Source organism: Streptomyces sp. NPDC055025 (assembly GCF_053608565.1).
In genome coordinates, this window is sequence record NZ_JBSGVS010000037.1 from 1 (window position 1) to 57543 (window position 57543).

Sequence of the window (57543 nt, forward strand, 5' to 3'; positions counted from 1 at the left end):
CGTAGGGAAGGCCGGGGGGAATCTCGCCCCCGGCCTTCCCTACGTTCCGCTTTCCGACTTCACCACCGAGTCACTGGAAGAACTTCGTCGTGGCGTGGAGTTGCTGGTCGAGGACGTCGTAGCCACTGTCCACCCGGATTATCTGGCCGACCGCCGCGCCGAAGCTTTCGTCGGCGACGGCTGCCACCGTCCTGGCCGCGTCGTTGGCGTCCAACACCCTGCCGAGGACCGAGCGCTCCTCCGTGTACTTGCGGAGTTCGTCGTTGAGCACACCGGCCGTCGCGTCTGTTCGTACCGTCGCGAAAGCGACCGTGTTGACCGTGATCCCGTGCTGCGCGGCCGTCGCGGCGACGTGGCGGCTGAACGTGTTCAGCGCCGCCTTCGCGGTCGAGTGCGCCGCGACGCTGCCGACCCAATCCGCGGCGGTGCTGGAGATATAGACGATCCGCCCCGCACCTCGCTTCTGCATCGCGGGCACCACGTTCTGGGTGAGGAAGAAGGCGCCCGCCAGCTCCCCGCTGACCTTCCCGATGAACGCGTCCCACGACAAGGAGAGCAGCGGCTCGAACGGCGGGTTCACCGTGTTGGCGTTGCAGATCAGCACATCGATCCGGTCGTGGGCGGCATACACGTGCCGAACCAGATCCCTGACCTGCTCACCGTCACAGACGTCGGCCTGCCGCGCCTCCGCGGAGCCGCCGGCCTCCTCGATGTCGCTGACCACACCCTGCGCGGCGACCGAGTTCTCGCGATAGTTCACCACCACGTGGTATCCGCGTCGCCCCAGTTCCCGGGCGGTCGCCGCGCCGATGCCCCGGCCCGCCCCGCTGATCAACGCTACCCGCCGTGGCTCACTCATGTGTCCTCCAGTTCACGTGCGTCGTAGAGAAACCCTGTCCTCAAGCTAAAGCCGGCAGGCGGTCGCCGCCCCTGTGGCTGTCCCACAGGATTCACCGGCGGATCACCACGCGACGGGAAGGCTCTTGACCCCGAACACCAGTGATTCGCTGCGGTACGTGATGTCCTCGAACGGCACCGTGAGCCGAAGGTCCGGAAAGCGGCGGAACAGCGCGGGCAGCGCGAGGCGAAGTTCGAGGCGGGCGAGTTGCTGGCCGACGCACTGATGCCGGCCGTAGCCGAAGGCCAGATGCGGCACGGGTTTGCGGCGCAGGTCGAGCGCGTCGGCGGGGGACGACAGGACGGCGCCGTGGTTGGCCATGAGCGTGGAGACGACGACATGCTCCCCGGCGCGGATCTCCTGGTCGTTGACCGAAAGGTCCGTGTTCGCCTGCCTCACCAGTGGGGGCGCCACCGCCAGCAGTCGCAACAACTCCTCGACGGCGCCGCCGGACAGCGAATCGTCGTCACGCAGGATCGCGAGCTGCTCCGGGTGCGACAACAACGCCAGCACGCTGAGCCCGATCATGCCGGAGAGGGTGCCGTGTCCGGCCACGAGGACGTCGAGCCCCATGCCGACCAGCTCGTCGTCGCTCAACTCCGCGCCGTGCTTGCGAACCAGGTCCCCGAGGATGTTGTCACCCGGCTCCCGCCGATGCGCCGCGACCAGTTCGGCCATGTAATCGGTCATCGCCGCGAAGTTGTCCTGCTGGACCTCCAGCGTGGTGTCGACGCTGCTCGCGATCGAACTGCGCTCCAGGATGCCGCTTCGGTCCTTGAGTGGCGCCCCCAGTAACTCGCAGATCACGATCAGGGGCAGCGGTTCGGCGAACGTCTTGATCAGGTCGACGCCCGGACCGGCTTTCTCCACGGCATCCAGATGCTCTTCGACGATCTGCCCGATCACGCCGCTGAGCGCCCGGATCCTCTTCATCGTGAAGGCTCCGGACTGCATCCGGCGATACCGGGTGTGCTCGTCCCCGTCGTAGTTGAGCAGCACGCCCGGCTGGTTCATCACCGAGCGCGGGCCGGTCCAGTTCGGATCGAAGGCGAACCCGACCTCGTAGCGAGCGTCGGACAACACCGCGCGGGCATCGTCCTCGCGGGTGATGAGGACGGCCCCGACCTCGCCGAGCTGGGAGTTCGGCACCGGAACCCGGTGCAGCGACGGGTCGCGGTGCAGCTCGACGAGATCGGGGCCGGGGCGGAACGGGCACTCCCCCTGGCGGTGGTTGTGGGGCATCGACACCGGTTCGGTCATGGCGTTCGCTACCTTCCTGACGACACGAGGGTCATTCAGCGGGAATGCGCGTGCAGTCGAGCGCCGGCTCACCGAAGACGGCAGACCGATCGGGCCGGCGCGATGTCTCCTGAGGGCTGTCCCGTAGGGACCGTTCGCTATGAGGCGCTGAGCTTGTTGTGCAACAGCTCCCGCGTGATGCTCTCCAGCCGTGCCGCGGCGTCCTTGTCGAAAGCCGGGCGGAGGAGACTGAGCGGCGTGCCCTCCACAACGGCGCTCAGCGGTTCCCGGGGCGGAGCGTCGATGATCTCGACGATCGGGGGGATGGCGAACTCGACCGGCTGCGCGGCGTTCTTCATCCGGTCGACGTAGGCCGCGGTGGCAGGGTCGAAGTCGCCCGCGAAACCGGTGCGTGTCCCACCGGGGAACAGCAGTACGTACCGGGCGCGATGCCCCTTGCTCTCCTCGGCGAACGAGACGCCGAGGAGGTCGTTCAGCCGTCCACCCTGGAACATGGCCGACCAGCCGTCGTAGCCGTGCTTCAGCCCGAGGTCGTTCCACTGGATGCCCGCGGTTCCCGCACCCGGGCCGGCGATGTTCATGATGATCGGACGGTCGGCCTTGTCCATCTGGTCGGCCAAGCCGTATCCGAGCAGGTACCGACTGAGGTAGTACAACGCGAAATTGTGCTCGAATCCTTCCGGAGTCACCGTTCGATAGGTACGGAAATACCGCGCACATAACACGAGGACGTCCACCGCCGTGAACCTCGTCTTGATGTCCCCGATGACGCGCTGGTTCTCGCTGACGAGGCTGAGATCGGCCTCGATGAAGAAGGCCCGGTCGGCCGCGCCCGTCTTTTCCGCCCTGTCGAGGAACTTCTTCCCCTTCGCCGGATCCGGGCCGAGGATGACGACCTGATCACCCCGGTCGAGATAGGTGTGCGCGAGCGCCTGCCCGATCCCTGAGGTGCCCCCTGTTACGACAATGGTCTTCATCGTGATCCTCCTCGGAGCACTGAGTGGAAAATTGTGTGCTGCAGAAAATCTCCCGCCCCAGGGCAGACTCCACCACCGGGCGAGCAATGGAAAAAGAATCAGACGGCCGCGGCGGCGATTTCTGCCTGAACCACGTCCCGGGCGAGTCCGACGGCCGTTGCCGCGGCACCGGTGGGACCCAAGGTCGACCCGCTGACGTAGAGACCGTCGATGATCAGCATGATCCGGTCGCCGAGCTTGTCCGGGTCCGCGGCCGGAGTCCGGCGTGCGAGTTCACGCAATTGCTCGCGCACGTCCTGGAAATGCTTCAGGGAAACCTGATGTGCCGGGTGATCGGGATCGGGAAATTCCGCGTGCGTGTTGCGGAGTGGGCAGCCCCTCGTGTTCGGCGCCATGCCCTGGACCGTTCGGACCAGTTCGACCAACTGGTCCTCCGGTTTGTCCACCGCGGCACACACGGCGACCACGGTCTGTTCCCAGGCTCGGGCGGACCGCTCGAGATAGGCCACCACCAACTGGTCCTTACTGGAGAACTCCCGGTAGAGCAATTGCTTGCCGCACCCGAGTTCGTCGATGATCTGTTGCATTCCGACCGCGTGCACGCCCCGCCGGTCGAAGAGATCGGCAGCGGCGTCCAGAATGCGCTCGCGGGTATCGGGAGCAGGTTTCCGGGGCATGTTCCGACTGTAGCAGACCAATCGGTCCCGTACGGGTGAATGCCGATCGCCGGTCGGGTCCTCCATCCTCCGAGGAGGTCGGCGTATTCGGTTCAGTCCTTGATTTCGCAGACGGTGGCGCCGGCGGTGAGGGAGGCGCCGACCGCGGCGGCGAGGCCCTTGATCGTGCCCGTGCGGTGGGCGTTGAGGGGCTGTTCCATCTTCATCGCCTCCAGTACGACCACCAGGTCGCCCTCCTTGACCTCCTGGCCCTCCTCCACGGCGACCTTCACGATCGTGCCCTGCATCGGGGAGACCAGGGTGGTGCCCGAGGCGGCCGAGGCGGATTTCTTGGCGGCGCGGCGCTTGGGCTTGGCGCCGGCGGCGAGGCCGGTGCGTGCCAGGGTCATGCCGAGCCTGGTGGGGAGGGAGACTTCGAGGCGTCTTCCGCCGACTTCGACGACGACGGTCTCGCGGCCGGGTTCCTCGTCGGTGTCGGGGCCGGTGCCGGCGGGAGAGGTGAAGGCCGGGATGTCGTTGGCGAACTCGGTTTCCATCCAGCGGGTGTGGACGCTGAACGGGTCGGCCGTGAAGGCGGGGTCGGTGACGACCTTGCGGTGGAAGGGCAGCGCGGTGGCCATGCCCTCGACCGTGAACTCGTCGAGCGCGCGCGACGCGCGCTGAAGGGCCTGTTCGCGGGTGGCGCCGGTGATGATCAGTTTGGCGAGCAGGGAGTCCCAGGCCGGGCCGATGACCGAGCCGGACTCGACGCCCGCGTCCAGCCGGACGCCGGGGCCGGTGGGCGGGGTGAAGGTGGTTACCGTGCCGGGGGCGGGGAGGAAGCCGCGGCCGGGGTCCTCGCCGTTGATCCGGAACTCGAAGGAGTGTCCGCGCACGGCCGGGTCGTCGTAGCCGAGCGGTTCGCCGTCGGCGATCCGGAACATCTCGCGGACCAGGTCGATGCCGGTGACCTCCTCGGTGACCGGGTGCTCCACCTGGAGGCGGGTGTTGACCTCCAGGAAGCTGATGGTGCCGTCGGTGCCGACGAGGAACTCGACGGTGCCCGCGCCGACGTACCCCGCTTCCTTGAGGATCGCCTTGGACGCCGTGTACAGCTCGGCGTTCTGCGCGTCGGTCAGGAAGGGGGCGGGGGCCTCCTCGACGAGTTTCTGGTGACGGCGCTGGAGGGAGCAGTCGCGGGTGGAGACGACCACGACATGGCCGTGCGTGTCGGCCAGGCACTGGGTCTCGACATGGCGGGGCTTGTCGAGATAGCGCTCGACGAAGCACTCGCCGCGGCCGAAGGCGGCGACCGCCTCGCGGACGGCCGAGTCGTAGAGTTCGGGGATTTCTTCGAGGGTACGGGCGACTTTGAGGCCGCGTCCGCCGCCGCCGAAGGCCGCCTTGATGGCGATCGGCAGACCGTGCTCCTCGGCGAACGTCACGACCTCGTCCGGGCCGGTGACCGGGTCGGGGGTGCCGGCCACCAGGGGGGCGCCGGCGCGCTGTGCGATATGGCGGGCGGCGACCTTGTCACCGAGGTCGCGGATGGCCTGCGGCGGCGGGCCGATCCAGGTCAGCCCGGCGTCCAGGACCGCCTGGGCGAATTCCGCGTTCTCGGACAGGAATCCATAGCCCGGGTGGATCGCGTCCGCGCCCGAATCCTTCGCGGCCTGGAGCACCTTGGCCATGTCCAGGTAGCTGGCTGCCGGGGTGTCACCGCCCAGGGCGAACGCCTCGTCGGCCGCGCGGACGTGCAGGGCGTCCCGGTCCGGGTCGGCGTAGACGGCTACGCTCAGGATCCCGGCATCCCGGCAGGCACGGGCGACGCGGACAGCGATCTCGCCTCGGTTGGCGATGAGCACCTTGCGCACGATGAGGCCTTTCGTGTCGGTCCCCTGGTTTCGAGGAGGCACTCCTGGAGGTCTTCCGCGGCCGGGAACCTCAAGACGGCCAGGGCCACCGATCCGCCTGGGGTGGCACTCCGGCGTGACGATATGTGCGTCGCCGGTACGACGGCCCGTCAGCTTGGCGCCGGGCTCGCTGACGCCCTGGAAGCAGAATCAGCGGCGAGGCGGTTTCACTCATTCCATTCTCTTTCGCGTTCCCCGCCGAGCAGCGACATCATCTCGATATCGGAAATCTTCCGGAAACCTGATGTCGCGGACAGGCGGGCAGGCTGTTTCGCAAGGCGTTTACTTCGCGGAAACTTTCGAGTACATCGGCCTTTTCCTGTTCGCATCGTCGTGGAAACATTGAGTACGCGATCGAATGCGAAGCCCTGGGGGGACGATCTGCTTATTTGCCGGCAGCACGATGCTGACATGCCTGTTTGCATGCGACAAGAGTTGATCGCAGAACCTACGGGGGATCCGTAAGAACGCCCGAGGTATGGCTGAGAAGGCTCGTGGTGCGGCATGGACCAGGATTTCTCGGCCGGGACACCGCCGTTGAGTTGCCACCGGCGAACTGCCCAGTCGCCGCACGCAAGACCAGAACCGGCACTGTGCGGGGGAGAAGGTGCCGCAGGTAGACCAATGAGACCGGCGGGCGGACGCCGAGAGCCGTTCATGAATACGCGCATTTGTCGGGACTGAGCTGGCAGGACAGGGCCGGTGTCAGTTTTCGCGGTACGGACGAGGACGGGATGGAATCGGCCACTCTGGCGCTTGCCGCCGGGTGGGGCTTGGTATATGCCATGCCCTGATTTACAGTCGAACGACAACTTTGCAGTTCCGCGTTCTTCGTAGAGGTGGTTCACGGACCCGAGGATCGGCAACGCAAGGCTCCCGCGCACGGGTGGTGCCGTCCCGCATCACTCCGTCCGGACGACCCTCACGAAGGAATTCCCCCCGGCTGCACCGGACAGTGCTGTCCGTTCGTAGTCGAACGCAATGACGCCCCTCGGTCATCACCGACAGGTGACACGGGCGGCGCGCCCTGCGATATGCCCGACCGGCCCCGACTGCCGGACCGATGTCGTCCACGTCTTTCCCGCCCGGCCCCCTCCCAGCCTCCCAGTCCGTCCGCGACGATGCGCGTCGGGCAGTCGGCGCTCCGGTTCTACGGACGCGCGACAGAGAGACGCTTCTGCCATCCCTCCACAGCCGACGACAGTGGCCGATTGCGCCGGTGTTGAGCGATTCACCACGTCAAGGAGAGTTCCTTGCTTCCGCCCGATGAGAGATCTTTTGTGGCACTGTGCCGCGCGGAGCCGACCTCAGGCCGTGAAGCCGCGGAGGCGCGTGCCACCAAGGCCCCTCGGGGTCGCCAGACGGTCCGGCACCCGGAAAACCACAGGTCACTCCAGGAAGGGCGCGTCATCAGCGAAGATCCGAAGCTGCTCTTTGAACGGGCGGCCCCTGTGGGATCGCGCCCCCGAGGCACCGCGGGCCGCGATGCGAAGAGCGGGAGGGGCTGCGCACCCCCGGGGCCGGTCTCCCACCAAGGGCACACCACCACCTATATACCGGCGGCTTCCATCCTGGACCACGATGAGCGATTACCGTCCAACGGGCAGCGTCTGGTCCTGCGCAACATCGAACTGGCCAACCTCGGGGCGAACCGTGCGATGGTCGCCACGGAGACGGACTGGGTCCTCGGCACGGACGCGCTGCGTAGCGAGCCGTATTCCATGTGGCTGGCGATCCTGACGCTGCTCTACACCGGCGACCTCGCGTCCGCGGACGCGCAGTGCGAACGGCTGGCCAGTGACCCCGTCTGGGTCGCTTCGGCCTGTCACCAGGATCTGCTCACGCTGCTGCGCGCGCGCAGTCTCCTGCTGTCGGGGGACGCGCGTCAGGCGTCGGGCATGCTCGGTGCGTTGCTCACCCGCGGAACGTCGAGGTCGCTGACCTGTCTCGCGGTCGCCTGGCTGGTCGAGGCGTTCGTGCAGATCGGCGAACTCGACAGCGCCCACAAGGTACTGCTCGACCACGGACTGGCCGATCGTCTCGACGCGTGTCTGCCGGACCGGATCCACATCCTGGCCGCGCGTGGCGCTCTTCACGCGGCGATGGGCCAGTTCCAGCAGGCAGTCGACGCGTACATGGACTGCGGCCGGATTCTGAACGCCCTCAATGTCGCCAACCCCGCGGTCATTCCCTGGCGTTCGAAGGCCACGTTCGCCGCGCTGGCGGCCCGCAGATACGATCTGGCGCTCGCGCTGTCCGAGGACGAGCTCATCGCGGCGAGGAAGTGGGGCTCGCCGCGCGGTATCGGAACGGCACTGCACGCCGTGGCGGTGTCGCGCCGGGACGAGACCTCGGTGCCCCTGCTCGACGAGGCCGTCAAACTGCTGGAAGTGGGCCGTGCCCGCACCGAGTTGATCCAGGCCCTCTACGACCTGGGCATGCTGCTTCTCCGGCAGAACGATGTGCCGGGGGGACGGGGCCGGCTGGAGGCCGCCGACGCGGTGGCGCGCGAGTGCCGCAATGTCTTCTGGTCGGAGCGCGTCCGGGGCGCACTGGGACTCCAGAGTGGCTCCGACACCGCCCGTCTGCTCACCCGGCAACAGGACAAGATCGCCCAACTCGCCCGTGCCGGATACAGCAATCGGCAGATCGCGAAGACGCTCTTTCTGACGGTTCGTACGGTCGAGTTCCATCTCTCCAGCGTCTACCGGAAACTCGGTATCTCCGGCCGGCGGCAACTCGTCACGGCGATGGACACTGTTTCATAGGGGGCCCGGAAGCCGCTCGGAGCGCCGCTCATCTTCACCGAGGTGAGCGGCGCTTTCCGTTGTCGCGGACGGAACTGACGGAGGTACGGAATACGAGGAGGACCGACCGGTCCACCTCGTCATGAAACCTGCGTTCCACCGTAGACTCTCAAACCCTGCGGTTCCACCGTAGATTGTCAGGTCTCCCCTTGTAGCCCACTGACCGAAGATGCCAGAGTAAGGCTGTCAGGTGATCGACTGTGAACCCCCGGCGATCGCGAACTCATCAGCTCGATTCGAGATTCTCCACGCCGTATCGATAACTCCTTGGAGCGGGTCGGGGATCTGATCGGCAGGGCCGCGCCTCGGTTCGACGGCAGGAATGCCTTGGTCGCGGGTGATCGTCCGCAGGTCCGTATGCGCAACTCGCCGTACCGGGGAGGTAATTTCCATGCTCCAGCAGAACACCACGAAGCGTATCGGTTACTGGCTTCTGTATCTGCATCAATTGTTCGACGAATCGACCGCCCGCGCGCTGTCCGGCGAGAATCTGAATCGGCGGCAGTGGCAGGTGCTGCACGCGATCAGTATCAAGGTGGACACCGTCGCCGGTATCGACAACGCGTTCGCTCCCTTCCTGGCCGTCGACGGGGCCGATTCGTACCGGCCGGTCGTCGACGGGTTCGAGGGCCGCGGCTGGGTCGCGGAGAAGGACGGCTCCCTCACGCTCACCGAATCCGGCGCGGCGGCGCACGAGCGGGCCGAATCGCTGGTCAATGCCCACGCGGCCGAATCGCTCGCCGGTATCTCCGAGGCCGAGTTCCTCGCTGCCAACGATGTTCTGGCGCGGATCGCTTCCAATGTCGAGAAGCAATAAGGGATCACCGTGATGAGCGGCTTCTTCCTGAACACCGGGAAGCCGCCGAGTCATTTCCGGAGCCGGACCACTGCTTGAGACTGCTGGTTCCGCCGAAGCCGACGCCGTCACTCGTGGAGAATCATATGGACGCTTCAGTCATTGTCGTCGGTGCTGGGCCCGCCGGGCTCATGCTGGCCGGAGAACTGCGCCTGGCAGGCGTCGATGTCATCGTGCTGGACCGGCTGCCCGCACGTACCGGGGAGTCACGCGGTATCGGGTTCACCATCCGCACCATGGAGGTATTCGACCAGCGGGGTCTGCTGCCCCGCTTCGGCGAGATCCAGACCAGCGAGGCGGGGCACTTCGGTGGCCTGCCGCTCGATCTGGGCGTGCTGGGTGCCGCCCATGGATCCGCGCAGGCCGTGCCGCAGTCGACGACCGAGGCCGTGCTCGAAAGCTGGGCCCGGGATCTGGGCGCCGACATCCGGCGCGGGCAGGAGTTCACCGGGCTCACGGAGGACGCCGACGGAGTGAGCGTCACCGTGCGGGGCGGCGACCGGGCGCTGCGGGCCCGGTATCTGGTCGGCTGCGACGGCGGGCGCAGCACCGTCCGCAAGGCCGCGGGCTTCGACTTTCCCGGCACCCCCGCCACCACGGAACTCTTCCTCGCCGATGTCCGGGGAGTCGAGCTGGAACCCCGTATGGCCGGTCAGCAGACCGCCGGCGGCATGGTGATGGTGGCGCGGCTGCCCGGTGGGATCCACCGGATCATCGTCGGGGAACGCGGGACGCCACCGCGGAGGCGGACCGGAGCGCCCGACTTCACCGAGGTCTCCGATGTCTGGAAGCGCCTCACCGGCACCGACATCTCCATGGCGGAGCCGGTATGGGTCAGCGCGTTCAGTGACGCCGCCCGTCAGGTCACCGAGTACCGGCGCGGCCGGGTGCTGCTGGCCGGTGACGCCGCGCACGTCCATCTCCCCGCCGGCGGACAGGGGATGAACACCAGCATCCAGGACTCGGTGAACCTGGGCTGGAAACTCGCCGCCGTGGTACGGGGAACACACTCCGAGGCACTGCTCGACAGCTACCACGGCGAGCGGTACGAGGTCGGCCGCAGGCTGCTGCTGAACACCCGGGCGCAGAGCACGCTCATCCTCGGCGGTGACGAGGCAGGTCCGCTCCGTGAGGTCCTCGGCGAGCTGCTGGAGCGGTCCGAGGCCGAGCGCCATCTGGCCGCCAAGGTCAGCGGCCTGGACATCGAGTACGACGTCGGCGGCGGCGGGAACCCGCTGCTCGGAGCACGGATGCCGCAGCTCGAACTGGTCCGCGGGAACAAGCACACGACCACCTGGGAACTTCTGCGGCCGGCCCGCGGAGTGCTCCTCGATCTGGACGACAACGCCGCTCTGCGACGGCGCGCGCAGAGGTGGACCGACCGGGTCGACATCGTGACGGCGACGGTCCGCGACACCCCGTCCGACGGACCGCCGACGGGGATCTCGGCGGCGTTGCTGCGCCCCGACGGACATGTCGCCTGGACCGCTCCCGGCAGCCACGCCGACCTACCGATGGCCCTGGACCGCTGGTTCGGGCCGCGACGATGACGAGGAGAGGGAAAGCATGCACAGCACATTGATCGTGGCCAGGATGGCCCTCGGGTCAGCCGGGGACGTTGCGGAGATCTTCGGCGCCTTCGACGGGACCGAGATGCCGGCGCGGATGGGAACCCGGCGCCGCCAGCTCTTCGAGTACCAGGGCCTCTACTTCCATTTGCAGGACTTCGGCGAGGACAACGGCGCCGGTCGTATCGAGGAAGCGAAGACCGATCCCCGGTTCATCCGGATCAGCGAGGACCTCAAGCCCCACATCGACGCCTACGACCCCACGACCTGGCGCTCGCCCGCGGACGCCATGGCCCGTCGCTTCTACAGCTGGACGGCGTCATGAGCGGCGCGCGGGGCCGTCGGGTGGTGATCACCGGTGTCGGGGTGACCGCGCCGGGCGGCTCGGGCGTCAAGGGCTTCTGGCAGTTGCTCACCGACGGACGGACCGCCACCCGCCGTATCTCCCTCTTCGACCCGTCGCCGTTCCGTTCACAGGTCGCCGCGGAGGTCGACTTCGACACCGAACTGTCCGGGCTGACCCCGCAGGAGATCCGGCGGATGGACCGGGCCGCGCAGTTCGCCGTGGTCACCGCCCGCGAGGCGGTTTCCGACAGCGGGCTGGACTTCGACGCGCTGACCCCCCACCGTACCGGGGTCACGATCGGCAGCGCGGTGGGGGCGACCACCGGCCTGGATCAGGAGTACCGCGTCGTCAGCGACGGCGGCCGGCTGGAACTGGTCGACCACGACTACGCCGTACCGCATCTCTACAACTATCTGGTGCCCAGCTCGTTCGCGACCGAGGTCGCGTGGGCCGTAGGCGCCGAGGGGCCGAGCACCGTGATCTCGACCGGCTGCACATCCGGTCTGGACGCGATCGGCTACGCGGCGGACGTGATCAGGGAAGGCTCGGCCGATGTGATGATCGCGGGCGCGGCCGACGCGCCCATCTCCCCGATCACCGTGGCGTGCTTCGACGCGATCAAGGCCACAACTCCCCGCAACGACGATCCCGAGCACGCCTCGCGGCCGTTCGACGCGAGTCGCAACGGGTTCGTCCTGGGCGAGGGCGCGGCCGTGTTCGTACTGGAGGAGCTGGAGAGCGCCCGCGCCCGCGGTGCCAGGATCTACGCCGAGGTGGCCGGCTTCGCGACCCGTTCGAACGCGTTCCACATGACGGGTCTGCGTCCCGACGGCAAGGAGATGGCCGAGGCCATCCGGGTGGCGCTCGACGAGGCCAGGCTCAACCCGGAGGACATCGACTACATCAACGCGCACGGCTCAGGCACCAAGCAGAACGACCGGCACGAGACCGCCGCGTTCAAACGCAGCCTCGGCGAGCACGCCTACCGGACGCCGGTCAGCTCCATCAAGTCGATGGTCGGGCACTCCCTCGGTGCCATCGGATCGATCGAGATCGCCGCCTCGGTGCTGTCCATGACGAACGACGTGGTGCCCCCGACGGCGAATCTGCACCAGCCGGATCCCGAGTGCGATCTGGACTACGTACCGCTGACCGCCCGCGTCTGGAAGACCGATGCGGTGCTGTCGGTGGGCAGCGGATTCGGCGGATTCCAGAGCGCGGTCGTGCTGGCGAACCCCGAGCGGAGCACACGATGACCACGAAGACCTGGGTCACCGGACTGGGGGTGGCCGCGCCGACGGGGCTGGGTCTGGAGGAGTACTGGTCGGCGACGCTGGCCGGCCGCAACGCCATCGGCCGCGTGACCCGGTTCGATCCCTCGTCCTACCCGGCGCGACTGGCGGGTGAGATCACCGGGTTCGCCGCCGAGGACCACCTGCCCGGCCGGCTGCTTCCGCAGACCGACCGGATGACGAGGATCGCCCTGGTCAGCGCCGACTGGGCGTTCTCGGACGCGGGCGTCGTCCCGGAGGAACTGCCCGACTACGACGTCGGGGTTATCACGGCCAGCCACTCCGGTGGCTTCGAGTTCGGCCAGAACGAGCTCAGGGCGCTGTGGAGCAAGGGCGGCCGGTATGTCAGCGCGTACCAGTCCTTCGCCTGGTTCTACGCCGTCAACAGCGGTCAGATCTCCATCCGCAGCGGATTGCGCGGACCGAGCAGTGTTGTGGTCAGCGACCAGGCGGGCGGACTCGACGCGGTCGCGCAGGCCCGCAGACAGATCCGCAAGGGCACCGCCATGGTGATCTCCGGCGCGGTCGACGCGTCGATCTGCCCATGGGGGTGGGTCGCCCAGCTCACCAGCGGCCGGCTGAGTGTCAGCGAGGATCCGGAGCGGGCGTATCTGCCCTTCGACGACCGGGCCGGTGGCCATGTCCCCGGCGAGGGCGGGGCGTTGCTGGTGCTGGAGAGCGCCGAACACGCCCTGGAGCGCGACGCTCCGCACATCTACGGTGAAATCGCGGGCCACGCGTCCACGGTGGATCCCCGGCCCGGCAGTGACCGGACGCCGACGCTGCAGCACGCGATCGAACTCGCCCTGGAGGACGCGGGTCTGGCCCCCGGCGACATCGGAGTGGTGTTCGCGGACGCCGCCGCGATCCCGGAGCTCGACCGGGTCGAGGCGGAGGCGATCACCAAGGTCTTCGGACCCCACGGGGTGCCGGTGACCGCGCCGAAGACGACGACCGGCCGGCTCTACTCCGGCGCCTCGCCGCTCGACCTCGCCGCCGCGTTCCTGTCGATGCGTGACGGAATCATCCCGCCGACGGTGGGCTCCACGCTGTCGAGCAGGTACGAGATCGACCTGGTGACCGGTACGCCGCGTCCGGCGGCACCGCGCACCGCCCTTGTACTGGCGCGCGGCCAGGGCGGATTCAACTCCGCCATGGTCCTGCGGGCCGTGGACCGCTCTCAACTCTGACGAAGGACCGGACATGTCCGACACGGAATTCACCCTCGACAAGCTGGTGCCCATCCTCCTGGAGGGCGCGGGCGCGGACGAGCACGTCGACCTCGGCGGAGACATCGCCGACACCTCGTTCACCGATCTCGGTTACGAGTCGCTCGCGATGCTGGAGACCGCCGGCCGGATCGAGCGGGAGTACGGCATCAGCCTGGACGAGGCGGCGCTGGCGGAGGCGGTCACCCCGCGCGCGCTGATCGATCTCGTCAACGCCCATCTGCCCGCCGCGCGGGCCGTCTGACCGGAGGACGCCATCATGACTGACAACGCGCCCAGGACCGCCCTGATCACTGGTGCGACCAGTGGGATCGGTCTCGCCACCGCCCGTCTTCTCGCCGAGCAGGGACACCGGGTGTTCCTCTGCGCCCGTGACGAGAAGGCCGTCGCTGACACGGTCAAGAGCCTGCAGGGCGAGGGGCTGGAGGTGGACGGCACCACCGCCGACGTACGCTCCAAGGAGGATGTCGCGGAGTTGGTGCAGGCCGCGGTCGCCCGGTACGGGACGATCGACGTGCTGGTCAACAACGCGGGCCGCAGCGGGGGCGGGGTGACCGCCGACCTCGCCGACGAGCTGTGGTCGGACGTCATCGCGACCAATCTCACCAGTGTGTTCGTGGTGACCCGCGAGGTGCTCAACGCCGGCGGCATGCGGGCGAAGGACCGCGGCCGGATCATCAACATCGCCTCCACGGCGGGCAAGCAGGGCGTGGTGCTGGGCGCGCCGTACTCCGCGTCCAAACACGGCGTCGTCGGCTTCACCAAGGCACTCGGCAACGAGCTCGCTCCGACCGGTGTCACGGTCAACGCCGTGTGCCCCGGCTATGTGGAGACGCCGATGGCCCAGCGGGTCCGGCAGGGCTACGCGGCGGCGTACGACACCACCGAGGACGCGATCCTGCAGAAGTTCCAGGCCAAGATTCCCCTCGGCCGGTACTCGACGCCCGAGGAGGTCGCCGGCCTGGTCGGCTATCTGGCCTCCGATCTCGCCGGCTCGATCACCGCGCAGGCGCTGAACGTCTGCGGAGGGCTCGGCAACTTCTGACCCCGGGCCCCCGGGCCCGCATATGCGATTCCCGATGACGTGACGGTGTAAGGAGAAACGCGTGTCCGAGCAAGCCGGCCGCAAGGTCGAACACGAGATCACGGTCCAGGCGGGCGCCGGCGAGGTCTATCGCCTGCTCGCGGAGGTCGAGAACTGGCCGAGGCTGTTCCCGCCGTCGGTGTACGTCGAGTACGTGGAGCGCGACGGGAACCGGGAACGGATACGGATCTGGGCCACCGCCAACGGCGAGGCGAAGAACTGGACGTCGCTGCGCGAACTCGACCCGGAGGGGCTGCGCATCACCTTCCGGCAGGAGGTCACCGCGCCCCCGGTGGCGGAGATGAGCGGCACCTGGATCATGGAGCCGCGCGGTGACCGGGAGACCCGGCTGCGCCTGCGGCACGAGTACCGGGCCGTCGACGACGATCCGGAAGGGCTGGCCTGGGTCGACCGTGCCGTCGACGAGAACAGCCGCTCCGAACTCCCCTCGCTCAAGGCCGGACTCGAGGAGGCGACGCGGACCGCGGAGCTGACGCTCTCCTTCGTGGACTCCGTCCAGGTCGGCGGTTCCGCCAAGGACCTCTACAGCTTCGTCAACGACGCCGATCTGTGGACCGAGCGGCTCCCGCACGTGGCCAAGGTGAATCTGACCGAGGACACCCCGGGTCTCCAGGTACTGCGCATGGAGACGCTCACCCGGGACGGCTCCGCGCACACCACGGAATCGGTCCGGGTGTGCCTCCCGCACCGCAGGATCGCCTACAAGCAGACCACACTGCCCGCGCTGATGACCCTGCACACCGGGTACTGGCAGTTCGACGAGGAGACCGACGGGGTCACCACCGCCAGTTCCCAGCACACCGTGGTGATCAACGCGGGGAACATCGGTGCGGTCCTCGGTCCGGACGCGGGCATTGCGGAAGCCAAGGAGTTCATCCGTGAGGCGCTCGGCGCCAACAGCCGGGCGACACTCGGCCACGCCAAGGAGTACGCGGAAGCGCGGCGCTGACCGATGTCCGCCCAGACGTCCCCCGCCCCCGTGGGCACCGATGTGGTGGTCGTCGGCGCGGGCCCGGTCGGGCTGCTGCTCGCCGGTGATCTGTGCGCCCGGGGCGTGCGGACCATCGTGGTGGAGCGGCTGACCGAGCCGATGACCGAGTCGCGGGCGTCCACCCTGCACGCCCGCACGATGGAGGTGTTCGCCGAGCGTGGCATCCTCGACCGCCTCGGGGAACTCCCGGACGGCGGGCCGGGGCATTTCGGCGGCATTCGGCTCGACTTGACCCGGGCCGACCCCGGCCATCCGTACGCCGGGCAGTGGAAGTGCCCGCAGGCTCGCATCGAGGCGGTGCTCCAGGAACGGGCCGTCGAGCTGGGAGCGCAGATACGGCGCGGACGGCGGCTGGTCGGCCTGGCCGACCGGGGCGGCCAGGTGCTGGTCGAGACCGTCAGGGCCGACGGGGCGAAGGAGCAGACGATCGGCTCCTACGTGGCCGGCTGTGACGGCTGGCGGTCCACCGTACGGCGGCTCGCGGGGTTCGACTTCACCGGCCAGGACGCGACCCGGGAGATGCTGCGGGCCGATGTCGCGGGGATCGACATCCCGGAGCGACGGTTCGAACGGCTGCGGAACGGACTCGCCACCGCACACCGCTGGCCGGACGGCAGCACCCGGGTCATGGTGCATGTGTTCGGGGCCGCGCCCCGCACACGCGCCGGCGAACCGGACTTCGCCGAGGTCGTCGGCGCGTGGGCGGAGGTGACGGGCGAGTACATCGGCCACGGAGAACCGCTGTGGCTGAACGCCTTCGACAACACCCGGCGCCAGGCGGCCCGGTACCGCCGGGGCCGGGTACTCCTCGCGGGTGACGCCGCCCACGCGCAGATGCCGGTCGGCGGACAGGCACTCAACCTCGGTCTGCAGGACGCGGCCGAACTCGGTGCGCGACTCGTCGAGCGGTTCGCGGGCGGAGCGGGCGAGGAACAACTCGACGGCTACCACGCGGTACGCCATGCCGTCGGCGCTCGCACACTCACCAATATCCAGGCGCAGTCCTTCCTGCTGCTCGGCGGGCACGAGGTGGACGCGCTCCGGGAGACCTTCGCCGAGCTGATGCGGTTCGACGGCGTCCGCGCCCGGCTGGCGCGCGTGATCAGCGGCCTTGACGTTCCGGGTACCACGGCCGCGCCACCGCCCGCCGCTGCTTCAGCCCCCACAACGACACCAAGGGACAGGAGTACCAGGATGGACAGGCTCACGAACAAGACGGCGCTGGTGACCGGTTCGAGCCGGGGAATCGGCCGGGCCACCGCGCTGCGGATGGCCGGGGAAGGCGCGCTGGTCGCCGTTCACTACGCTTCCGACGAGCGGGCCGCGCAGGAGACCGTGGGGCTGATCGAGCGGGAGGGCGGCCGGGCCTTCGCCATACAGGCCGAACTCGGCGTGCCCGGTGATGTGCACGAACTGTTTCTCGGTCTGGAGCGCGGGCTCAAGGAGCGGACCGGTGAGACCGTGCTCGACATCCTGGTCAACAACGCGGGCCGGCAGACCGCCGCCGGGGTGGCCCCGGAGGACATCACCCCCGAACACTTCGACCAGCTCTTCGCGGTCAACGCCAAGGCCCCGTTCTTCATCGTGCAGCGCGCGCTGGCCCTGTTGCCCGACGGCGGCCGGATCATCAACATCTCCTCCGGGCTGACCAGGTTCGCCAACCCCGAGCAGACCGCGTACGCGATGACCAAGGGCGCGATCGAGCAGATCTCGCTGCACTTCGCGCGGCATCTCGCCCCGCGCCGTATCACCGTCAACAGTGTGGCGCCCGGCATCACCAACAACGGCAGCCCGGTCTTCGACATCCCCGAGGCCGTGGAGCAGATGGCTCAGCTCTCGGCGTTCAAACGGGTCGGCGAGGCGGTGGATGTCGCGGACGTGGTGACGTTCCTGGCCACCGACGAGGCCCGCTGGATCACCGGCGCGTTCATCGACGCGAGCGGCGGGACCCTCCTGGGCTGACCGCCCAGGGCGAGCACACGAGACAACAGGAGGACCGATGACGACGGTTCAAGGACCGCCGAGCATCGCCGACCAGCTCGGCGAGCTCAAGCAGTTGAAGGAGCTGGCGCGGCTCGGGGCCGATCCCGAGGCCACCGAGCGCCAGCACGCCAAGGGCAAGCTGACCGCGTACGAGCGCGTCGACCTCCTGCTGGACCCCGGGAGCTTCACCGAGGTCGAGCCGCTGCGGCGGCACCGGGCGACGGGCTTCGGGCTCGAAACGAAGCGGCCGCACACGGACGGTGTCGTCACCGGCTGGGGCACCGTCGAGGGCCGGACCGTGTTCGTCTACGCGCATGACTTCCGGATCTTCGGCGGCGCGCTCGGCGAGGCCCACGCACAGAAGATCCAGAAGATCATGGACATGGCCATGGCGGCCGGCTGTCCGCTGGTCTCCCTCAACGACGGCGCGGGCGCGCGTATCCAGGAGGGCGTGTCGGCGCTGGCCGGCTACGGCGGGATCTTCCAGCGGAACACCCGGGCCTCGGGAGTCATCCCGCAGATCAGTGTGATGCTGGGCCCGTGTGCGGGGGGCGCGGCCTACTCCCCGGCGCTCACCGACTTCGTCTTCGCGGTCCGCGGGATCTCGCAGATGTTCATCACCGGCCCGGACGTGGTCCGTACGGTGACCGGCGAGGAGGTCTCGCAGGACGGGCTCGGCGGCGCCGATGTCCACGGCGGGGTCTCGGGGGTCGCGCACTTCGTCTACGACGACGAGGAGACCTGCCTCGCCGAGGTGCGCTCCCTCCTGTCGATGCTGCCGTCCAACAACCGTGAGCTGCCGCCCGCCGTGCCCGCCGGGGACGCGGCAGACCGCCGGGTCGACCGGCTGCTCAACCTGGTGCCGCTCGACGGCAACCGGTCCTACGACATCCGCACGGTGATCGCGGAGATCGTCGACGACGAGGACTACCTGGAGGTGCACGCGCAGTGGGGACCCAATCTGGTCTGCGCGCTCGCCCGGCTCGACGGGCAGGTGACCGGGGTCGTGGCGAGCCAGCCCGCCGCGCTGGCCGGCGTCCTCGACATCACCGCGAGTGAGAAGGGCGCCAGATTCGTTCAGTTCTGCGACGCCTTCAACATCCCGCTCCTGACGCTGGTCGACGTGCCCGGCTTCCTTCCCGGCGTGAGCCAGGAGCACGGGGGCATCATCAGGCGCGGCGCGAAGCTCCTGTACGCGTACTGCAACGCCACGGTCCCGCGTATCTCCCTGATTCTGCGCAAGGCCTACGGCGGGGCCTACATCGTGATGGACTCGCGCTCGATCGGTACGGATCTGGCGCTCGCCTGGCCCACCAACGAGATCGCGGTCATGGGCGCGGAGGCCGCCGCCGACGTGGTCTTCCGGCGGGAGATCGCCGCCTCGGAGGATCCCGCAACCACTCGCGAGCAGAAGATCAAGGAGTACCGGCGGGAGCTGGTGCACCCCTACTACGCCGCCGAACGCGGACTCGTCGACGATGTGATCGATCCCGGCAGCACCCGCGCCGTCCTGATCCGGGCGTTCGCGATGCTGCAACGCAAGGACGCCGATCTGCCGCGCCGCAAGCACGGGAACCCGCCGCAGTGACCGCGCCGACGGTCGGACCGGTGAGCGACGGCCCGGCCCGCGCGTACGCACCGCTCCTCCTGCGGATCGAGAAGGGCGAGCCGGACCTGCACGAGCTCGGCGCGATCACCGCGGTCCTGCTCCAGCGCCTCACCGCCGCGCCGCCGGAGACCGAGGGGCGGGCGCGGGCCGCGGCCCGGTGGCGCCGCCCCGAGCGGTCACGGGACTTCCCGGGCCCGAGGACCTGGCAGGACAGCCCCCGTTGACCACCCCTGCGATGAACGGAGACCGGAGCATGGATGTCGGGATTCTCTTCGACCTGCGCAATCCGAACGCCTGGCACCGGCCCTGGGCCGACCACTACGCGCGCTCACTGGAGTTCTGCGAGGAGGCGGACGCGCGCGGTGCGGGAGGTGTCTGGTTCACCGAGCACCATCTCTTCGAGGACGGCTATCTGCCGCAGCCGCTGACCTTCGCCGCCGCGGCGGCGGCCCGCACACGTCGTGTCCGTATCGGCACGGCGGTGGTGCTGCCCAATCTGCGCAAGCCCGCCCAGCTCGCCGAGGACGCCGCGATCGTCGACCTGATCAGCGGCGGCAGGCTCGAACTCGGTGTCGGCGCCGGATACCGGGTGCCCGAGTACAACCTCTTCGACGCGGAGTTCGGCCGCCGGTTCACCATGGTCGAGCGGAACATCCGCGAGGTCCGCAGACTGTGGGCCGAGGGCGGTATCACGCCAGGGCCCGTCCAGAGCCCGGTGCCCGTGTGGGGCGGCTTCTACGGCCCGCGCGGTGTGCGCATCGCGGGCCGGCTGGGCATCGGTCTGCTGCATATCTCGCACAAGCTGTTCGAGCACTACCGTGAAGGTCTGATCGAGGGCGGCCATGATCCGGAGATCGCCCGGGTGTCCGACCTGCTGCCGGTGATCCTCGCCGACGATCCCGAGGCGGCCTGGTCCCGGATAGCGCCCCATCTGGCCCATCAGATGAACACCTACCGGCAGGGGTCGGTGGAGGGCACCGACCATCCCAAGCCGCCGCTGCTCGGGCCGGACGACTTCCCGGACCGTCCCGCTGACGGATCCTGGGCCACGCTGGAGATCCTCACCCCGGAGGATGCCGCCGTTCGCATCCACGAGCGGACGAAGGGGCTTCCGGTGAAGCACCTCATCTTCTGGGCGAGTATCGCGGGGATGCCGGACGACCTGGTGGCGAGGAACATCGAGCTGATCAGCGAACGGCTGCCGGTACTGCTCGCGAAGCTGTCCGGCACCGATCAGGAGGGGGGTACCGGGCGGTGAGTGAGCCGCTCGTCGACCGGACGGCTCCCGCCCGGACCGAGCGCGGCCGGTCACTGCTGCTGGTGGTCCTCTCGGGGAACATGGTCCTCGACGCCATCGAGGTCTCGGTGGTCCTCGTGGCCCTCCCGTTGATCGGGGCCGACCTCGGGCTGACACTGTGGTCGGTGCAGTGGCTCATGAGTGGCTTCGCCCTCGGATTCGCCGCGATGCTGATGTCCGGACCGGTGATCTCCGCCCGGTGGGGACTGCGCCGGGTCTATCTCGCGGCGATGCTGGTCTTCGCCGCGGCCTCCGTCATCGGGGGTCTGAGCGACAGCCTGGCGCTGCTCATCGCCTCCCGGGTGGTCAAAGGGGCCTGCGCGGCGCTGACCGCCCCGGCCGGGCTGACGCTGATCACCGCCACGTTCCCCGACGGGCCGCGGCAGCGCAGAGCGCTGTCGGTCTACTCGCTGTTCGGCGCGGCCGGGTTCACCGTCGGGCTGCTGCTCGCCGGGGTGCTGGTCGCCGACAGCTGGCGGTGGACGTTCCTCTTCCCCGCCCCGGTGGCGCTGGTGCTGCTGGTGTGCGGACTGCGGGTGATTCCGGACTCCGTACGGCAGGCGCCGCGGCGGCTCACCGCGGCGATCCTGCGCAACGGTCCCCTGATGCGCGCCACCCTGGGCGCGGCCACCCTCAACGGGACCTTCATCGGGCTGCTGCTGACAACACTGTGGACGAGCGGCGCGTTCGGCTGGCGGCCCTGGCAGATCTCGCTGGCGCTGCTGCCCGCCTGTCTGCCGCTGGCGCTCTCGGTCGGGTTCGCGGGGCGTGTCGTCGAGCGGTTCGGTACCCCGAGGCTGATTGCCGCCGGGGCCCTCTCAGCGTTCGCGGGCGTGACGTTTCTCCTGCTGCGCCCGGAGACGACCTCGTACGCGACCGGCCCGCTGCCGGCGCTCCTGCTGGTCGGAATCGCTCTTCAACTGGCCTTCGCGGCCTTGAACATGCAAGCGGCACAGAGCGTCGGACCGGCGCTGCGCGGCACGGCGATGCCGGTCTATCAGGCCGGCGTCCAGATCGGTAGCGTCGTCATGCTGCCTGTGGTCGGCGCTCTGCTCACCGCGCCCGACGGCTACCGTCCCGCACTCCTGGCGGTCTCCCTGGCCGGGGCGCTCGGCCTCGGTGCCGCGGTCGGAGGGCTGCGCGCCTACCCTCCTGAGGAAAGGACCCCGCAGTGACCGACCAGCCCGAAGGCCCTTGAAACCGGCCGTCCTCGTGGGCAGTGTCCGCGACGGACGGTTCGGACCGACCACGGCCGCGTGGCTCGCCAGGTTGTAGGCGGAGCGGGCGGCGCGAACGCAGCCGGGGATCCGGGCGCGCCCGCCGTGCCTTCCAGACGTCCGGGGCGAAGTCGCTGGTGCGGTGCGTCAGGCTCAGGTACGAGCCCGGTGCCAGCCGTCCCAGCAGGCGGTCCACGATGCCGTACGGGTTCATGTGTCGTCGGGCACGGCCGGGATTCCTGTACCCACGTCGACGAACTGCCGCGCCGGATACCGCCCAACACGGTGCGTACAGGCGCGGCTGACCCGAGCGGCCACCTCGATGGCGGGGAATGCCGTGACGACATCGCGGGCCGCCGCAGTCCAGGCGCCTTTTTCCATGCGTCTAGAAGAAGCCGAGCCTCTTCGGCGAATACGACACCAGCAGGTTTTTCGTCTGCTGGTAGTGCTCCAGCATCATCCGGTGGTTCTCGCGGCCGATGCCCGACTGCTTGTAGCCGCCGAAGGCGGCGTGTGCCGGGTAGGTGTGGTAGCAGTTCGTCCAGACGCGGCCCGCCTGGATGGCGCGGCCCGCGCGGTAGGCGGTGTTCATGTCGCGGGTCCAGACGCCCGCGCCGAGTCCGTACAGCGTGTCGTTCGCGGTCTTGATCGCGTCGTCGAAGTCGCTGAACGACGTGACCGCGAGAACGGGGCCGAAGATCTCCTCCTGGAAGATCCGCATACGGTTGTGGCCCTGGAAGATGGTCGGCTGGACGTAGTAGCCGCCCGCCAACTCGTTGTCGTACTCGATCCGCTGACCGCCCGTCAGGATCTTCGCGCCCTCCTGCTGCCCGATGTCCACATACGAGAGGATCTTCTCCAACTGGTCGTTGGAGGCCTGCGCTCCGATCATCGTCGCGGTGTCCAGCGGGTTCCCCGGCACGATCGCCTCGGTGCGGGCCACGCCCGCCTCCAGGAACTCGTTGTAGTGGCCGTCCTGGATGAGTGCCCGTGACGGGCAGGTGCACACCTCGCCCTGGTTCAGCGCGAACATGGTGAAACCTTCGAGCGCCTTGTCACGGAAGTCGTCGTCCGCGGCCCAGACGTCGTCGAAGAAGAGGTTCGGGCTCTTGCCGCCGAGCTCCAGGGTGACCGGCTTGATGTTCTCCGAGGCGTACTGCATGATCAGCCGCCCCGTCGTCGTCTCGCCGGTGAAGGCGACCTTGGCCACCCGGGGGCTCGACGCCAGCGGCTTGCCGGCCTCCACGCCGAAACCGTTCACGATATTGACCACGCCCGGCGGCAGCAGATCGGCGATCAGGCTCATCCAGAGATGGATGGACGCCGGGGTCTGCTCCGCGGGCTTCAGTACGACGGCGTTCCCCGCGGCCAGCGCGGGCGCCAGTTTCCAGGTGGCCATCAGGATCGGGAAGTTCCACGGAATGATCTGGGCCACCACACCGAGCGGCTCGTGGAAGTGGTACGCGACGGTGTCGTCGTCCAGTTCGCTGAGCGAGCCCTCCTGGGCGCGCAGCGCGCCCGCGAAGTAGCGGAAGTGGTCGATGGCGAGCGGGATGTCGGCCGCCAGGGTCTCGCGGACCGGCTTGCCGTTCTCCCAGCTCTCGGCGACCGCCAGTTCCTCCAGACGCTCCTCCATCCGGTGGGCGATCCGGTTGAGGATATTGGCGCGCTCCGCCGCCGGGGTACTCGCCCAGCCGGGTGCCGCGCCGTGCGCCGCGTCCAGGGCCCGCTCGACGTCCTCGGCCGTACCACGGGCGATCTCGGTGAAGGGGCGGCCATTGACCGGGCTGGGGTTCTCGAAGTACTGCCCGCGGGCCGGCGGGACGTACTCCCCGCCGATCCAGTGGTCGTAGCGTGACGCGTACGAGACGATCGCGCCGTCGCTGCCGGGTGCTGTGTAACGGGTCATTTCGGTGGCCTCCCGGTTTCCGCGGCGCCCGCCGTTGGACGCCGCACGTCGGACAGTAGGGACCGGTACGTTGCAATCAGGTTGCCGTGGGCGCGGTGGACGGCGGGTCCGTCGCACCGGAGCGGTGCGCTTGGACCGCACCCGTACGTTCGCGCTGGACGAGCCAGTAGTACGTGAAGCCGCCCGCGGCGACGACGGTGGCGAAGAGGAGCACGCCCCAGCGCGGATACCAGGGGAAGGGCGGCTCCGCGCCGTAGACCTCGGAGCGTGGCCAGGCGAGATTGACCGACATGCCGATTCCCCAGAGGACGGCGAGGAGATTGACCGGCAGCCCGAACCGGCCGAGCGAGAAGTGCCCCTCGGACGTCGGCTGCCAGGTGCCGCGCAGCCGCCGCACCAGCATGGGGAGTGTGACGGTCAGACAGGCCAGATAGATCATGACGACCGCGATACCGCTGACCACCGAGAAGATGTGCGGCTGATCGACGTTGATCACCAGAACACCGACGGCGACCAGGCCGGTGACGATCGCGGGGGCCACCGCGGTTCCGGACCGTGGACCGACCCGGGCGAGCAGCGAGGCGGCGGGCAGAGAGCTGTCGCGGGCCATCGCGACGATCAGCCGGATCCCGGCCGCCTGGACCGCCAGCGCGCAGACGGTGATGGCGATGACCACGCACCACAGTACGGTCGCGCCGACGGTCGGACCGAGGGTGGAGAGCACCACGAACTGGAGGCCGTCCACGGAGAGTCGTGCGGAGTTGAGATCGGGCACGGCCAGCAGGGCGAACAGCAGGGTGAGCCCGCCGATCAGCAAGCAGACGACAACGGACCGCAGCAGCGCGCGCGGTGCGTCGCGGCCGGGGCCGAGCGGCTTCTCACCGGGCGGGTCCTCACGGGGTGACCCCTCACCGGGCGGCTTCTCACGGGGTGACCCCTCTCCGGCCGACTCCCCACCGGGCGATGACGACGCCGTGCCGAATCCGTACATCACATAGGCGGAGGCGAGCGCAGCGGTCAGAAAGGCGCAGACATGGCCGAGCGACTCACCGACGCCGTAAGCGGCTGTCCGGTCGATCACCTCCGGTCCGTGCGTGAGATGGGAGGCGAGCAGCGCGATCAGGGTGAGGGCGGCGATCAGTTCGACCAGTAGGCCGGCCGAGTTGATCCGGGCCATCAGTCTGACTCCGAACACGTTCACCAGGGTGGTGAGGACGATCAGCACCGAGCCGAGCAGTACGGCGTTCGCGGCGGCGTCGGTTCTGCCCGTGCCGGTCCCCATGAACTGGAAGAACTCCGAGATCTGCGGCAGCGTGATCTGGTAGGCGAGGGCTACCGCGGAGAGGGAGACCAGGGTGGCCGTCACCGTCATCCAGCCGCCCAGCCAGCCGATGTGCGGACCGCCGAGCGCCTTGGCCCCGTTGTGGACCGAGCAGGAGGCCGGACGACGGGCGGCCAGCTCGCAGAAGCACAGCGCCACCATGAGCTGGCCGAGGAAGACCATGGCCCATGACCACCAGTAGCCGGGCCCCGCGAATTCGACGCCGAAGTAGAAGAGCTGGAAGGTGCCGGCCAGGATCGAGATGTAACTGATCCCGGCGGCGAAGGTGGGGGAGGTCGGGGAGGTGGGAAAGGTCGGGGAGATGGGGGAGTCGCCGGTGTGGGAGCTGCCGAAGGTGCGCTCGGGTTCCGGCTCGGGTCCTGTACTCACCCGAACCACCCCCGCGGTCTCGGCGGGAGATCGTGCCGCACATGCCTGATCTCCCGGCGCTCCGCCGGTCCGGTGAGGCCCGGCTCGCGGCCGAAGGCAAGAGCCTGATCGTCCGGCCGCGCGCCGCCTCCGCGCGGTACCGCGCCCTCGGCCCGTCCGCCGCCGATGAACAGCTCCGGCATGACGCTCCTTCACATCGACACACACCGTGGTGCCTGTGAACCGAGAGTAAGGAGATCGGGATCGGTTCGCAGTGCGAGGGACGGTGGCCGGTGGGCACGCCACCTCCGTTCGCCGACGGATCCGGTAAGGCTCCGGCACGTCGGAAATCCGCTGCCGGACTCCCGTGCGGCAGAGCCCCTGGGGAAAGCGCTTCCTGTCGACCGAGCTGCGCCGAAGAGACGTTCACCCCTCTCCGAGTGAGAACCCTTTACACGCCCCGGGCGCTGACGTAAGACAAATAAGGGATTGTCATGGTCCGCACAATGCGCACCACCGTGCTGCCCGGACCTGGCCACCGTCCGGCGCCCGCACGGGCACCGCCCGGCACCCGCACGTACCTCACGCTCCACCCGCACGTACCCCGCACGGACCGGAGAGAGCTCGAAGAGAGACGGAGAAGACACCATGTCCCAACCGCCCCGCTCCGCCACCGACTTGTCCGCCCCGCGCCCCCTCACCCGGCGGCGGGCCGTCGCCGCGCTCGCCGTCACCGGCGCGGGGGCCCTGGTCTCCGGATCCGTGGTCTCCGGGTCCGTCGCGTCCGCGTCCGCCGCGCCACCTTCCGCCCGCCGCCGGGCACGCCTTCTGGCCGCCGAGCGGGTCGACGAACGCACCGTGAACCTGCGGATCGAGTCACCCGCACTGGGCCGCACCGCCAACGCCACCGTGCTGCTGCCACCCGGCTGGGCCGATTCACCCACGCGCCGCTGGCCCGTGCTCTATCTGCTGCACGGCTGCTGCGGCGGCCCCGGCTCCACCGGCTGGGGCAACGCCGCCGCCATCACGGCGAGTACGCCTGCCCTGATCGTGACGCCCGAGGGCGGCCCGGCGGGCTTCTACGCCAACTGGTGGAACCAGGGCCGGTACGGCGCTCCCGCCTGGGAGACCTTCCATCTCACCGAGGTCCGCCGGATCCTGGAACAGCAGCTGCGGGCCAACGACCGCCGCGCCGTGGCCGGACTGTCCATGGGCGGACACGGCGCGCTGTACTACGCCGCCCGGTATCCGACGCTCTTCCGCGCCGCCGCGTCCTTCAGCGGACTCGTCAACACGGCGCGTTACACGACCGGGATCCAGAACATCGTCAGGGGACAGGGACTCGAACCACTCGATCTGTGGGGCGACCCCACGGCCCAGGCGGCCCTCTGGCGTGGACACAACGCGTACGAACTCGTCTCGCGCCTCCCCCGTGGCTTCCCCGTGTACGTCAGCAGCGGCAACGGTCTGCCCGGCCCGTTCGACCCGCCGGACCGTACTCCCGACGCCCTGGAGGCGGTGCTCGACCTGATGGCGGGGGACTACATAGCCCGTGCCCAGGCCCTCGGCCTGACCGTCACCGCCGACCGCTACGGCCCCGGCACCCACACCTGGCCCTACTGGGAACGCTCCCTCACCCGTGCGCTGCCGATGCTGGCAGCCGCCATCGGCGCGACCTGACCGGCCCCGGCCGGCGGACGGGTCGACGGCCCGTCCGCCGCCGCGCCGAACGCCCGGTGCGGTGCCCGTACATCCGTACATCCGTGCGCCCGAGATGGCCGTACGCGGAACACCCCTGGCGCCCTGGCGCGATCCGTGTCAGGGCCGCTGCCACGCGTCCAGTTCACGCACACGCGCGAGCGCGGCGGGCCGCTGCTGTACGGGGAGTACGGACGCGAGCGCCCGCCAGACCGGGAGATCGTCCTCGCCCCACGGGCTGTACGCCCAGTCGGCCAGCAGCCCCGGGTCGCCCCGGGCGATCAGTGCCGCGCGGAGCTGGTCCGCGAGGCGCCGCCGCAGCCGTACCACGCTGGGCGCCTGCGAGCCGGGCAGCAGCGGCCCCTCGTACGCGCTCAGCGCGGCGGCCACCGAGCCCGAGGCCAGCCGCCGTGCCACGGTGTCGAAGTCCGCGTCGACGCGGACCGCCAACCGGTACGGGCGCGAGCGCAGCAGCCCGGGGCCGAGCAGCCCGCGCAGCCGGGAGAGTTCGGCGCGCAGCGTGACCGGGTTGACCGACTCGTCCTCGTACAACTCCACCAGCAGCTCATCGCCGGTGGCGCCCTCCGGACGCCGGGCGAGCAGGGTCAGGATCTCGCTGTGCCTGCGGCTCAGTGCGACCTTGCGGCCCGCCGTGATGAGCAGCGCCTCGTCGCGGCCCAGCGCCGACAGCCGTACGGAATCGGCGGCGGGCTGCGGGGCGAGCAGGGCGAGCTGCGATTCGGCGGCCCGTGCGACCGCGCCGACGAAGGCCAGGCTGTGCGGATGGGCCAGCCGGTCCCCGCCGGTGATGTCCACCGCGCCCAGCAGCCGTCCCGTGTAAGGATCGTGGACGGGCGCCGCCGCGCAGGTCCAGGGATGGACGGGCCGCTGGAAGTGTTCGGCGGCGAAGACCTGCACGGGCCGGTCCACGGCGATCGCGGTACCCGGCGCGTTCGTTCCGGTCACGGCCTCCGACCAGCGGGCCCCCGGGACGAAGTTCATCCGGCCCGCGCGCAGCCGGGTCGCCCTGTGCCCCTCGACCCACAGGAGTCTGCCGTGCGCGTCGCACACCGCCATCAGATGCTCGCCGTCCATGGCGTACGCGCCCATCAGTTCACGGAACAGCGGCATCATTCGGGAGAGGGGATGCGCGTCACGGTACGAGGCGAGTCCGTCGTCGGTCAGCTCGACGCGTGCCGTGCCCTCGGGGCTCACCCGGGCACGGGCGGAGCGGCGCCAGGAGGCGGCGACCACCGGCCGTACGGGCCGCTCGACCCGGCCGGCGGTCGCGAACGACTCGTGCGCCCGGCGCAGTACGCCACGGCGCTCGGCCGGATCGGTGCCCCCTTCGAGGGCCACCCAGGTGTCGGACAACGCGGCCTCCCCGGTCGGACGGGCCGGACCCGACCATCGTCACCCCGGCGACACCGCCCGGCAAGCGTCCTGACAGCCGCAGGACGGTGTGATGCCCGCGCCTTGGCGCCCGGCGCGACGGCGAACACGCGACGTCGCGCCGGGCGGCCGTCGACGGGAAGCCGTCAACGAGAAGCGACGATTGGGGGGATCAGGAGGCTGCCCGGTCTGCCCCCCGTCAGCCCGTGGGCAGCACGGTCGCCGTCTCGCGAAGATGGCGGTGCAGTCCGCGATGCGGTTCACCGGCGGGCAGCCACTCCTTGCGGATCTTCGCCACACAGGTGTAGTTGGTGTCGCAGACATTGGCGAGCGGAGCCTCGCCGGCCTGGCTGACGAGCTGGTACGCGTCCAGCTCCGACAGCCCGTAGTCGCGGTTCAGCCACTGGACCAGATCGAGCTGGGAGATACGGAAGGCGTCCTCCAGGGGCCGCGCCGAGCCGGTCGACATGATGTGCGTGTCGGACTCGATACGCGGCCAGGGAGTCGCGACGCCCTTGAGCAGTTCGACGATCACCACCGTGTTCATGGCGCACTCGACGGCGACCCCGCAGGTCTCGCCCTCGCCCTGGCGGGCATGCCCGTCGCCCAGACTGAGCATCGCGCCCTCGACATTGACCCCGAGATAGCAGGTGACCCCGGCCCGCATCTCCGGGGTGTCCATGTTCCCGCCGTGCGCGTCGGGTACGAGAGCGGACCGTACCTCCAGATTGGCCGGGGCCACCCCGACCGTGCCGTGCATCGGGTCCATCGGCAGCTCGATCTCGATATCGCTGTCGCGAGCGCTGAACAGACAGGTGCCGCGCGCCCGGTCGAGCTGCCACATCCAGACGACCTCCGGGAGCGGCGGCTGAAGCGTGGCCGTCGTATGGGTGGAGGTGAGCGCGCCGAAGAGCGGCACGGTCGTGGACGCGGCCCAGTCCCGGGCGGGCCGGATCGAGACGAAGTGCACGGCGAGCGTGTCGCCGGGCTCCGCGCCCTCGATATGGAAGGGGCCGGTCTGCGGATTGAGGAAGGGGAACTCGCAGACCTCGGACACCAGGTCCTTCTCGGACCGTACGCGACCGGCGAAGCAGTCCTCGGTGAACAGATCCAGGACCGTACCCGGGGTGATGCGCGCGACGGGCGGAGCGCCGCCGAAAGTCCAGGCGTACTCGCCCTTCTCGGGGCGTACGGTCAGGATCCTGGGGTCACTCATGGGCGGGCTGCTCCCGTTCTCGGCCGGCGGAGATACGCGGCCCTCACCGTACGGCGACGGGACACACGGACGGAAGCGGCGACGACCAGGCTCTTGGCCGGTGTCCCCGCCTTCCGCCCCCGTCCCCGTCGGGCCGTCCCCGCCTTCCCACCCTGCCTTCCCGCCCCGCCTTCCGTCCCCGTCGGGCCTTCCTCGCCTCTTCCGTCCGCCCCGGCCCTTCCCCGACCTTCCGGCGGCTCTCCGTCAGCCCTCGTCCAGCGCGTCCGCCAGGGCCGCCGCCGGATCATGGGCGGCGGGACCCGCCGGGGCCCAGCGTCCGAGCTCCTTCCGGTAGGGCCACCAGCGTCCGTCGCGTCCGTACCGCAGTTGTGCCGACGCGTCGGCGACCGACCAGCGGCCCGCGCCCATGGCCCGTAGCAGGGGCCGGTCCCCGTCCTCCCAGGCGGTGTCGAGAGCCGCTCGCGCCCGCGCGAGGGCCTCCGGCTCCGGTGTCCAGTCGTCCTCCAGTACGGCGAGGGCCGCCGCGCCACCGAGGCGCCAGGCGCGTACGGCGAGGTCCAGCTCCGCGCGCCGCCGGCCGGTGCCGGCGGCGAGCCGCGCCAGGAGACGGGTGTCGGAGGTCGCCGCGGCGAGCCTGACACTGTCCTGACGGAGCGTCAATTCGGCTTCCAGCGGCTGCTGTTCATGATCGGGCGCGAGCGCGTCGGACAGCATGCGCAGGGCCCGCGCCGCCGCGTCCGTGGCCAGGAACTCCAGCACGTCCGCGTCCGCCCCCGGCGGCCCATCGGCTCCGGACGACGGACCGGCCGTGAGCGACGGATCTGTCCCGGCGTCGAGGGCCGGAGGCTGTCCCGGCTCCCGTGGCACCGGCGGGGGAGCGGGCAGCGGCGGCAGTATGTCCCGTGCCGCGAAGGCCGTCACGGCGTCCACGCCCGCCGCCTCGGAGACGGCCGCCTCCGGGTCCGGCGTCCCCTCCTCCGTACCGCCGACCCGCGCACCGCCGGCCCGCGACGCCCGCGCGACACTGCGCACATGCAACTCGTCGAGGAGCCGGCGCTCGCTCCTGCCGCGTATCAGCAGCAGGACGAACGGATCCTGGTCCAGCAGCCTGGCCATCTGATAGCAGAGCGCCGCCGAGTGCGCGCAGTGGTCCCATGCCTCGCAGCCGCACTCCGGCTCCAGATCGCCGATCCCCGGAAGCAGTTCGACCCCGGCCGCCGCCGCGTCCTCGACCAGGTGCGGCGGCATCTCCCGGTCCAGCAGCGCCGCGATATGGCCCGCCCGGTCCACCGCCATGTCCAGGAAGCGGTCCCACTCCTCCTCGCTCAGCCGCTGCAACAGCACATCGCTGCGGTACGCGGTACCGTCCCGGTCCTGTACGACCGCGGTGATCCTTCCCGGCCGTACGGTCACGGCACCCACCGCGCCCTCGCGGGCGTGTCTGCGTCCCGTCGCCAGCGGCGCGCCGTCGAGCGCGGTCTCCTCCAGAGCTTTGAGCCAGGCCCTGCCCCACCAGGTGTGGGCGAAACCGCGGCCACGCGGGGGCGCGGGGGCGGCGAAGGTGCGCTCGACGTCGTCCCGGGTCTCCCGGCTCTCCCGCGTTTCCCGCATGTGCCGGGTGTCCCCTCGGTCCGTGGCGGCGGTGGGATCCGTGGGATCCGTGTCGTCCCTCTCGTCCCCGTCGTCCCTCTCGTCCGTGTAGTACGTACCGCTCATCGCGCGCTTCCTCGCAGCTCCACCAGATCCGCCAGCTCGGTGTCGGTCAGTTCGGTCAGGGCCGTCTCGCCGGAACCGAGCACCGCGTCGGCCAACTCCTTCTTACGGGCCAGCATGTCGGCGATCCGGTCCTCGATCGTGCCTTCGGTGATCATCCGGTGCACCTGTACGGGCCGGTCCTGGCCGATGCGGTACGCGCGGTCCGTCGCCTGAGCCTCCACGGCGGGGTTCCACCAGCGGTCGAAGTGGACGACATGCTCGGCGCGGGTGAGGTTGAGCCCGGTGCCCGCCGCCTTCAACGACAGCAGGAAGACCGGCACTTCACCGTTCTGGAAGCGGTCCACCATCGCCTCGCGCTCGGGGACCGGTGTGCCGCCGTGCAGAAACTGGGTGGGCACACCGCGCGCCGCGAGATGCTGTTCGAGCAGCCGCGCCATCTGTACATACTGCGTGAAGACCAGCACACTCGCGCCCTCGGCCAGGATGGTGCCGAGCAACTCGTCCAGCAGATCCAGCTTTCCCGAGCGGTCCGCGATACGCGGCCGATCCTCCTTGAGGAACTGCGCCGGGTGGTTGCAGATCTGCTTGAGTCCGGTCAGCAGCTTGACGATCAGCCCGCGCCGCTCCATGCCGTCCGCCGCCGCGATCGCCGCGAGGGTCTCCCGTACGAGCGCCTCGTACAGTCCCGCCTGCTCGGGGGTGAGGGAGACGGCCCGGTCGGTCTCGGTTTTGGGCGGCAGCTCCGGCGCGATGCCCGGGTCGGACTTGCGGCGGCGCAGCAGGAACGGGCGTACCAGCGCGGCGAGCCGCTCGGCCGCCGCCGGGTCGTCGCCGCTCTCCACGGACCGTGCGTACCGGGTACGGAATGTGCCAAGTCGGCCGAGCAGCCCGGGAGTCGTCCAGTCGAGGATCGCCCACAGTTCGGAGAGGTTGTTCTCCACGGGGGTGCCGGAGAGCGCCACCCTCGCGCGGGCATCGATCGTGCGCAGCGCCCTGGCGGTGGCCGAGTACGGATTCTTGATGTGCTGCGCCTCGTCGGCGACGACCATGCCCCAGTCGGCGCCGGCGAGTCCGGCCGCGTCCAGCCGCATCGTGCCGTAGGTGGTGAGGACGAACTCCCCCGCTTCCAGGCTCTCCAGGTCACGGGTGGTGCCGTGGAAGCGCCGTACGGGCGTGCCGGGCGCGAACCGTTCGATCTCGCGCTGCCAGTTGCCCATCAGCGAGGCCGGACAGACGACCAGGGTCGGACCGGCGGCCGAGACGTCGGTCTGCCGGTGCAGATGGAGCGCGATGAGGGTGATGGTCTTGCCGAGGCCCATGTCGTCGGCGAGACAGCCGCCGAGACCGAGCGAGGTCATACGGTGCAGCCAATTGAGCCCCCGGAGCTGGTAGTCGCGCAGGGTCGCGGTGAGCGCCGCGGGCGGGCCGATCTCCTGTTCGTCGCTTCCCGTCCGCTCGGGATCGGCGAGACGGTCGCGCAGCCGGGCGAGCCAGCCGGTGGCCGCCACCTCGACCCGGCGCCCCTCGACCTCGGTCGAGCCGGTCAGTACGGCGCCGAGGGCGTCGAGCGGAGTGATCTTGTGGTTCTGGCTCTGCCGGGCGCGTCTGGCCTCCGCGGGATCGATCAGCATCCACTGCCCGCGCAGCCGGACCACGGGGCGGCTCGCCTCGGCGAGCTGGTCCAGCTCGGCGCGGGTGAGCCGCTGATCGCCCAGCGCGAAGAGCCAGTTGAAGGAGAGCAGGGCGTCGGCCGAGAGGAAGGCGGGCAGATCGGTGCCGGTCGTCCGGTACGGACCGTCCCGGTCGTCCTGGACGTGGCGGCTTTCCTGGCCGGTCTTCCCCCGGCCGGCGCGGTCGGCGTCGCTCTCCGCCCGGCCGCCGGGGACGGGTGGTGTGGTGTCGTCGGGGCCGATGACCGCGCGTGCCGTCAGTGTGCGGGCCAGTTCCTTGGGCCAGTGGACCTGGACGCCGGTCGCGGCGAGCGCCGTGGAGGCTTCGCCGAGGAGATCGGTGATGTCCTCGTCCGCGAGTTCGATGGCGTCCGGTACGGCGGCCGAGAGCAGCGGGGCGAGCGGTGGCCAGGCGCGGGCGGCGCGGCGCAGGGCGAGCAGGGCGTCCATCCGGGCGCGCGGGCCGAAGGCCGTACCGGTGGATCCCGTACCCGGCCACACGGCGGAGGCATCGGCGACGACTGTGGGATCGCTGACGCTGTGCATCTGGAGTACGGCACGGAAGACGAGGCCCGCCTCAGCCGTCTCAACGGCACCTGGTCCCGAACCTGTACCTGTACCTGTATGTGTACCTGGACCCACACCATCCGCGGGTCCGTCCGCGGGTCCGTCTCCGAGGCCGAGGCCGAGGCCGGGGCCGGTGCCGGGGCCCGCGACTCGCGCGTCCGGCACCGGTGCGTCCGGGAGGCCGGGCAGTTCGACGCGGAGGGAGAGCCGTACACCCGCGTCATGGCCGGCGGCCACATCGGCCGCCCATCCGCGCAGCCCGGGGAACCGGTTGGCCGGCGTGGCGGTGAAGGCGGGCCCCGCGGCGGCGAGTTCGGCGGCGGGTGTGCGGGGGAGCCCGTCGGCCACCGCGTCGAGGAAGTCCCGCAACAGCCGTTCGGGCGCGGGCAGCAGGAGCGATCCTGGTGGCGCCGCACCGAGAGGGACGGCATGGGCGGAGGGCGGCATCGAGGCGGCGAGCGTACGGATCCGCTCCAGATCCTCCCCGGTCAGCGGCCCGGCCCGCCACGCGTCATGGTCCGTCCCGGTGAGACCCGGCAACAGCCGTCCGCGGGACGCGAGTTGCAGAGCCAGCAGGGTGGCAGCGCCCCAGAAGGCCGTCGACGGCGAGGCGTCCGCGCGAGTACGGGCCCTGGTCAGCAGCGGAAGTGCCACTGCCACGGGCATCAGGAGCGCTCCGACCGTGAGAGGGTGGCCATCGGTGTCGACGACAGCCAGCTCCTCCACGGAGCCCGGCGCGGACGGCGGCTCCGCGCCGTCGGGGTGCCAGTGGGCGATCCGGCCGGTGCGGGCCGGGTCCGCGGGCAGAAAGACCGTGGAGCATCGGGCGAGTTCGGAGAGCCGGGAGGGCGTTGCCGCGGGGAGCCTGTGCACAGCGAAGACGCATTCCTCAAGTTTGACTACTGCGGGTCGGAGCCGCCGAGGGTACCTCACCGCGAAGCCACGCGGGAGCGGCGCCACCGTGACCTGACTCACGCCTGGTCGACGGGGTGTAGCCAGCACCACCGTCGCCCCCCGGGAAGCCCCCGCCCTTTCCGGGTGGTGGCCTCATGGTCGCCGGAGTCCCCTCCCCGTACGTTTCAAGAGGTCAGCGCCGTCGGCGCGACCTTCCCTCGCTGGACATCGGCCTACAGACCGGAGACCGACATGCCCCAAGCCGCCACCGCCCCCATCGCGGAGCCCATACCCGACCCCGTCGTCGGCCGCGCGGGCGGTAGCGACTTCGCGCCCCTGCTGCGGACGGTGAGGGAACAGGGCCTTCTGGAACGCCGGGCCGCCTGGTACGCCCGGGGGATCACCGTCAACTTCCTCTTCCTCGGCGCGATCGTCACGGGAATGGCGCTTCTCGGCCCGTCCTGGTGGACGCTGCTTCTCGCACCGCCGCTGGCCGTCCTGTCGGCGCGGATGGCGTTCGTCGGCCATGACGCGGGACACTGCCAAGTCACCGCCGACCGTGGTAGGGGCCGGCTGGTGCAGCTCGTCCACGCCAATCTGCTGCTCGGAATGAGCCAGGAGTGGTGGAACGACAAGCACAACAGGCACCACGCCAACCCCAACCACATCGACAAGGACCCGGATGTCGCCGCCGACATCCTCGTCTTCACCCAGCATCAGACGGCCGGCCGTTCCGGTCTGCGTCGCTGGCTGACCCGTCACCAGGCGTGGCTGTTCTTCCCGCTCACCACACTGGAGGGCATCGCCCTCAAGGTGTACGGCTTCCGGGCCGTCTTCACCGGATCCTCCGGGCCCGAGGACGACGGCATGCCCGCCCGTAAGCGCGTGGTGGAGGGCCTGCTCCTCACGGCCCATGTCGTCCTTTATCTCACGCTGCTGCTGACGACCATGACCCTGGGCCAGGCCGTCGTGTTCGCGCTGATCCACCAGATGCTTCTCGGTCTCCATCTGGGGATGGCGTTCGCGCCGAACCACAAGGGCATGGAGATGCCCGACCCCGAGAACAGCGAGGGCTGGGGCCATCTGCGCCGGCAGGTCCTCACCTCGCGCAATGTGCGGGGCGGCATGCTCACGGACTGGTTCCTGGGCGGGCTGAACTATCAGATCGAGCACCATCTCTTCCCGAGCATGCCCCGCCCCCATCTGCGGCTCGCCCAGCCCCTGGTCCGTGCGCACTGCCTCGCGCTGGGCATTCCGTACACCGAGACGGGACTCATCGAGTCGTACCGGCAGGCGCTCGGCCATATGCACCATGTCGGCGAACCGCTGCGCTCGGGCGCATAGTGGAACTGCCGGACCCCGGTGTGCGTTCACCGAGCAGGAGCGGCTCTGCCGCGCAAGGAGGCGTCGATGTCGACAAGGACGAAGCTCGTCATCGGGGGAGTGGCCGTAGGCCTTCTCCTGATGCCGCTGATCGGGTTCTGGTTCTCGCTGCTGGTGGTTCTGGGAGTGCCCGCCGCCGCGTATCTGATGCTGGACCCGTCGCAGCGCCGCAGGCTGCGCCGGATCAGCCGGAAAGAGATAGGCCGCTGAGCCGGCGGGAGCCCGGGGGACGCGGTGCGATGTCGGCGCTAGCCGAGGCGCGATGACGACGGCCTGACCGTGCGAGCGGTCAGGCCGGACGTACGGCCATCCTGTCGAGCGCGATCAGCAGCGCGGGCAGTTCGGTGCCACGGCCGACCGGCAGGACCTCGCCCGGCTCCTCGTCCAGCAGGACGAACGCCATGTCGTCGGTCCTGGCGACGAACGACCAGCCGGGGCCGTCGGCGCGCAGTGTCCTGGCCTCGTCCGGGGCGAAGCTGGAGCGGACACGCCCGAGCGGCGGGGCGGATTCGACATAGGAGCGCAGCTCGTCCAGTACGTGCCGTACCCCCCGATGCGCGGAGGCCGCCGGTTCCCGGTCGCTCTCCGCGCTGTCGGGGGTCTCGGCGTTCAGAGTCCTCGCGTTCGCGGAGTCGGCGGTCGCGGTCTCCGCGTCGGGGGTCGCGGGCACCGCGCCGGCGATCCGCTCCCGCCATACCGCCCACTGAAGGGCGACCTCGTCCGCACCGAGCCGGCGCTGGGCGGGGCCCCAGCCGTCGGTGTCGGGTGGGGTGAGCGGGCGCCAGGAGCTGTCTCCGTGACCGTCGGCCTGCCCGCTCCCGTCCGCTTCCCCGCTCCCGTCCGCTTCCCCGTTCCCGTTCCCGTTCACATCGCCTTCGTCGGAGCCGGGATCCGGCTGGGGGTCGTGCGGGGCGGGCAGGCCGGGCGCCCGTACGGACAGGGCGAGGGGCCAGCCGGGCAGCGCGCGGACCACGGTCCGTTCCCCCGGCGACAGGTCGTACGCGATACCGCAGTCCCAGGACGCGATCGCCACGGCGACCAGCGAGACGTCGTCCACCACCACCGTCCAGCGGGCTCCCTCCGCGTCCTGGCCCATGACCAGGCCGTATCCGCGGGTGTAGGGCTCCAGCCCGAGGGCGGCACAGGCCTCCGGATAATCGTCGCCGAGCACGGTGGGAAATCGCGCGGGTGTGAGCAGCGCGGCGGTCAGCACATACAGCGGGTCATCGTCCACGGAGTCGTCCGTTCCGGCCACGGCACCTCCCCATCCGATCCGTTGTCGGCGCACCCTAGCCAGTGGGTGACGCGGACGTCGAGAGTCCGGAACGAGCCGCTCGTCACAGGGCGAACGAGCCGCTCGTCACAGGGCGGGCAGGCCCAGCAGGCTCCGTGCCACGGTCTGCGGGGACTCGTCGCGCTCCCGCGCGAGGGCGATGACCGCACGGCAGGCGAGTTCGCTGACACCGAAGGAGAGTGCCTCGGGCGAGACCCAGGACGCCGCCTCGTCGGCCCGCCGCTGATCGTCCTCCGCAGACGCCGAGACATAGGTGGCGGCGGCCTCGAACAGATTGCCCCGCCGGGGGCGGGGCGGCTCGGTGGCCGGGGCAGCGGCACGATCCGTACCGAGGAGCCTGCGCACTCTGTCGAACACGGGTCCACCTTCCCCCTGCTGTCTGGCGCGGCCGCTGTCTGCCACGTCACGTCTGCCACCGCGCGGTCTGCCACGTCACGTCTGCCACGTCACGGTCAGCGACCGCGCGGTCCGCGAAGGAACTCTCGGTCACGGAGCTTCCCGTCCCGCGGTTCCCGTCCTCCAACGTACGGTCGGCGGGGCTCCGGCAGAAGACCGCCCGTGCCCGGTGCACCGCTGAACGGGCCGTGTGGCCACGGGAAGCGCCCGGTGCCGCCGCCGGATCAGTCCTGGCGGACCGCCAGCGCCAGAAAGCGGGAGTCCTCGTCGGTGTACGACTCCAGCCGCCAGCCGGAATCCGCGAGCAGGGGACCGAGACGGGGCTCGGCCCGCAGATCGTCGTCCGTGATCCGCCGTCCCTGCCGGGCGGCCAGTGCTTCACGGCCGAGGGGATGGAACAGCGCCAGTCGGCCGCCGGTCCGCACCACCCTGGCCAGCTCGCGCAGATTCTTCGCAGGGCGCGGAAGGTGGGAGATCAGCCCCGCGCCGAAGACCGCGTCCAACGAACGCGGGCGCAGCGGCAGCCGGCCCACATCGGCGAGCAGCAGCCGCCCGCTCCGGCCACGCCCGGCCCGTCCGGCCTCCGCCAGCATCTCCGGGGTCAGATCGGCTCCCAGCACCGTGCCCCGCGGGCCCACGGCGGCCCGCAGGGGCGCCAGCGCGCGCCCTGTCCCGCATCCCGCGTCCAGGACCGCGTCACCGGGACGCAGCCCGAGGTCGGCGACGGCCGCGGCGTAGGCGGGACCGTCGTCCGGGAAGCGGGTGTCCCAGCCGGCCGCCCTGGCACCGAAGAATTCTCGTACATGTGTGTGATCGTGGGCCATGGCGGCATGCTCCCGTAGGAGCGGCCCGCACCGCGACGCGCGGGCCGCGGAGATTGCGGCTAACTTTTTCTGAGAATCTTCCCGCGTCCTCGTCGAGGACGTCGAAATCGCGGCGCGTGCTTCTACCTGTCCGTGAGAGCGCCCGCAGGGGCGCGACAGTGAGGAGAAGGTCATGAAGTACATGCTGCTGATGCAGTTCAGTGAGAAGACCGTGGACTTCCCGCCGGTCACGGAGTGGGCGCCGGAGGAGATCCAGGCCCATATCGCCTTCATGCGCGACACCAACACGAAGTTCGCGGAGACGGGCGAGCTGGTGACGGCCGAGGGGCTGGCGGGGCCCGACCAGGCCAGGATCGTACGGGCCGGGGGCGGCGGCGGGGCGCCCGTTGTCACCGAGGGTCCCTATCCTGAGACGAAGGAATTCCTGGCCGGGTACTGGATCGTCGACTGCGACAGTGCCGAGCGGGCGGTGGAGCTCGCCGCGCATGTGTCCACGGCTCCGGGCCCCGGCGGCAAGCCGCTGAACATGCCGATCGAGGTACGCCAGGTGATGGCGGGACCGCCCGAGGAGATGTGAGCACTGACTGATCCGACGCCCCTCACCGACCGAACGACGGATCCGCGAACCGGTCGGACGGCCGGTCCGGCGAGTCAGGCCGCTGGCCGGGCCGCCGACCGGGCCACCGACCCGTTCACCGGTCCGGGTACCACGGCCGGCGCGGGCCCCGGGGGCACATCCGCCGAGGACCTGCTGCGCACCCTGGCGCCGCAGGTCGTCGGCGTGCTCACCCGCCGGTACGGGGACTTCGGCGCCGCCGAGGACGCCGTACAGGAAGCGCTGCTGGCGGCGGCGACCCAGTGGCCCCACGAGGGCGTGCCGGGCAATCCGCGCGGCTGGCTGATCCAGGTCGCGAGCCGCCGTATGACCGAGCGGGTGCGGAGCGAGCAGGCGCGCCGCCGCCGTGAGGACCTGGTGGCCGGACAGGTGCCCGCCGACCGGCGGTCGGCGCCGCCCGCGGACAGCGACGCGCCGGTGGACCGGGACGACTCGCTGATCCTGCTCTTCCTGTGCTGCCATCCGGCGCTGTCACCCAGCGCGGCGATCGCGCTGACCCTGCGCTGTGTGGGCGGTCTGACGACGGCCGAGATCGCCCGCGCCTTCATGGTGCCCGAGGCGACCATGGGACAGCGGATCAGCCGGGCCAAACAGCGGATCAAGGCATCGGGGATCCCGTTCCTGATGCCGGACGGCAAGGATCGCGAGCGGCGGTTGGACGCCGTGCTGCATGTCCTTTATCTGATCTTCAACGAGGGGTACGCGACCGGCGAAGGGCCCGATCTGCAACGGATCGAGCTGTCCCGGGAGGCGATCCGGCTGACCCGGGCCGCGTACGGACTGCTCCCGGACGACAGCGAGGTCGCGGGACTGCTGGCGCTGATGCTGCTCACCCATGCCAGAAGCGCGGCACGCACCGGTCCGGACGGTGAGCTCGTCCCGCTGGCGGAGCAGGACCGGAGCCGCTGGGACGCGCGGGCGGTCGAGGAGGGCACGGCGCTGATCACGGCCACCCTGCCCAAAGGACCCCTCGGTCCGTACCAGGTCCAGGCGGCGATCGCCGCCGTCCATGACGAGGCGGCGACGGCCGCGGACACCGACTGGCCGCAGATCCTCGCGCTGTACGGAGTGCTGGAGCAGCTCGGCGCCAATCCGGTCGTCTCGCTCAACCGGGCGGTGGCCGTCGCGATGGTGCGCGGGCCGGAGGCCGGGCTCGGCATCCTCGAGTCGCTCGACAAGGAGGGCCGACTGACCGGGAATCACCGGTTGTCGGTGGTCCGCGCCCATCTGCTGGAGATGGCGGGCGACCGGCAGGGCGCGGTGGAGAACTACCGGGAGGCGGCACGTCGTACGACCAGTCTTCCGGAGCGCGACTATCTGACGATCCGGGCCGCCCGGCTGGCGACGGCTCCCTGATCCGGGGAGTCCGCCGGTCGGCGGCGGTGCCCCCGCTCACCGATCGGTCTCACCGATCGGTCCGGGTGCTCACGCCTGCCGATCGGTCCGGCTGCCCTCTCTGCTCTTTCTGCGCTCCCGTGAGGCGCGGAGATTGACGGCATTGCCGCAGATGCGCACGTCGTGCCAGACACCGCTGTTGTTGCGTGACGTGTCGTAGAAGGCGGACCCGCACGCGACGCTGCGGCAGAGCTTCAGCCGGGGCCAGAGGCCGGCACGCTGGGCGAGCAGCGTCTCCGACCAGAGCGCCGATTCGAGCCACTGGCATCCCCGGCCGACCGGGATCATCCGTACCTGGCCCTGGGCGTCGGGGGCGAGCCGCACCGGCACGCCGTGATCGGTCCGCTCGGACCCGGGCACGCCGCTTCCCGCCGCGGCGATCATCTCCGCGAAGGCCGACCTCAGCTCGCGGAGCGTCCGAGGATCCGACGCCGACAGCGTGCAGTCGGGGGTGTCGAGGCCCCGGACCCGCGCCCACTCCCCGGCGGCACCGGTCAGCCACTCCTCGGCGGACCCACGGTCGGCCAGCAGATCAGGCGCGTACTGCTGGATCGCGCGCGTGTTGATCAGTTCCTGCACCAGTGCGAGTCCGTCGGGAGCCTGGCGTACGCGGTACCGGTCACTGGCTGCCCAAGACATAACCGAATCCTACTTGACTATGTCGGCGAGGGCGAGCACGCTGGCGACAGAGGCAAATCGATTTCGACTATGTCGTTATGAACCGTCATCCAAGGAGAACGTCATGACCGCCGTCAGCGGAGCAACCGTCCTGGTCACTGGTGGACAGCGCGGACTAGGCCGGGCTTTCGTACAGGAACTGCTGGAGGCGGGGGCCGCCAAGGTGTACGCCACCGCCCGTACGCCCGTCGCCGATCCCGACCCCAGGGTCGTTCCCGTACCGCTCGAGGTGACGGACGCGGACTCGGTGGCGGAGCTGGCGCGCGTCGCGGACGATGTCTCCATCGTTTTCAACAACGCGGGGATCGGTGCCGTCGGCTCCCTCGTCACGGTCGACCTGGACGCCGTGAAGGAGCTCTTCGAGGCCAATGTCTTCGGTGCGCTGAGGGTGGCTCAGGCCTTCGCCCCCATCCTGGCGGCCCAGGGCGGCGGCGCACTGGTCGACATCCATTCGGCACTGTCCTGGGCGGCCGGCAGCGGCGCCTACGGTGCGACGAAGGCGGCATTCTGGTCGCTCACCAACTCGCTCCGGCTGGAACTGGCCCCGCAGGGCACCCAGGTGGTGGGTGTGCATCTCGGCTACACCGACACCGACATGATCCGGGCGCTGGACGTGCCCAAGGGCGATCCCCGGGCGGTGGCGCGCGCGGTTCTCACCGCGCTGGAGAAGGGGGAGAGCGAGGTGCTCGCGGATGACGCGAGCCACTTCTTCAAGGCCGCGCTCTCGGGTCCGGTCGAGGGGCTGAGCCTGCCGACCGCCGCCTGACACCCGCCGGCCGACGGCGGCGAGGGGGAAGCCTGCCGTGACGGAGTGGGCCCCGACCGCGCGGAGAGCGGAGCCGGGGCCCACTCCTTTCGCTCTGCGCGGGGCCAGTCGGTCTGCCGCGGGGCGGGCCCTGCTCCGTCCGGGCCGTCGCGATCCGCCGCGGACCGGACGGCCGGGCGTGTCAGCCCGCCGTGTCGGTCCGAGGTGTCGGCCCGTCGTGTCAGTCGGCGACGGAGGCGAAGGCCGAGACCTTGTCGGCCTTGAGGCGCACCACCAGCTCACCCGGTACTCCATTGCGCTCCCCGAACTCCGCCGCGCGCTCCTCACCCATGTACCGCGCCGCGATCCGCGTCGCCCAGGTGCGCAACCGCTCCGGCTCCTCGTCGATTTCGGCGCGTCCCTGGATCACCACGAAGGCGAACGGCGGACGTTCGTCGTCCACACACAGCGCCGCTCTGCCGTCACGCAGCAGATTGCGTCCCTTCACGGTCTCCCTGCCGGTGTTGAAGACAAGATCGTCGCCGTCCAGCACGAACCAGACGGGCGCGATGTGCGGACTCCCGTCGGCCCGTACGGTGGACAGTTTCGCGGTGCGTGTCCCCTCGGAGACGAAGGCCTGCCATTCGTCCTTGCTCATGTGTCTCGCCATGCCCGTATTTTCCGTCGGGCACGCGCCCCGCGCGATACGACGCCCCGGGTGTGCGCCGGGGCCCCGGGGCCCGGCGAGCGCTTGCCCGGGAGCGGCGGGTGCGGAAGGCTACGGGGCGTTGCGAGCCAGGGGAACATCTGAACGGGGAGGAACGGCAATGCCACTCGAAAAGGGACTTGACTGGCTGTTGGACGACTTGACCGAGCGAGTCGAGCACATACAGCACGCGCTGGTCCTGTCCAACGACGGTCTGGTGACGGGAGCCAGTGCGGGACTGGCGCGCGAGGACGCGGAGCATCTCGCCGCCGTCTCCTCGGGGCTGCACAGCCTCGCCCGGGGATCAGGACGCCACTTCAGGGCGGGCCAGGCCCGGCAGACCATGGTCGAGTTCGACGAGGCGGTGCTGTTCGTCACCGCGGCCGGCGACGGCAGTTGTCTGTGCGTACTGACCACGGCGGAGGCCGATGTCGGTCAGGTCGCCTATGAGATGACGCTGCTCGTCAACCGGGTCGGCGAGCATCTCGCAGTCGCGGTCAGGCAATCCGGTCACAGCAGTCTGAGTGGCCTCTGAGCTGGTCTTTCCGCTCGGCCCTCGGAGTTGTCCACAGGCCTGACGGAGAACGTGGCCATCGCGCTACGGTCGTCACCGGGAGTAATCGCGAGTGATCGCGAGAGAGACAACGACTCACGGGGGAGGACCACCATGTCCGTCAGCGATGCCCAGGGCGACATCCGCAGCCGGCGCCGAGGCCGGAGCGAAGTCCGGTACGGGAACGGGGATCAGGGCCAGGAGCCAGGCCTGGTCCCGGGCGTGTCCATGGATACGACGGCTGTGGATACGACGGCGGCGACCGCCGCCACGGCCGGGGCGGCGGAGCCCGCCGAGAAGAAGCCGCGCACGGCACGTACGGTCGGTGTCGTGCGGGCCGCGCGGGAGCTGGAGCTGAGACGCGGAGAGTTCGAGCTCGCCGCGCAGCTGGGCCATATCCGCACCATCGCCGGACCGGCCGCCGGGCGGCGGCAGGTCACCCGACAGGAGATCGACCGGCTGCGGGCGGCGGAGGGATTCCCGGAGGCGCTGCGCGAGCGGGCGCGTACGGTGGGGACGGCGGAGGGCGCGGAGCTGCTGACCGTCAGTCCGGGCCGCTTCACCCGGCTGGCACGGGCGGGATTCATCGCTCCGGTGAGGTTCTATCTGAACCGGTATCGCGCGGTCGTCTGGCTCTATCCCGCCGATGAGGTAAGGACATTCGCCGCCCGGGAACCGGCGCTGCTCACCGGCCGGCTGCCAGGGCCGCTCCGACATGGTCCGGACGCGGAGGAGGACCGGCGTCCGCGCAACTGGCGGGGCAGGCGCATCGGTCATCTGCTGCACGAGAGCGAGGATCCGTGGGAGCGCGCGGCCGTCGTCGGCTGTGTGCTGGACCCGGCCCTGCTGGCCGAGTTGGTGCCTGATCCCTACGAACGGGCCCAGCTGCACCGGCTGCGGCCCGAACTCGCCCCCGGCCAGCCGGAATCGGAGGCGGCGCGGGCGACGGTGCGGCGGCTGGTGGTGGCCGACCATCCGGACGAGATCCGATGGCACCGCACGAACCTGGACGCGCTCATGACGGAGGCAAGGCGCGCCCGCCCCGTCCCGCGCCCCGCCGGTCCGTATGAGGACGGGGCGCCACCTCGGGCGCGGAGAGCCCCCGAGCCGTCATGCCCGGCTGCTCGCAGAGGTCTGCTGAGCCGGCTGCGGATCGGCGGTGAGCGACGCGGGCCGGCCCGTCGGCCATGACGGCTGTGTGGCGCGGGGACCGTCAGGGGCAGGTCCCGTCAGGGGCGGCCTCCACGGGTGGCGATGGCGCGTCAGGGGCTGGTCTCGCCCGTGACGATGGCGCGTTCCGGGGAGAACTTTCCCCAGTTGCCGTCGGGCAGCTTGGCACGGAGCTTCACCCGGTAGGTCTCGCCGGCCTTCTTGCTCACATACACGCTGTAGGTGGCCCGGCCCTTGGGGGCCTCACCGCCCCAGATCAGGGTCGTCGCGAAGGCGCCGTCGACATAGATCTGGTAGGAGGGGACCTCGCCGCCCGTCTTCGGCGCCAGCCAGGACAGATCGACATAGTGTGCGCCGTCGGCGGCGTGTGTCGCGGCCCGGAAGTCGATCGGGGCGGTGTCGGGGTCGTCGCCGGGCCCGCGCGGGGTGGTGATCTCGGCGGTGCGGCTGGCGGGCGAGGTGTTGTCCGCCGCGTCCCGGGCGGTGACCGTGAAGCGGTAGTGGGTCCCCGGCCGCAGCCGGGTGATCCGCGCGGTGGTCGTGTCACCGCCCACGCTATGGATCTTGGAGTCGCCCTGGTAGATGTCGTAGGAGGTGATGCCCTGGTCACCGGCGGGCCTGGCCCAGCTCAGCCGTGCGGCCCGCGCGCCGTCGCTCTTGCCGGTCAGCTTCTCCGGACGGGCGGGTGCTTCCTTGTCCTCCGCGACCGCGGCGGGTGTGGTGACGGCTATCTCACCGCTGTACGGCGAGAAGGCGCCCTCGTCGGTCCTGGCCCGGACGGAGAAGGTGTACGCGGTCGACGGCTTCAGCCCGGTGACATCGATCATGGTCTTCTCGGCCGGGACGTCCTTGATCTTCGTCTTGCCCCGGTACACCTCATAGCCCTTGATCCCGGCCTTCGCCGGGGGCTGGTTCCACATGACATGGACCGAAGTGGCGCTGCCCGCCTGGACCGTGACCCCGGCCGGTGCCGAAGGGGCCTTGTCCTCCTCGTCGTTCGAGCCGCAGGCGGCCAGTGTGAGTACAACGGCGGACATGAGCGCGGCAAGACTGACGATCCTGGGCATGGCCGTGTCCTCCACCCGGGGGCAATGGTCTAGACATATATGGCACAGGTGTCGCGACCACATCAAGGGGGAGGGGTGTATTCGTTCCCTGGCCGGGGGTTGCTCCATCCCCGGCCAGGGACCATTCGGACAAAGAGCGGAAGCGCGGAGGGGGTCAGATCCTGTGGACGAGCTGGGTGCCCAGCTCGTAACGGGCGCCGACGATGGCCAGCTTGCCCTCGGCCACCTTGGCCGCGAGGTCGGGCTCCGCGGCCAGACGTCCGGTCACCCGGGCGACATTGGCGGTGACGGTCGCGTCCACGCGCGCGTCACCCTCCACGGAGTGCACGATCGCCGGGCGGATCTGGTCGGCCAAGTACTGTATGTGGGCGGGGAGTTCCTCGCCGGACTTCTCGGCTTCGACAGCCGCGGCCACGGCGCCGCAGGACTGGTGCCCGAGGACGAGGACGAGCGGGATCCCCAGCTCCAGCACGCCGTAGGCGATGCTGCCGAGGACGGCCTCGTCGAGGACCTCGCCGGCCGACCGTACCGTCATCAGATCGCCGAGGCCCTGGTCGAAGACCAGCTCCGGCGGTACCCGGGAGTCGATGCAGCCGAGGACGAGGGCGAAGGGGTGCTGTCCCGAGACAAGCGCCTGACGCACGGTCTCGGTCTCGTGCGGGTGCTGCTCCCGGAAGGTCCGCCAGCGCCGGTTGCCGTCGGAGAGTTCGCGGAGGGCCTCGTCCGGAGTGGTCGGACGCGGACGGGGCAGGTGGCGGTCCGCGGCGCCCGCGGAGGGCGCGGCGATGGCCACACCGGCCGTGGCGGCGCCACCGGCCAGGGCGGCGCGGAGCAGCGTGCGGCGGGGTGTGCCGGTCGCTGCGGAGGGTCTATTCGCATGTCTGGTCGATATCACGGCCGGAGACTATCCAGGAGACCCTTGGGCATTGGCTGGTCTTGGCGCATTATTGACCCTCTCTTGAATCAACCGCACCTCATCTACCAGTGATTTGGAGCAAATGCGGACGTAGTTCAGTCACTGTCCAGCCATGCCCAGGTATTCGAACAGGCAGGCACGTGAGCATGGTTGACCCTGGCACGGCAAGGATCCGTGGCCCGCTGTGGTTGCATGGTTCGGTGAATCGACAGACATTGCCGAAAGCCGATGACATCCCGATGTGCGATGTCCGGCGCCGCGGCGAGAACGACCTGGCCGATTGCCTGCGGGTGCTCGCCGAGGTGCACAAAGTTGACGGCTATCCCGTGAACTGGCCGGAGAGCGCGGCCGACTGGCTGGCGGGCCCCACGCAACTGGCCGCCTGGGTCGCCGAACTGGACGGACGGATCGTCGGCCATGCCGCTCTCACCCCGGCCGGCGCGGATGATGTGGCCCCCGCCCTCTGGAGCAGCCGGACGGGAACGCCCGTCACCGACACCGTCGTACTGGGCCGTCTGTTCGTCGCCCGCTCGGCGCGCGGCCATGGGATCGGCGGTCTGCTGATGTCCCAGGCCGCACGGGAGGCCCGCGAACGCGGTCTGCACCCCGTACTGGACGTCGTGGCCTGCGACACCGCCGCTGCCGCGGCCGCGCTCTACGAACGCCTCGGCTGGAATCTGATGGCCGTCGTCGACCAGCGCTGGAGCCCGGACCGGACGGTCAAGGTCCACTGCTACGCGGCTCCGTAGCCGGTCCAGGTGTTCCGACGCCCCGTCACCGACGGGCCGGCGGTCAGCGCGTCGGCCGGTCCAGCCGGCGTGTCGAGCGGCGCACCACCAACTCGGGCTGGAGCACGACGGAGCGGTGTCCGTGCTGCTCCGCGTCCGGTCCCGTCTCGTCCATCAGCATCTCCGCCGCCGCGCGCCCCATCGCGTCGGCCGGCTGCCGTACGGAGGTGAGCGGTACGACGGCCGCGGCGGCGAACTCGATGTCGTCGTACCCGACGATCGACACATCGCCGGGCACATCGACCCCGGCTCCGTACATCGCTTGCAGCACACCCAGCGCGAGCAGGTCGTTGGCACAGAACACGGCGGTCGGACGCTCCGCCAGACCCAGCAGCCGTGCTCCGGCGTCGATACCGGAGGCGACATCCAGCCGCGCCGACTCCACCTGCCGCAGGGCCCCTTCGGGCAGACCGGCCTCGCGCAGCGCGGCCAGCGCGCCCGTACGGCGGTCCCGGCACTGGGGGAGCGACATCGGGCCGCTGATATAGGTCACGGACCGGTGTCCGGCCGCCAGCAGATGCCGGACCGCGAGCGCGCCGCCCGCCACATCGTCCACCGAGACGGAGCACCCCTCGTCGGCGGGCACGGCCCGGTCGACATGGACGTACGGAATGCCCTGACGCGCGAACTCCCGCACGGTGCTGCCGGACGCGTCGGTCGGGGTGAGCAGCACCCCGCGCACCCGCTGCTCGGCGAAGAGCGCCAGATACTCCGCCTCCTCGGCCGCGCTGCCCGCGCTGTTGCAGAGCATCACCCCGAGCCCGGCCTCGCGCGCGGCGCGCTCGGCGCCCTTGGCGACGGCGACGAAGAAGGGGTTCGCCATGTCGAGGACGAGGATGGCCAGGATCCGGCTGGTACCGACCCGGAGCTGGCGGGCCGTCTCGCTCCGTACGAAACCGAGTTGGTCGATCACGGCGCGGACCCGTACGAGCGTGTGCTGCGACACCTTCTCGGGCCGGTTCAGCACATTCGAGACGGTCCCGACCGAGACCCCGGCCAGCCGGGCCACGTCCTTGATGCCGACCGTCTGCGCCACGCGTTCCTGCCCGTTCTGTCACATCGTCTGGGGACCTCTGTCCGGTAGGACCATCATATGCGGGGTATGCCCCTCGATGAGTGCCGCGGCCCGGTCCCAGCGGGCCCGGTCACCGGCCGGCTCGTACCGGCGAAGCTCCAGCGTGGCGCGGAGCAGGGCGCGCAGCTCGGCGAGACCGCCGCGCACGGCGCCCGCCGCGCGTGCCTGTACGAGTACGTTGCCGAGGGCCGCCGCCTCCGCGGGCCCCGCCACCACGGGCAGTCCGCAGGCATCGGCGGTGAGCCGGCACAGAAGCCCGTTGCGGGCGCCGCCACCCACGACATGCACGGTGTCCACGGCGCGGCCGGAGAGCCGCTGGGCGTCCTCGATCGCACGCCGGTGCGCCAGGGCCAGCGAGTCCAGCACACACCGCGTGGTCTCGGCCGGCCCCTCCGGTGGCCGCACGCCCAGGCGGCGGCACGCGTCCGCGATCCGCCGGGGCATGTCGCCGGGCGCGAGGAAAGCGGGGTCGTCGGCGTCGACGTACGACCGCAGTCCGGGCACCTCGGCGGCCTCGCGCAGCAGCCGGTCCAGCCGTTGCGGTGGGCCGGCCGCCTCCCAGGTGCGCAGGCACTCCTGGAGCAGCCACAGACCCATGATGTTGCGCAGATGGAGGACCGTGCCGTCGACGCCCAGTTCATTGGTGAAGTTGGCGCGTCTGCTCTCCTCGGTGAGGACGGGCGCGTCCAGTTCCACCCCCGCCAGGGACCAGGTGCCGGTCGCGACATACGCGAACCTGTCGTCCGTCGCGGGCACCGCCGCGACGGCGGACGCCGTGTCGTGCGAGCCGACCGCCGTCACCGGAACAGGCCCGGACAGACCGGTCTCCGCCAGCACCTCCGGGAGCAGTTCACCGGCCCGGTCACCCGGTCCGCGCAGCGGCGCGAACAGGGTGAGATCGATGCCGAGCGCGTTGGCGACCGACCGGGACCAGCCACGGGCACGGGGGTCGATGAGCTGGGTGGTGGAGGCATTGGTGAGTTCGGTCCCGGCCTCGCCGGTGAGCCAGTACACGAGGAGGTCGGGGATCAGCAGCAGCCGCCGCGCGGCGCCCAGCGCGGCGGTGCCCCGCGCCGAGGTGAGCTGGTACAGGGTGTTGAACGGGAGGTACTGGAGGCCGGTCGCCGCGTACAGCCCGGCCGGTGGCAGCACGGCGCCCACCAGCGCCGCCTGGCCCTCGGTACGCGTGTCGCGGTAGTGCACGGGGTTGCCGAGCAGCGCACCGTCCGCGTCGAGCAGTCCGTAGTCGACGCCCCAGGTGTCGACGCCGACGCTCGCCGGCGCCCGTCCCGCCGCCCTGCCCGCGGCCCGCAGCCCGTCCAGGACACCTCCGTACAGGGACAGGATGTCCCAGTGCAGTGTGCCGGCGGTCCGCACCGGGCGGTTGGGGAACCGGTGCACCTCCTGGAGACGCAGTGTGCCCGCGCCACGGCCGGAGACACGGCCGACCATGACACGGCCGCTGGACGCGCCGAGATCGACGGCGGCGAAGGGGAGTGGCGCGGTGGATGACACGACGGACCTCGTTCTCAGCGCAGGAACGCCGCCGCCACCCCGGCGTCGACCGGTACATGCAACCCTGTGGTGTGGCTGAGATCGCCGCCCGTCAGGGCGAACACCGCGTTGGCCACATGCTCGGGCAGCACTTCCCGCTTGAGCAGTGTGCGCTGGGCGTAGAACTCGCCGAGCCGCTCCTCCTCCACGCCGTACACCGCCGCCCGTTCGGCGCCCCAGCCGCCCGCGAAGATCCCCGAACCGCGCACCACCCCGTCGGGGTTGACACCGTTGACCCGGATCGAGAGCGCGCCCAGCTCGGCGGCGAGCAGCCGCACCTGATGGGCCTGGTCGGCCTTGGCCGCGGAGTAGGCGATGTTGTTGGGACCCGCGAACACGGCGTTCTTGGAGGCGACATAGACGATGTCGCCGCCGAATCCCTGATCGGTCATCACCCGGACCGCCTCACGCGAGACCAGGAAGGAGCCTCGGGCCATGATGGCGTGCTGGAGGTCCCAGTCCCGCGCGGTGGTCTCCGGCAGGGACTTGGAGATCGAGATACCGGCGTTGTTGACGATCAGATCCACCCCGCCGAAGGCGAGGACGGCCGCGTCGACCGCCGTCCTGATCTGCTCCTCGTCCGTCACGTCGACGGTGACCGCCACCGCAGTGTCGGTGCCGCCCAGTTCCCCGGCGACCGCCGTCGCGCTCCCGGAGTTGAGATCGGCGACCACCACACACGCGCCCTCGGCGGCCAGCCGGTGCGCGATCGCCCTGCCGATCCCCGAACCCGCGCCCGTCACCAGCGCGACCCGGCCCGCCAGCGCCTTCGGCGCGGGCATACGGCGCAGCTTGGCCTCCTCCAGCTCCCAGTACTCGATCCGGAACTTCTCGGACTCCTCGATCGGCGCGTACGAGGAGACGGCCTCGGCCCCGCGCATCACATTGACGGCGTTGAGATAGAACTCCCCGGCCACCCGGGCGGTCTGCTTGTCCTTGCCGAAGGAGAACATGCCCACACCCGGCACCAGCACGATCGCCGGATCCGCCCCGCGCATCGGCGGGGAGCCGGGCGCCGCGTGCCGTTCGTAGTACGCCCGGTACTCCGCGCGGTAGTCGGAGTGCAGCTCGGCCAGTCGCTCCCTCATCCGCTCCAGCGGCGCCCCGGCGGGCAGATCGAGCACCAGGGGGCGGACCTTGGTCCGCAGGAAGTGGTCGGGACAGGAGGTGCCCAGGGCGGCCAGCCTGGGATGTTCCGCGCGGGAGAGGAAGTCGAGGAGCGGCTCCGCGGCGGTGTAGTGGCCGATCTGGCGCCGGTCGGTGGAGGCCAGACCACGGATCAGCGGGGCCAGCGCCGCCGCCTTCGCCCGCCGCTCGGCCTCGGGCAGCGGCTCGTACCCCGGCAGGACGGGACCGAAGGGCTCCGCCCCGCCGCGCTCGGCGAGGAACGCCTCGGCGGTACGGATGATGTGCAGCGAATTGCGCTCGCACTCCCGCGAGGTGGCGCCCCAGGCGGTGATGCCGTGGCCGCCGAGCACACAGCCGATCGCCCGGGGGTTCGCCTCCTTGACCGCGGCGATGTCCAGGCCGAGCTGGAAGCCGGGCCTGCGCCAGGGCACCCAGACCACGGTGTCGCCGAAGCATTCGGCCGTCAGCTTCTCCCCGTCGGCCGCGCAGGCCAGGGCGATACCCGAGTCGGGATGGAGATGGTCCACATGAGGGGCGTCGACCAGTCCGTGCATCGCGGTGTCGATGGAGGGGGCCGCCCCGCCCTTGCCGTGCAGGCAGTAGTCGAACGCGGCGACCATCTCGTCCTCGCGCGCCGCCCCCGGGTGGACCGCCGCCAGCGCGCGCAGCCGGTCGACGCGGAGCGCGGCGAGGCCGTCGGCCGTGAGGGTGCCCAGATCGCCGCCCGAGCCCTTGACCCACATCAGTTCGACGTCGTCGCCGGTCACGGGGTCGGTGGCGGATCCCTTCGCGGAGGTGTTGCCGCCGGCGTAGTTGGTGTTGCGCGGATCGGCGCCGAGCCGGTGCGAGCGGTCGAGCAGCTCGGCCGCCACCGGGTGCGTGGCTGTCACGGGATGCACGGTGGCCACGGGTTGCACGGCTGCCACCGGGTGCGCGGCCGGCACCGGGTGGGGGTGAGGCTGGTCGGTCATCATGTCCCTTTGTGAGGTGCGGGGGCGGATACGGGCGGTGAGGACCGGGATTCAGGCGCCCCAGCCGGCCGGGGTGCCGCCGACCCGTTCGGCGACGATCCGCTTTCCGTAGCCGGAGGCGTGGTACCCGGCGACAGGGTCGGCGTCCGCGTCCAGTTCCGCGCGGACCTCGGCCACCAGGGGGCGCACATCGGTGTTGAAGGCGTCCATGAGCACCGCGTTCGCCGCCAGTACGTCACCGCTCCGCTGGGCCGCGTCGAGCGCCTCCGCGTCCACCAGCAGCGCCTTGGCCGTGGCCTCCTGGACGTTCATCACCGACCGGATGATCGCGGGGACCTTCTCCTCGATGTTGTGGCACTGGTCGAGCATGAACGCCGTCTCCGCCGTGAACCCGCCGCCCCTGATCACCTCGTACATGATCCGGAAGAGCTGGAAGGGATCCGCGGCCCCGGCCATCAGATCGTCGTCCGCGTAGAAGCGGGAGTTGAAGTCGAATCCGCCGAGCCTCCCCTCGCGCAGCAGTACCGCGACGATGAACTCGATATTGGTGCCCGGCGCGTGGTGCCCGGTGTCCACGACCACCAGCGCCTTCGGGCCCAGCTTCAGACAGTGCGCGTACGCCGTTCCCCAGTCCGGCACATCCGTGGCGTAGAAGGCCGGTTCGAACAGCTTGTACTCCAGCAGCATCCGCTGACCGTCCCCGAGCCGCCCGTACACCGTGGACAGGGCCTCGGCGAGCCGTCCCTGACGTGCCGCGATGTCGTCCTGGCCCGGGTAGTTGATCCCGTCCGAGAACCACAGCTTCAGATCGCGCGAGCCGGTCGCGTCCATGACGTCCACGCACTCCAGCAGATGCCCCAGCGCCTTGCGGCGCACGGCGGGATCGGGATGCGTGACGGACCCGAGCTTGTAGTCGTCGTCCTGGAACACGTTCGAGTTGATCGCCCCGATGCGCAGCCCCAGCTCCCGGGCCCGGCCGGCCAGCGCGCCGTAGTCGTCCACCCGGTCCCACGGGATGTGCAGCGCCACCGTCGGGGCCACGCCCGTGTGCGCGTGCACCCGCGCGGCGTCCGCGAGCTTCTCGGCGGGCGTACGCGGCACACCGGGCTGGGCGAACACCTTGAACCGGGTACCGGAGTTCCCGAACGCCCATGACGGCGTCTCGACGGCCTGTGACCTCAGCGCCGCCTTCACAGCGGACTCGGCGGATGGACCCGTCATATCCCAGCGCTCCCGTGGTGCGGACTCGCGGGGCGAGCCGGAGTCAGTGCCGCGATTCCCTATGAATCGTTTCATCGCGGCGAAGTTATGGGAGCTGCCGGAACGTGTCAACCCTCCGCGCGACACCTCCCTTTGTTCGGGTCGCATCCCCGCGAATTCACCCGAACATGTCGAGCGCAGCCCATTGACGCCGCTCTGGAAGGCCGTTTAGCTTCCGTGCAACCTCATTGAAACCTTTCACGGCGGGCGCCGCCATCGGCCCGCCGCCGCTGAGGAGCCCTCATGAACCAGCCCGCCACGGGCCCCGCCCCGGTCCTGGCACTGAAGGATGTGAGCAAGTCCTTCGGCGCCGTACGGGCCTTGCGGGACGTCTCCCTGCGACTGTTCCCCGGTGAGGCGCACGCGCTCGCCGGGGAGAACGGCGCGGGCAAGTCCACCCTGATCAAAACGCTCGCCGGGGTGCACAGGCCCGATGCCGGCGAGGTGCTCCTCGACGGCGGACCCGTCGTCTTCCACGGTCCGGCCGACGCCCGCGACGCCGGGATCGCCGTCATCTACCAGGAACCGACGCTCTTCCCCGATCTGTCGATCGCGGAGAACATCTTCATGGGCCGTCAGCCCCGGCGCTCGCTCGGCCGTATCGACCGCGGGGCCGTACGGGAGAGCACCGCCGCCCTGATGAAGCGGCTCGGTGTCGGACTCGACCCCGACCGTCCCGCGCGCGGACTCTCCATCGCGGACCAGCAGATCGTCGAGATCGCCAAGGCGCTCTCCTTCGACGCGCGCGTCCTGATCATGGACGAGCCCACCGCGGCCCTGACGGGCGGTGAGACCGCGCGGCTCTTCTCCGTCGTGCGCACCCTGCGGGCGGAGGGCGCCGCCGTGCTGTTCATCTCCCATCGGCTCGGCGAGATATTCGAGTTCTGCCGGCGGGTCACCATCCTGCGCGACGGCCGGCTGATCTCCTCCCGGCCGCTGGACGGACTCACCGAGGACGATCTCGTACGCGGCATGGTCGGCCGTGATCTCGGGGAGCTGTACCCCGAGCGGCGGGCGAGCGTCGGGGAGACCGCCCTGTCGGTGCGCAGGCTGACCAGGGAGGGGGTCTTCCGGGACATCTCGTTCGACGTACGGCGGGGCGAGATCGTGGCGCTCGCCGGGCTCGTCGGCGCGGGGCGCAGCGAGGTGGCGCAGGCCGTCTTCGGTGTCGACCGGGCCGACGCGGGCGAGGTCGAGGTCGGGGGACGGAAGCTGCCCGCGGGCTCACCGACCGCCGCCATGGACGCCGGACTCGCGCTCGTTCCCGAGGACCGGCGGCTGCGCGGACTGGTGATGGAGATGTCCATCGAGCGCAACATCGGGCTGACCGGGCTCGGCCGCCTCGGCAGGGGCGGTCTGGTGCGCCGGGCGCTGGAGCGCGGCAGGGCCGCCGACTGGGCCGTACGCCTCCACCTCACGTACAACCGGCTCGCCGATCCCGTCGGTGTGCTCTCCGGCGGCAATCAGCAGAAAGTCGTCCTCGCCAAGTGGCTCGCCACCGAACCGGCCGTCCTCATCGTCGACGAACCGACCCGGGGCATCGACGTCGGCACCAAGGCGGAGGTGCACCGGCTGCTCTCCTCCCTGGCCGCGCAGGGACTCGCCGTCCTCATGATCTCCTCCGATCTGCCCGAGGTCCTGGGCATGGCCGACCGGGTGCTCGTCATGCACGAGGGCCGTCTCACCGCCGAGATCCCGCGCGCGGAGGCCACCGAGGAGACGGTGATGGCCGCCGCGACCGGCCGCGGCGACAGGGCGGCGGCATGACCACCCTGCTGGACAGGCCCGCCGACGCGGGCCGGGACGAGCGCTCGGCACGCTCGCTCGTCGACGCCGTGTTCCGGGCCAGGGAGATCAGTATCGCCGGAGCGCTGGCGCTGCTCGTCCTCGGCACCTGGATCTCCAATCCGCGCTTCCTCGACGGCCAGGGCGTCAAGGACCTCCTCCTCAACGCCTCCATCCTGGTGCTGCTCGCCGTCGGCCAGTCCGTGGTCGTCGTCACCCGCAACATCGACCTCTCGGCCGGCTCCGTCGTCGGGCTCTCGGCCTTCGCCTGCGGGAAGTTCGTCGCGGGAACCGACCACGGCGTGCTCACCGTGCTGCTGCTCGGTATCGCGCTCGGCGTGGGCTGCGGCCTGGTCAGCGGGGCGCTCGTCAGCTTCGGCCGGGTCCCGGCGCTCGTGGTCACCCTCGGAATGCTCTACATCATCCAGGGCCTCGACTACTGGTGGGCGCAGGGCGAGCAGATCAGCGCCGACGACATCCCGGAAGCGGTCCTCGACCTGGGCAGCGGCGGCAGTGCCATCGGGATCCCGTACCTCCCCCTGATCGCCTTCGCGCTGCTCGCGCTCACCGCGTACTACCTGCGGAGTTACCGTTCGGGACGCGAGCTGTACGCGATCGGCTCCCATCCGGAGGCCGCACGGCTCGCGGGTGTACCGATCCGCCGCAGGATCCTCGCCGCGTACGCCTTCTCCGGCGCCGTGGCGGGATTCGCCGGCGCCCTCTGGCTCGCCCGCTTCGGCACCGTCGTCGCGGACAACGCCCACGGCTGGGAACTCACCGTCGTCAGCGCCGTGGTCGTCGGCGGCGTCGCCATCACGGGCGGTACGGGCACGGTGTGGGGCGCGGCGCTCGGCGCGCTGCTGCTCACCACCATCGGCAGCGCCCTGATCGTCCTGAAGGTCGGCGCGTTCTGGCAGGGCGCCATCACCGGCGCACTGCTCCTCGCGGCCATCACCGTCGACCGGATCGTCTCCCTGCGTATGACAGCGGCCCTGAGGAAGAGGAGCGCCCGCCATGGGAACGGCGCCTGAGACGGAGACCGAGCCGGAGACCGCGCCCCGGCCGGGAGCGGACGCGCCCGAGCCCCGCCCCACGACGGCCGGGCGGCTGTTCCGCACGGTGGGACCGCGCTGGGACACCGCCGTCGGCGTGCTGCTGGTGGCGGTGTTCGTGACCGGCCTCGGCACCACCGACGGCTTCGCCTCCGGCGGGAATCTCGCCTTCGCCTTCAACGACATCGCCGAAGTCGCCCTGATCGCCCTGCCCATGACCCTGCTGGTGGTGGCCGGACAGGTCGATCTGTCCGTCGCCTCCATGCTGGGCCTCGGCAGCGCGCTGACCGGGGCGCTGTGGAACGCGGGCTGGGCCTTCGAGCTGATCGTGCCCGTGGTGCTGCTGGCCGGGGTCGCGGGCGGACTCCTCAACGGCTGGCTGGTCACCCGGGTGGGGCTGCCCTCGCTCGCCGTCACCATCGGCACACTCGCCCTCTACCGGGGCCTCGCCTCGGTCGCGCTGGGCAGTGACGCCGTCACCGGCTTCCCCCAGGTGTACGCCGACCGGGCCGTGGACACCACCACGGTCCCCGGCACCTTCCTCACCTACCCCGTCGTCCTGTTCCTCGTACTGGCCGTCGCCACGGCCGTACTGCTGCACTCCACCTCCTTCGGACGGTCGCTGTTCGCCATCGGCGCGCAGGAGGAGGCGGCCTACTTCGCCGGGATCAGGGTCAAGCGGTTCAAGCTGATCCTCTTCGTGGTCACCGGGGTGTTCTCGGCCTTCGCCGGGATCGTCTTCACCCTCCGCTACGGCAGCGCGCGCGCCGACAACGGCCTCGGCTTCGAAATGCTCGTCATCGCCTCCGTCCTGCTCGGCGGCGTCGACTTCGACGGGGGCAAGGGCACACTCTTCGGCGCGGTCGCCGGTGTGCTGCTGATCGGAGTCCTCAAGAACCTCCTCACGCTCAACGATGTGCCGAACGAGGTCCAGGTCATCGTGACCGGGCTGCTGCTCGTCGCCTCGGTCCTCGCCCCGAGAGTCGTCGCGGCCGTGGTGGAGCGCCGTCACCGGCGGGCCGCCGTCGGCGCGTCCGGGTCCTGAGCCTCCCCGCCCGCCGACTCCCCGACCCCCCGCCGTACTTCGCGAAAGGCACATGCCCGCCATGATCATCCGTACCGCCGTCCGGCGCCGCACGGCGGCCGCCGCCGTCTGTGCCCTCACCGTCGCCCTGGCCGCCTGCTCGGGCACCACCAAGAACAGCACGGAGAAGGAGACCACGAAGACGGCCACCGCCGCCGAGGCAGATCCGGACGCGCCCCTGAGGAAGGGCCTCAAGCTCGCCTTCCTGCCCAAGCAGATCAACAACCCGTACGAGAAGATCGTGGACGAGGCCGGTATCGCCGCCGCGGCCGAGTACGGCGCCACCGGCAAGGAGGTCGGCCCCTCCGACGCCAGTGCCTCCTCGCAGGTCTCGTACATCAACACCC

Annotated in this window: 50 protein-coding genes (1 of these 50 only partly in view); 27 read left to right on the forward strand and 23 right to left on the reverse strand. The window is 70.5% G+C overall.

What is annotated here, in order from left to right; all coding sequences use genetic code 11:
- Nucleotides 1-70 precede the first annotated feature (70 nt).
- The 5 genes from ACWGDX_RS22515 to ACWGDX_RS22535 form a co-directional block, all read right to left on the reverse strand.
- Nucleotides 71-859 (reverse strand): SDR family oxidoreductase, encoded by a 789-nt coding sequence (locus ACWGDX_RS22515; RefSeq protein ID WP_365904947.1) that lies wholly within the window; start codon nucleotides 857-859, stop codon nucleotides 71-73.
- A 102-nt stretch (nucleotides 860-961) separates the two neighbouring features.
- Nucleotides 962-2230 (reverse strand): cytochrome P450, encoded by a 1269-nt coding sequence (locus ACWGDX_RS22520; RefSeq protein WP_453628139.1) that lies wholly within the window; start codon nucleotides 2228-2230, stop codon nucleotides 962-964.
- Nucleotides 2231-2295: 65 nt separating this feature from the next.
- Entirely contained in the window at nucleotides 2296-3135 is an 840-nt protein-coding gene (locus ACWGDX_RS22525; protein WP_453628141.1) for an SDR family NAD(P)-dependent oxidoreductase, read from the reverse strand.
- 98 nt (nucleotides 3136-3233) lie between these two features.
- Nucleotides 3234-3812, reverse strand: a complete 579-nt coding sequence (locus ACWGDX_RS22530; RefSeq protein ID WP_453628143.1) for a TetR/AcrR family transcriptional regulator — start codon at nucleotides 3810-3812, stop codon at nucleotides 3234-3236.
- 92 nt (nucleotides 3813-3904) lie between these two features.
- Complete coding sequence (locus ACWGDX_RS22535) at nucleotides 3905-5665, reverse strand: ATP-binding protein (RefSeq protein ID WP_453628145.1); 1761 nt, start codon at nucleotides 5663-5665, stop codon at nucleotides 3905-3907.
- Between the two features lie 1490 nt (nucleotides 5666-7155).
- Here ACWGDX_RS22535 and ACWGDX_RS22540 point away from each other — a divergent pair.
- The 14 genes from ACWGDX_RS22540 (at nucleotide 7156) to ACWGDX_RS22605 (ending at nucleotide 21962) form a co-directional block, all read left to right on the forward strand.
- Nucleotides 7156-8472 carry a response regulator transcription factor gene (locus ACWGDX_RS22540; protein ID WP_453628147.1) on the forward strand — a complete coding sequence of 439 codons (1317 nt, stop codon included), beginning with the start codon at nucleotides 7156-7158 and terminating at the stop codon, nucleotides 8470-8472.
- Between the two features lie 430 nt (nucleotides 8473-8902).
- Entirely contained in the window at nucleotides 8903-9328 is a 426-nt protein-coding gene (locus tag ACWGDX_RS22545) for a MarR family winged helix-turn-helix transcriptional regulator (RefSeq protein ID WP_363084199.1), read from the forward strand.
- A gap of 125 nt (nucleotides 9329-9453) precedes the next feature.
- A complete protein-coding gene (locus ACWGDX_RS22550; RefSeq protein WP_453628149.1) occupies nucleotides 9454-10917 on the forward strand; it encodes an FAD-dependent monooxygenase in 1464 nt (487 codons plus the stop codon).
- 16 nt (nucleotides 10918-10933) lie between these two features.
- A complete protein-coding gene (locus ACWGDX_RS22555; protein WP_453628151.1) occupies nucleotides 10934-11260 on the forward strand; it encodes a TcmI family type II polyketide cyclase in 327 nt (108 codons plus the stop codon).
- A complete protein-coding gene (locus ACWGDX_RS22560; protein WP_382853760.1) occupies nucleotides 11257-12537 on the forward strand; it encodes a beta-ketoacyl-[acyl-carrier-protein] synthase family protein in 1281 nt (426 codons plus the stop codon). The genes ACWGDX_RS22555 and ACWGDX_RS22560 overlap by 4 nt, the downstream gene beginning before the upstream one ends.
- A complete protein-coding gene (locus ACWGDX_RS22565) occupies nucleotides 12534-13763 on the forward strand; it encodes a ketosynthase chain-length factor (RefSeq protein ID WP_363084203.1) in 1230 nt (409 codons plus the stop codon). The genes ACWGDX_RS22560 and ACWGDX_RS22565 overlap by 4 nt, the downstream gene beginning before the upstream one ends.
- 13 nt (nucleotides 13764-13776) lie before the next feature.
- Entirely contained in the window at nucleotides 13777-14046 is a 270-nt protein-coding gene (locus tag ACWGDX_RS22570) for an acyl carrier protein (RefSeq protein WP_453628153.1), read from the forward strand.
- A 15-nt stretch (nucleotides 14047-14061) separates the two neighbouring features.
- Nucleotides 14062-14847: a 3-oxoacyl-ACP reductase FabG gene (gene fabG / locus ACWGDX_RS22575; RefSeq protein WP_453628155.1), complete on the forward strand. Its 786-nt coding sequence runs from the start codon at nucleotides 14062-14064 to the stop codon at nucleotides 14845-14847.
- Between the two features lie 61 nt (nucleotides 14848-14908).
- On the forward strand, nucleotides 14909-15856 hold the full coding sequence (locus tag ACWGDX_RS22580) for an aromatase/cyclase (protein WP_453628157.1): 948 nt from the start codon (nucleotides 14909-14911) through the stop codon (nucleotides 15854-15856).
- A gap of 3 nt (nucleotides 15857-15859) precedes the next feature.
- The gene (locus ACWGDX_RS22585; protein ID WP_453628159.1) at nucleotides 15860-17860 is read left to right on the forward strand and encodes an SDR family oxidoreductase; all 2001 of its coding nucleotides are present in this window, start codon (nucleotides 15860-15862) and stop codon (nucleotides 17858-17860) included.
- Between the two features lie 37 nt (nucleotides 17861-17897).
- Nucleotides 17898-19469: an acyl-CoA carboxylase subunit beta gene (locus tag ACWGDX_RS22590; RefSeq protein ID WP_453628160.1), complete on the forward strand. Its 1572-nt coding sequence runs from the start codon at nucleotides 17898-17900 to the stop codon at nucleotides 19467-19469.
- Nucleotides 19470-19489: 20 nt separating this feature from the next.
- Complete coding sequence (locus tag ACWGDX_RS22595) at nucleotides 19490-19714, forward strand: acyl-CoA carboxylase subunit epsilon (protein ID WP_453628162.1); 225 nt, start codon at nucleotides 19490-19492, stop codon at nucleotides 19712-19714.
- A gap of 29 nt (nucleotides 19715-19743) precedes the next feature.
- On the forward strand, nucleotides 19744-20748 hold the full coding sequence (locus ACWGDX_RS22600) for an LLM class flavin-dependent oxidoreductase (protein WP_453628164.1): 1005 nt from the start codon (nucleotides 19744-19746) through the stop codon (nucleotides 20746-20748).
- Nucleotides 20745-21962, forward strand: coding sequence for an MFS transporter (locus ACWGDX_RS22605; protein ID WP_453628166.1), 1218 nt, complete (start codon nucleotides 20745-20747; stop codon nucleotides 21960-21962). The genes ACWGDX_RS22600 and ACWGDX_RS22605 overlap by 4 nt, the downstream gene beginning before the upstream one ends.
- Before the next feature lie 427 nt (nucleotides 21963-22389).
- On the opposite strand, the gene exaC is transcribed toward ACWGDX_RS22605, so the two are convergent.
- The 3 genes from exaC to ACWGDX_RS22620 all read right to left on the reverse strand — a co-directional run bounded on the left by exaC (nucleotide 22390) and on the right by ACWGDX_RS22620 (nucleotide 25806).
- The gene (exaC, locus tag ACWGDX_RS22610) at nucleotides 22390-23913 is read right to left on the reverse strand and encodes an acetaldehyde dehydrogenase ExaC (protein ID WP_453628167.1); all 1524 of its coding nucleotides are present in this window, start codon (nucleotides 23911-23913) and stop codon (nucleotides 22390-22392) included.
- Nucleotides 23914-23989: 76 nt separating this feature from the next.
- Entirely contained in the window at nucleotides 23990-25633 is a 1644-nt protein-coding gene (locus tag ACWGDX_RS22615) for an APC family permease (RefSeq protein ID WP_453628169.1), read from the reverse strand.
- Nucleotides 25621-25806, reverse strand: coding sequence for a hypothetical protein (locus ACWGDX_RS22620; protein ID WP_453628171.1), 186 nt, complete (start codon nucleotides 25804-25806; stop codon nucleotides 25621-25623). Before ACWGDX_RS22620 ends, ACWGDX_RS22615 begins: the two co-directional genes overlap by 13 nt.
- A 445-nt stretch (nucleotides 25807-26251) precedes the next feature.
- Here ACWGDX_RS22620 and ACWGDX_RS22625 point away from each other — a divergent pair, with 445 nt between their 5' ends.
- A complete protein-coding gene (locus ACWGDX_RS22625; protein WP_453628173.1) occupies nucleotides 26252-27283 on the forward strand; it encodes an alpha/beta hydrolase in 1032 nt (343 codons plus the stop codon).
- 138 nt (nucleotides 27284-27421) lie between these two features.
- On the opposite strand, the gene ACWGDX_RS22630 is transcribed toward ACWGDX_RS22625, so the two are convergent.
- From ACWGDX_RS22630 to ACWGDX_RS22645, 4 genes are all read right to left on the reverse strand, one after another.
- The gene (locus ACWGDX_RS22630; RefSeq protein ID WP_453628175.1) at nucleotides 27422-28675 is read right to left on the reverse strand and encodes a GAF domain-containing protein; all 1254 of its coding nucleotides are present in this window, start codon (nucleotides 28673-28675) and stop codon (nucleotides 27422-27424) included.
- A gap of 217 nt (nucleotides 28676-28892) precedes the next feature.
- Entirely contained in the window at nucleotides 28893-29909 is a 1017-nt protein-coding gene (locus ACWGDX_RS22635; protein WP_405983494.1) for an acetamidase/formamidase family protein, read from the reverse strand.
- A gap of 243 nt (nucleotides 29910-30152) precedes the next feature.
- Nucleotides 30153-31625 (reverse strand): SWIM zinc finger family protein, encoded by a 1473-nt coding sequence (locus ACWGDX_RS22640; RefSeq protein ID WP_453628176.1) that lies wholly within the window; start codon nucleotides 31623-31625, stop codon nucleotides 30153-30155.
- A complete protein-coding gene (locus tag ACWGDX_RS22645; RefSeq protein WP_453628178.1) occupies nucleotides 31622-34735 on the reverse strand; it encodes a DEAD/DEAH box helicase in 3114 nt (1037 codons plus the stop codon). Before ACWGDX_RS22645 ends, ACWGDX_RS22640 begins: the two co-directional genes overlap by 4 nt.
- A 273-nt stretch (nucleotides 34736-35008) precedes the next feature.
- Between ACWGDX_RS22645 and ACWGDX_RS22650 the strand changes: the two genes are divergently transcribed.
- On the forward strand, nucleotides 35009-36100 hold the full coding sequence (locus ACWGDX_RS22650) for an acyl-CoA desaturase (protein WP_453628180.1): 1092 nt from the start codon (nucleotides 35009-35011) through the stop codon (nucleotides 36098-36100).
- Between the two features lie 66 nt (nucleotides 36101-36166).
- A complete protein-coding gene (locus ACWGDX_RS22655) occupies nucleotides 36167-36349 on the forward strand; it encodes a hypothetical protein (RefSeq protein ID WP_453628182.1) in 183 nt (60 codons plus the stop codon).
- A gap of 79 nt (nucleotides 36350-36428) precedes the next feature.
- Here the strand turns inward: ACWGDX_RS22655 and ACWGDX_RS22660 are convergent, their stop codons facing one another.
- The 3 genes from ACWGDX_RS22660 to ACWGDX_RS22670 all read right to left on the reverse strand — a co-directional run bounded on the left by ACWGDX_RS22660 (nucleotide 36429) and on the right by ACWGDX_RS22670 (nucleotide 38653).
- Complete coding sequence (locus tag ACWGDX_RS22660) at nucleotides 36429-37394, reverse strand: hypothetical protein (RefSeq protein WP_453628184.1); 966 nt, start codon at nucleotides 37392-37394, stop codon at nucleotides 36429-36431.
- 105 nt (nucleotides 37395-37499) lie between these two features.
- A complete protein-coding gene (locus ACWGDX_RS22665; RefSeq protein ID WP_453628186.1) occupies nucleotides 37500-37790 on the reverse strand; it encodes a hypothetical protein in 291 nt (96 codons plus the stop codon).
- Nucleotides 37791-38053: 263 nt separating this feature from the next.
- Entirely contained in the window at nucleotides 38054-38653 is a 600-nt protein-coding gene (locus tag ACWGDX_RS22670) for a class I SAM-dependent methyltransferase (RefSeq protein ID WP_453628188.1), read from the reverse strand.
- 172 nt (nucleotides 38654-38825) lie between these two features.
- Between ACWGDX_RS22670 and ACWGDX_RS22675 the strand changes: the two genes are divergently transcribed.
- Together ACWGDX_RS22675 and ACWGDX_RS22680 are read left to right on the forward strand one after the other, a co-directional pair.
- The gene (locus tag ACWGDX_RS22675; RefSeq protein ID WP_453628190.1) at nucleotides 38826-39230 is read left to right on the forward strand and encodes a YciI family protein; all 405 of its coding nucleotides are present in this window, start codon (nucleotides 38826-38828) and stop codon (nucleotides 39228-39230) included.
- A 171-nt stretch (nucleotides 39231-39401) separates the two neighbouring features.
- Nucleotides 39402-40625 carry an RNA polymerase sigma factor gene (locus ACWGDX_RS22680; protein WP_453628267.1) on the forward strand — a complete coding sequence of 408 codons (1224 nt, stop codon included), beginning with the start codon at nucleotides 39402-39404 and terminating at the stop codon, nucleotides 40623-40625.
- Between the two features lie 69 nt (nucleotides 40626-40694).
- Here the strand turns inward: ACWGDX_RS22680 and ACWGDX_RS22685 are convergent, their stop codons facing one another.
- Nucleotides 40695-41303 carry a CGNR zinc finger domain-containing protein gene (locus ACWGDX_RS22685; protein ID WP_453628192.1) on the reverse strand — a complete coding sequence of 203 codons (609 nt, stop codon included), beginning with the start codon at nucleotides 41301-41303 and terminating at the stop codon, nucleotides 40695-40697.
- Between the two features lie 103 nt (nucleotides 41304-41406).
- On the opposite strand from ACWGDX_RS22685, the gene ACWGDX_RS22690 reads away from it, so the two are divergent.
- Nucleotides 41407-42108: an SDR family oxidoreductase gene (locus ACWGDX_RS22690; protein WP_453628194.1), complete on the forward strand. Its 702-nt coding sequence runs from the start codon at nucleotides 41407-41409 to the stop codon at nucleotides 42106-42108.
- A gap of 220 nt (nucleotides 42109-42328) precedes the next feature.
- Here ACWGDX_RS22690 and ACWGDX_RS22695 read toward each other — a convergent pair whose 3' ends face one another.
- Nucleotides 42329-42757: a PPOX class F420-dependent oxidoreductase gene (locus ACWGDX_RS22695; RefSeq protein WP_453628196.1), complete on the reverse strand. Its 429-nt coding sequence runs from the start codon at nucleotides 42755-42757 to the stop codon at nucleotides 42329-42331.
- Nucleotides 42758-42914: 157 nt separating this feature from the next.
- On the opposite strand from ACWGDX_RS22695, the gene ACWGDX_RS22700 reads away from it, so the two are divergent.
- Together ACWGDX_RS22700 and ACWGDX_RS22705 are read left to right on the forward strand one after the other, a co-directional pair.
- Nucleotides 42915-43328, forward strand: coding sequence for a roadblock/LC7 domain-containing protein (locus ACWGDX_RS22700; protein WP_453628198.1), 414 nt, complete (start codon nucleotides 42915-42917; stop codon nucleotides 43326-43328).
- Between the two features lie 132 nt (nucleotides 43329-43460).
- Nucleotides 43461-44537, forward strand: coding sequence for a DUF6397 family protein (locus tag ACWGDX_RS22705; RefSeq protein WP_453628200.1), 1077 nt, complete (start codon nucleotides 43461-43463; stop codon nucleotides 44535-44537).
- Nucleotides 44538-44608: 71 nt separating this feature from the next.
- Here ACWGDX_RS22705 and ACWGDX_RS22710 read toward each other — a convergent pair whose 3' ends face one another.
- Nucleotides 44609-45583, reverse strand: a complete 975-nt coding sequence (locus ACWGDX_RS22710) for a fibronectin type III domain-containing protein (RefSeq protein WP_453628201.1) — start codon at nucleotides 45581-45583, stop codon at nucleotides 44609-44611.
- A gap of 154 nt (nucleotides 45584-45737) precedes the next feature.
- Complete coding sequence (locus ACWGDX_RS22715; RefSeq protein ID WP_453628203.1) at nucleotides 45738-46478, reverse strand: carbonic anhydrase; 741 nt, start codon at nucleotides 46476-46478, stop codon at nucleotides 45738-45740.
- 260 nt (nucleotides 46479-46738) lie between these two features.
- Between ACWGDX_RS22715 and ACWGDX_RS22720 the strand changes: the two genes are divergently transcribed.
- On the forward strand, nucleotides 46739-47248 hold the full coding sequence (locus ACWGDX_RS22720; RefSeq protein ID WP_453628269.1) for a GNAT family N-acetyltransferase: 510 nt from the start codon (nucleotides 46739-46741) through the stop codon (nucleotides 47246-47248).
- A 43-nt stretch (nucleotides 47249-47291) separates the two neighbouring features.
- Here ACWGDX_RS22720 and ACWGDX_RS22725 read toward each other — a convergent pair whose 3' ends face one another.
- The 4 genes from ACWGDX_RS22725 to rhaI form a co-directional block, all read right to left on the reverse strand.
- Nucleotides 47292-48323, reverse strand: coding sequence for a LacI family DNA-binding transcriptional regulator (locus ACWGDX_RS22725; RefSeq protein WP_383032458.1), 1032 nt, complete (start codon nucleotides 48321-48323; stop codon nucleotides 47292-47294).
- A gap of 18 nt (nucleotides 48324-48341) precedes the next feature.
- A complete protein-coding gene (locus ACWGDX_RS22730) occupies nucleotides 48342-49877 on the reverse strand; it encodes a rhamnulokinase (protein ID WP_453628205.1) in 1536 nt (511 codons plus the stop codon).
- Between the two features lie 14 nt (nucleotides 49878-49891).
- Nucleotides 49892-51934, reverse strand: coding sequence for a bifunctional aldolase/short-chain dehydrogenase (locus tag ACWGDX_RS22735; protein WP_453628207.1), 2043 nt, complete (start codon nucleotides 51932-51934; stop codon nucleotides 49892-49894).
- 132 nt (nucleotides 51935-52066) lie between these two features.
- Entirely contained in the window at nucleotides 52067-53236 is a 1170-nt protein-coding gene (gene rhaI / locus ACWGDX_RS22740; RefSeq protein ID WP_453628209.1) for an L-rhamnose isomerase, read from the reverse strand.
- A gap of 282 nt (nucleotides 53237-53518) precedes the next feature.
- Between rhaI and ACWGDX_RS22745 the strand changes: the two genes are divergently transcribed.
- The 4 genes from ACWGDX_RS22745 to rhaS form a co-directional block, all read left to right on the forward strand.
- Nucleotides 53519-55042, forward strand: coding sequence for a sugar ABC transporter ATP-binding protein (locus ACWGDX_RS22745; RefSeq protein WP_453628211.1), 1524 nt, complete (start codon nucleotides 53519-53521; stop codon nucleotides 55040-55042).
- The gene (locus tag ACWGDX_RS22750; RefSeq protein ID WP_453628213.1) at nucleotides 55039-56091 is read left to right on the forward strand and encodes an ABC transporter permease; all 1053 of its coding nucleotides are present in this window, start codon (nucleotides 55039-55041) and stop codon (nucleotides 56089-56091) included. The genes ACWGDX_RS22745 and ACWGDX_RS22750 overlap by 4 nt, the downstream gene beginning before the upstream one ends.
- Nucleotides 56075-57157: an ABC transporter permease gene (locus ACWGDX_RS22755; protein WP_453628215.1), complete on the forward strand. Its 1083-nt coding sequence runs from the start codon at nucleotides 56075-56077 to the stop codon at nucleotides 57155-57157. Before ACWGDX_RS22750 ends, ACWGDX_RS22755 begins: the two co-directional genes overlap by 17 nt.
- A 61-nt stretch (nucleotides 57158-57218) precedes the next feature.
- Nucleotides 57219-57543: the start of a rhamnose ABC transporter substrate-binding protein gene (gene rhaS, locus ACWGDX_RS22760; protein WP_453628271.1), read on the forward strand. 755 nt of this gene lie beyond the right edge of the window; the window shows 325 of its 1080 coding nt (coding positions 1-325); the start codon lies at nucleotides 57219-57221; its stop codon lies off the right edge, out of view.

Excerpts from the sequence above, each read along its gene's own strand:
- ACWGDX_RS22515 (WP_365904947.1), bottom strand. The coding sequence starts at position 859 with ATGAGTGAGCCACGGCGGGTAGCGTTGATCAGCGGGGCGGGCCGGGGC.
- ACWGDX_RS22525 (WP_453628141.1), bottom strand. The coding sequence starts at position 3,135 with ATGAAGACCATTGTCGTAACAGGGGGCACCTCAGGGATCGGGCAGGCG.
- ACWGDX_RS22530 (WP_453628143.1), bottom strand. The coding sequence starts at position 3,812 with ATGCCCCGGAAACCTGCTCCCGATACCCGCGAGCGCATTCTGGACGCC.
- ACWGDX_RS22545 (WP_363084199.1), top strand. The coding sequence starts at position 8,903 with ATGCTCCAGCAGAACACCACGAAGCGTATCGGTTACTGGCTTCTGTAT.
- ACWGDX_RS22550 (WP_453628149.1), top strand. The coding sequence starts at position 9,454 with ATGGACGCTTCAGTCATTGTCGTCGGTGCTGGGCCCGCCGGGCTCATG.
- ACWGDX_RS22555 (WP_453628151.1), top strand. The coding sequence starts at position 10,934 with ATGCACAGCACATTGATCGTGGCCAGGATGGCCCTCGGGTCAGCCGGG.
- ACWGDX_RS22560 (WP_382853760.1), top strand. The coding sequence starts at position 11,257 with ATGAGCGGCGCGCGGGGCCGTCGGGTGGTGATCACCGGTGTCGGGGTG.
- ACWGDX_RS22565 (WP_363084203.1), top strand. The coding sequence starts at position 12,534 with ATGACCACGAAGACCTGGGTCACCGGACTGGGGGTGGCCGCGCCGACG.
- ACWGDX_RS22570 (WP_453628153.1), top strand. The coding sequence starts at position 13,777 with ATGTCCGACACGGAATTCACCCTCGACAAGCTGGTGCCCATCCTCCTG.
- fabG (WP_453628155.1), top strand. The coding sequence starts at position 14,062 with ATGACTGACAACGCGCCCAGGACCGCCCTGATCACTGGTGCGACCAGT.
- ACWGDX_RS22585 (WP_453628159.1), top strand. The coding sequence starts at position 15,860 with ATGTCCGCCCAGACGTCCCCCGCCCCCGTGGGCACCGATGTGGTGGTC.
- ACWGDX_RS22590 (WP_453628160.1), top strand. The coding sequence starts at position 17,898 with ATGACGACGGTTCAAGGACCGCCGAGCATCGCCGACCAGCTCGGCGAG.
- ACWGDX_RS22600 (WP_453628164.1), top strand. The coding sequence starts at position 19,744 with ATGGATGTCGGGATTCTCTTCGACCTGCGCAATCCGAACGCCTGGCAC.
- exaC (WP_453628167.1), bottom strand. The coding sequence starts at position 23,913 with ATGACCCGTTACACAGCACCCGGCAGCGACGGCGCGATCGTCTCGTAC.
- ACWGDX_RS22620 (WP_453628171.1), bottom strand. The coding sequence starts at position 25,806 with ATGCCGGAGCTGTTCATCGGCGGCGGACGGGCCGAGGGCGCGGTACCG.
- ACWGDX_RS22625 (WP_453628173.1), top strand. The coding sequence starts at position 26,252 with ATGTCCCAACCGCCCCGCTCCGCCACCGACTTGTCCGCCCCGCGCCCC.
- ACWGDX_RS22635 (WP_405983494.1), bottom strand. The coding sequence starts at position 29,909 with ATGAGTGACCCCAGGATCCTGACCGTACGCCCCGAGAAGGGCGAGTAC.
- ACWGDX_RS22640 (WP_453628176.1), bottom strand. The coding sequence starts at position 31,625 with ATGAGCGGTACGTACTACACGGACGAGAGGGACGACGGGGACGAGAGG.
- ACWGDX_RS22650 (WP_453628180.1), top strand. The coding sequence starts at position 35,009 with ATGCCCCAAGCCGCCACCGCCCCCATCGCGGAGCCCATACCCGACCCC.
- ACWGDX_RS22655 (WP_453628182.1), top strand. The coding sequence starts at position 36,167 with ATGTCGACAAGGACGAAGCTCGTCATCGGGGGAGTGGCCGTAGGCCTT.
- ACWGDX_RS22670 (WP_453628188.1), bottom strand. The coding sequence starts at position 38,653 with ATGGCCCACGATCACACACATGTACGAGAATTCTTCGGTGCCAGGGCG.
- ACWGDX_RS22675 (WP_453628190.1), top strand. The coding sequence starts at position 38,826 with ATGAAGTACATGCTGCTGATGCAGTTCAGTGAGAAGACCGTGGACTTC.
- ACWGDX_RS22685 (WP_453628192.1), bottom strand. The coding sequence starts at position 41,303 with ATGTCTTGGGCAGCCAGTGACCGGTACCGCGTACGCCAGGCTCCCGAC.
- ACWGDX_RS22690 (WP_453628194.1), top strand. The coding sequence starts at position 41,407 with ATGACCGCCGTCAGCGGAGCAACCGTCCTGGTCACTGGTGGACAGCGC.
- ACWGDX_RS22695 (WP_453628196.1), bottom strand. The coding sequence starts at position 42,757 with ATGGCGAGACACATGAGCAAGGACGAATGGCAGGCCTTCGTCTCCGAG.
- ACWGDX_RS22700 (WP_453628198.1), top strand. The coding sequence starts at position 42,915 with ATGCCACTCGAAAAGGGACTTGACTGGCTGTTGGACGACTTGACCGAG.
- ACWGDX_RS22705 (WP_453628200.1), top strand. The coding sequence starts at position 43,461 with ATGTCCGTCAGCGATGCCCAGGGCGACATCCGCAGCCGGCGCCGAGGC.
- ACWGDX_RS22710 (WP_453628201.1), bottom strand. The coding sequence starts at position 45,583 with ATGCCCAGGATCGTCAGTCTTGCCGCGCTCATGTCCGCCGTTGTACTC.
- ACWGDX_RS22720 (WP_453628269.1), top strand. The coding sequence starts at position 46,739 with ATGTGCGATGTCCGGCGCCGCGGCGAGAACGACCTGGCCGATTGCCTG.
- rhaI (WP_453628209.1), bottom strand. The coding sequence starts at position 53,236 with ATGACGGGTCCATCCGCCGAGTCCGCTGTGAAGGCGGCGCTGAGGTCA.
- ACWGDX_RS22745 (WP_453628211.1), top strand. The coding sequence starts at position 53,519 with ATGAACCAGCCCGCCACGGGCCCCGCCCCGGTCCTGGCACTGAAGGAT.
- ACWGDX_RS22750 (WP_453628213.1), top strand. The coding sequence starts at position 55,039 with ATGACCACCCTGCTGGACAGGCCCGCCGACGCGGGCCGGGACGAGCGC.
- ACWGDX_RS22755 (WP_453628215.1), top strand. The coding sequence starts at position 56,075 with ATGGGAACGGCGCCTGAGACGGAGACCGAGCCGGAGACCGCGCCCCGG.